We start from the raw sequence: 43,219 nt of genomic DNA, 5'->3' as shown, positions 1-43,219 counted from the left end.
CGCCCGGCGCTGCCGCCTGCGGCCGCCCGCCGGCTCGCCATGCTGCTGGCCGACCACCCGGGCCCGTCCGGCGGCGGGCGGCGGGGTGCCGCGCCGGATCTGACGGAGCTGCTGCCGCAGTGGCTCGCGGTGGCGAACGCCCGTGGTTTCGCACCGCCACCCCAGGTGCTTCCTGCGTTGCTGGACGCGGCGCGGGGGCGCACCGACCTGCGTCCGGCGGCACTGGAGTTCGCGGGGCCGCGAGCCCTGTGGCTGGCCCGGCTGAACCCTGACTGGCGGTTCGCGCTGCGCGCGGCCCCGGGCGGCGGAGCGGCCCTGCCGCACCTCCAGGACGACGACGGGGTCCGGCGGCTGTGGCAGGAGGGACTGTTCGCCGAACGCGTCGCCTTTCTGTCCGCGCTGCGTTCTCGCACCCCGGCCGCCGCACGCGACCTGCTCGCGTCGACGTGGGGGACGGAACGGGCCGAGGACCGGCTGATGTTCCTCGACTCGCTGCGCGAGGGCCTCGGCCCGGACGACGAGCCCTTCCTGGAACAGGCCCTGGCCGATCGCAGCCGCAATGTCCGGGCGACGGCCGCGGAACTGCTGTCGGCCCTGCCCGGTTCGGCGCTCGCCGCGCGGATGGCGGTCAGAGCGGGGGCGTGCGTCGCCATCGACCACATGCGATCCGCCCGGCCCTCAGCGGCCGGGGGCGACCTGCCCGGGGGGACCCCGCAGACCACTCCGGCGATCGCCGTCGAGGCGCCGCACGAGTGCGATCCGGGCATGGAGCGCGACGGCGTCGTGGCGAAGGCGCCCGCGGGGCGCGGCGAACGGTCCTGGTGGCTCGGTCAGCTGGTGGAGGCGGCACCGCTCGGCACGTGGGCGCGGCGGCTCGGTGGGCGCACGCCCTGGGAGATCGTGGCGCTGCCGGTGGCGGACGGCTGGCAGGGCGAACTGCACGCGGCGTGGTGCCGGGCGGCGGTGCGCCAGCGGGACGCCGCGTGGTCACGGGCGCTGCTCGGCGATCCGTCGGCGCCGGAGGCGGGCGGTCCGGGGGCGGTGTCCCTGGCCGAACGCGCCAAACTGCTCGGCACGCTGGGCGCCGCCGAACGGGCCGAGTGGGTGGCCGGCTTCATCGCCGCGCACGGCTTGTCCGAGGCCTTCCAGCTGCTCGGGGTGTGTGCGGTGCCGTGGGCGGCGCCGCTCGGGCGGGCCGTGGTGGACGCGCTCAACATCGCTCGGGACGCGGGGAGCTATCCATGGAGTTTCAGCGGGGTCATGGGCTTGGCGGAGCGCTGCCTCGACCCGTCCGAGGCCTCCCGGCTCGACGCGCTGCTGGCCGTACCCGACGAACCGGAGAACGCGTCGCCGGGAGCCGGGGGCTATTGGGCGGAGGCCTTCCAGCGCCTGGTGACGACCCTGCGTCTGCGCGCGGCGATGGCCGAGGAGCTGGGAGCGGCCTGACTCCCGCCCGCGCCTCCGGGGCCGGGTGCTCTGCGGCGAACGGCTGCCGCCGGATGTACCGACGACCCGGGCGGCCGCCGGAGTCGGTCGCGACCGGCGGCCCGGCGAGTCAGCCTCTCCGACCCGAGGGCGCACCGGCTCCGGCCGGGGCAAGGCCCCCGGGCCGGTCCGCCGGAGGGCTACGCCTCAGCGGGCTGGCGGGCGTTCGTCCGGACCCAGTCCACGATCGAGGCCGTCGTCGCGCCCGGCGTGAAGATCTCCGCGACACCCTTCTCCTTCAGCAGGGGAATGTCCGCCTCGGGGATGATTCCGCCGCCGAAGACGAGGATGTCCTCCGCGTCCCGCTCCCGGAGCAGATCGATCACGGCGGCGAAGAGCGTGTTGTGCGCTCCGGAGAGGATGGACAGCCCGATCGCGTCGGCGTCCTCCTGGAGCGCCGTGTCGACGATCTGCTCGGGGGTCTGGTGGAGCCCGGTGTAGATGACTTCCATACCGGCGTCGCGCAGGGCACGCGCGATCACCTTGGCCCCGCGATCGTGGCCGTCGAGCCCCGGCTTGGCCACCACCACGCGGATCGGACCGGCTGCCACACCCATCACTGCCTCCATGAAGCGACTACATCCATCCGTACCGACAAGTACCGCACACATCGGGCAAGCCGTACACGCCGCACCGCACGGACACCCCTCCCCGAACCGGCCGGGCAAGTGAACGAACGTTATCTCCAGCATCCCGCAACCGGCAGTTTCGCGGTGGATACCGAGGGGGAAATCACACGATGGGACAAGCGCAAGGGGAGCCGCACCGAGGCAGCCGTACGACCGCACCGTCCACCACGGACCGCGGCAGCACGGCTCTTCGGCGAAAGCACGCAGGGCAAGCACCGCACGCACAGCACGCAGGGCAGACACGGCGTACCAGCGGGGAACCTCGTCACCCCACCGATCGGGGACCTCCGTCGCACCACCGGCGTCACACACGCCACACGCCGCGCTCTGCCCCTGCAGCTCACGCGGCTCACGCCGCTCACGCGGTCATCGCCGGCCGTCTTCGCAGCTGCTTTCCACGAGGGCACACGGGGGGCGGAGGCGTCCTCCCGCGTGCCGACAGGAGGTCGGCCATGAAGGTCACCAGGGCGGCTCTGCCCTTTCTTCCGTTCTGCGAGCGTCTGCTGCCGGGCAGACTGGCGGGACTTTCCCTGGCCCTCCTGAAGGCCACCGCCCTGGAGATCGCGATCCTGGCCGGGCACCTCCTCCTCTACCCGTCCGGCATCACCCAGGAGCGCCGCGCCCCCGTCCCGGCACTGCCGGCGGACGGCGCCGCCCAACTCCCCACGGAGGCCAAGCCGCCGGTCCTGCTGCTGCACGGATTCATCGACAACCGCTCGGTCTTCGTCCTGCTGCGCCGCAGCCTCGCCCAGCACGGCAGGCAGCAGATCGAATCGCTCAACTACTCGCCGCTGACCTGTGACATACGGGCCGCCGCCGAACGGCTCGGACGGCACATCGAGGAGCTCTGCGAGCGCACGGGGGCCGAGCGGGTCGACGTCGTCGGGCACAGCCTCGGCGGACTGATAGCGCGTTACTACGTGCAGCGGCTCGGTGGCGACACGCGCGTACGGACCCTCGTCACGCTCGGCACGCCGCATTCGGGAACCCGAGTGGCGCCCTTCGCCGACGCGCACCCCATCGTGCGCCAGATGCGCCCCGGCTCACCGGTGCTCGAGGAGCTCGCTCTGCCCGCCCCTGACTGCCGTACGCACTTCGTCAGCTACTGGAGCGACCTGGACCACGTGATGGACCCACTGGAGACGGCCTGCATCGACCATCCCGATCTGACGGTGCAGAACGTGCGCGTGACCGGCATCGGCCACCTCGCTCTGCCCGTGCACCCCGCCGTCGCCAACGGCATACGACAGATTCTGGACACGGCACACGCGGGTGAACCGTCCGCCGAACACACCGGCGGTCTGACGGTCGCCTGAGAATCGTCATACAGCGATCACTCAGCACCGAAGCACCGATCAACCTCGAACAAACTTCGAACACAGGGCCAAACTCGTGCCCGCCGTCCGCCAAAACACGGCCGAATGCCCGTTTCCTGCGCGCGCGAAACCTGCCGAAGATTGTCGTGCCCGCGTACCGCCGGGTACAGTCGCCGCACTGCTCTGGCAGCCCCTGTTGTCGAGGCGAAAGAGAAGTTGGTGAACGACCGTCACCCGTCGGGGACCATGACCCCGGCTCCGGCTTCCGACGCCGCCTCCGCGCACTACGCGTCGTACGGCACCCAGGAAGCCCAGTACGGCGACTTCACCACGTACGGCGACCACGCCGCCACCGGATTTGATCCCACCGGCACCAACGGCGCGGGTTTCGACGCCACCGGGCACACCACCGCGAGCTTCGCGACCGACCCGCTCTTCGGCGACATGCCGGGCAGCGGCCAGGACACGGGCAGCTACGACACCGGCCACTGGCCCACCGGCACGCACGAGAACGTGCACTACGACGCCTACGCGGCCCAGCACCACGCCGCCTACGACACCGGTGTCTACGACACGACCTCCTGGACGGCCGAGCAGCAGCCGATGTCGGCCATCCCGTCCCAGGCCCCCTCCCCCGACGCCACCGGGCAGTGGGAGTCCGGCGCCTGGCTCCAGCCGGACCAGTCCGGCAACCCCGCCGACCACACCCAGCATTGGGAGTGGGGCACTCAGTCCTTCGACACGGGCGCCTACGACGCCACGCAGTGGAACTCCGACGGCACCGCCGCACCGGAGCCCGACGCGTACGAGCACCCCGCCGAAACCTTCGACCAGCACGAGACCGCGACGTTCGAGCAGGTCGCCTACGACGAATCAGCCGAAGCCGGCTTCCACGACGCCGACGTGGAGGGCGATGAACCGGCCGCCACCGGTGAACTGCCCGTCGTCACCCCGCTCCTGGACGGCCAGGAGGACATCGCCCTCGCCCCGTCGGGGCGTGCGGCCTCGCGCGCGGCGTCCCGTTCCCGCCGCCGCACACCGCCCAAGCGCTCGGCGCTGATGACCATCGCGGTGCCCTCGGCCTGTGTGATGGGTGTCGCCGGGATCGCCGCCGCCTCCGTCGGCGGTCTCACCGACGACAGTGCCGCGGAGGCGCAGACGACCGCGGCGGACGTGCAACCGGTCAAGCCGGCGGCCGCCAACAACAAGCTGGACACCCAGCTGCAGAGCCTCTCCGCCGGTGCCGACGACTTCGCCGACCGGGCCAGCCGTACGCAGGAGCGCATCGACCTCAAGGCCCAGCAGGCGGCCGAGAAGAAGCGTGCGGCGGAGGAAGCGGCCCGCAAGGAGCGGCTGCGCCCCAAGTTCGCCCTGCCGGTCGCGCGGCACGGACTCAGCGCCACCTACGGCCAGTCGGGCATCAACTGGATGTCCCTGCACACCGGCATCGACTTCCCCGTCTCGTACGGCACGACGGTGATGGCCGCGACCGACGGCACCGTGCGCACCCAGTGGAACAGCGCGTACGGCAACATGATGATCGTGACCGCCAAGGACGGCACGGAGACGTGGTACTGCCACCTCTCCACCTACACGGTCCCCTCGGGTACGACCGTGAAGGCGGGCGATCCGATCGCCCGCTCGGGCAACTCCGGCAACTCCACCGGTCCTCACCTGCACTTCGAGGTGCGCCCGGCCGGCGGCTCGGCGATCGACCCGCTCCCGTGGCTGCGCAGCCACGGCATCGACCCGACGTAACGTCCCGCCTGCCCCGCCGGTCCGGCCGGCGGGGCCCGGGCTCACCTCACAGGGCTACAGCTTCTCCACCGGCGCGTACCGCAGCAGCAGCCGCTTCGGCTTGGTGTCCCCGAAGTCGATCGTCGCCTCGGCGTTGCCGCCCGTGCCCTTGACCGCGACGACGGTCCCGAGCCCGAACTGGTCGTGCGTGACGCGGTCCCCGACCGCCAGGGACACCACGGGCTTCTCCGAGGTGCGCCGCGTGGCGAAACCGGAGGCGCCCGACGCCGATGAGCGCGAGCGGGACGACGACAGCGAGGCCGCCACCGCCGAGACCGGCCCGGAGGACGCGGGCGCGGTCGCTCCCGTCCGCTTCCACTCCAGGTGGGCCGGCGGGATCTCCTCCAGGAACCGGGAGGGCGGGTTGTACGAGGGCTGGCCCCAGGCGCTGCGGAGCGTGGAGCGCGTCAGGTACAGCCGCTCCCGCGCACGGGTGATGCCGACGTAGGCCAGGCGCCGCTCCTCCTCCAGCTCCTTGGTCTGCCCGAGGGCGCGCATGTGCGGGAAGACGCCGTCCTCCATGCCGGTCAGGAAGACGACCGGGAACTCCAGGCCCTTGGCGGTGTGCAGGGTCATCAGGGTGATGACGCCGTCGCCGTCCTCCTCGTCGGGGATCTGGTCGGAGTCGGCGACCAGCGCGACCTGCTCCAGGAAGTCCGACAGCGTGGTCTGCTCGTCCTCGCCGCGCTCCTGCTCGAACTCCATGGCGACGGCGGCCAGTTCCTGGAGGTTCTCGATACGGGTCTCGTCCTGCGGGTCGGTGGAGGCCTGGAGCTCGGCGAGGTATCCGGTGCGCTCCAGCACGGCTTCCAGAACCGTGGCCGGTCCGGCGCCGGACTCGACGATGGTGCGGAGGTCCTCCATCAGCGTGTTGAACCGCTTGACGGCGTTGGTCGAGCGCGCGGCCATGCCGTACGCCTCGTCGACGCGCTTGAGCGCCTGCGGGAAGCTGATCTTCTCCCGCTGGGACAGGGCGTCGATCATCGCCTCGGCGCGGTCGCCGATGCCCCGCTTGGGGACGTTGAGGATCCGGCGCAGCGGTACCGAGTCCTCGGGGTTGGCCAGGACGCGCAGGTAGGCCAGGACGTCCCGGACCTCCTTGCGCTCGTAGAAGCGGACACCGCCGACGACCTTGTAGGGCAGGCCGACGCGGATGAAGACCTCTTCGAAGACACGGGACTGGGCGTTGGTGCGGTAGAAGACGGCGACGTCACCGGCCTTGGCCTCGCCGGCGTCCGTGAGGCGGTCTATCTCATCGGCGACGAACTGCGCCTCGTCGTGCTCGGTGTCGGCGACGTAGCCGGTGATCCGGGCGCCGGAGCCCGCGTTGGTCCACAGATTTTTGGGGCGGCGGGACTCGTTGCGCTCGATGACCGCGTTGGCGGCGCTGAGGATCGTCTGCGTGGAGCGGTAGTTCTGCTCCAGCAGGATCGTCGTGGCGTCCGGGTAGTCCTCCTCGAACTGGAGGATGTTGCGGATCGTCGCGCCGCGGAAGGCGTAGATCGACTGGTCGGCGTCACCGACCACGCACAGCTCGGCGGGCGGGACCTCGGCCTCGGGCGGTACGTCGACGGGGTGCTCGGAGGTGCCGACCAGCTCCCGCACGAGCGCGTACTGGGCGTGGTTGGTGTCCTGGTACTCGTCGACCAGGACGTGCCGGAAGCGGCGGCGGTAGTGCTCGGCGACGTCCGGGAAGGCGCGCAGCAGGTTGACCGTCGTCATGATCAGGTCGTCGAAGTCGAGGGCGTTCGCCTCGCGCAACCGCGACTGGTACAGGGCGTAGGCCTGGGCGAGGGTCTTCTCGAAGCCGTCGGTGGCCTGGGCGGCGAAGTCCTCCTCGTCGATCAGCTCGTTCTTCAGGTTGCTGATCTTGGCGCTGAAGGACTTCGGCGGGAAGCGCTTTGGGTCGAGGTCCAGGTCACGGCAGACCAGGGCCATCAGGCGCTTGGAGTCGGCGGCGTCGTAGATCGAGAAGCTCGATGTGAAGCCGAGCTTCTTGCTCTCGCGGCGGAGGATGCGCACGCACGCGCTGTGGAACGTCATGACCCACATGGCGTTCGCGCGCGGGCCGACGAGCTGCTCGACACGTTCCTTCATCTCGCCCGCGGCCTTGTTGGTGAAGGTGATCGCGAGGATCTGGCCCGGGTGCACGCCGCGCTCGGCGAGGAGGTGGGCGATGCGGTGCGTGAGCACGCGGGTCTTGCCGGAGCCGGCACCGGCCACGATGAGCAGCGGGGAGCCGGAGTGGACGACGGCGGCGCGCTGGTTGTCGTTCAGCCCCTCCAGGAGCGCGGCGGTGTCCACGACCGGGCGGGGCGCGCCGTCCCGGTAGTAGGCGTCCCGGTCCGGGGGCGCGTCGAACTTCCCGCCGAACAGATCGTCCGGAATCGGCTCCGGAACGTGATCGTCCTCGGGCGGCGGCGGGGGCTCGTCCGCGGGGCCCCGCTGGGCCTGGAGGTTCGCCAGGAAGCTGTCGTCAAAGAGGCTGCTCATCGCTCTCCGAGTCTAGGGCGCCCCACTGACAGCCCGCCGCCGCCCTGAGAACATCGCCGGGCGCGCGGGCCCCCCGCCGACCGGCCGGCGGCTCATTGTCGCCCTCCATGACCGCATGATCACGGCGTGCTACACCCCCCGCAATTATGGACAAAGGATGACCGAACTCCCCCGATCGTTCACTCTCGGCAACGTTCATGACCGAGGTCACGAAAATGTATCGGGCATATCACCCATCAACCTTCACAGGGGCCACACGAGTTGGCTACCGTGCGACCAGGCCGCATGACCCCCACCGGCGAACGTCGCCGGGCCGCGCGGCCTCCGCCGAGTCCGGTGTGCCGCAGCGGCAGCCGGAGCCGGGGACCCAACCGTGAACCTGGGGTGAATCGGCCCGACTCCCTGTGCGGAGAGAGCCGTAGGGCAAACCTTCCGAACCACCCGCCCGAACCCGACAGCTAACTCGGTAGGCGGAACGTGGAAGGAGTCGCCTCCCTTGGCGTCGCACCGCAAGTCGCGTCCTACGGGTACGCGCGTGGCAGGCATACGGACCCCCGCCCTCGCAACGGCGGCCCTCACCTCCGTGGCCCTGCTGTCCCAGTCGGCCAACGCCGCTCCCGAGGCCGACGACAAGCCCAGCCTGGAAGAAGTCGAGAAGAAGGTCGACGACCTCTACCGCCAGGCGGGGTCGGCGACCGAGAAGTACAACGCGGCCAAGGAGAAGACGGCGAAGCAGCGCAAACGCGCCGACGCCCTCATCGACGACGTCGCGAAGCGCACCCAGAAGCTCAACGAGGCGCGCGAGGAGCTGGGGTCCTTCGCCTCCGCCCAGTACCGCACCGGCGCCGCCGCCCCGGACACGGCGACGTTCCTGCTCGCGGACACCCCGCAGGACTACTTCGACCAGACCCAGCTGATGGACCGGATGACGGGCCGCCAGAAGGTGGCCGTCGACGACTACATCGCGCAGCAGTCCGAGACGATGAAGAAGCGCCAGGAGGCCACCGAGAGCCTGGAGACGCTCACCGAGTCGCAGGGCGATCTGAAGACGGCCAAGGCGACCGTCCAGCGCAAGCTCGCCGAGGCGCGCGAGCTGATGTCGAGGCTGACCGCCGAGGAGAAGGCCCGCCTCGCGGCGATCGAGAAGCAGAAGCAGGAGGAGGCCGCCCGCAAGGCCGACGAGCTGGCCCGGCAGCAGGCCGCGCAGCGACAGGCACAGGAGGAGGCCGCTCGGCAGCAGGACAGCGGGTCCTCGTCCTCGGGACCGGCGGGCTCCGGCTCGTCCACCCCGACACCCCCGGCCGACTCCTCGTACGCCACCAAGGCCGACAAGGCGCTGGCCTTCGCCCGCGCCCAGATCGGCAAGCCGTACGTGTGGGGCGCTGTCGGCCCCGGCTCCTACGACTGCTCCGGCCTCACCCAGGCCGCCTGGAAGGCCGCGGGCGTCGACCTGCCGCGCACGACCTACGACCAGGTGAACGCCGGCACCACGGTCCCGCTCTCCCAGGCCCAGCCCGGTGACCTGGTCTTCTTCTACGACGACGTCACCCACGTCGGGATCTACATCGGCAACGGCATGATGATCCACGCCCCGAAGCCCGGCACGTACGTGCGCGAGGAGTCGGTCTACTACGACGGCGAGTCGGCCATCCACAGCGTGGTGCGGCCGGCCTGAGAGGGCTCTTCACGCCTTTTGAGGGGCACGCGCGCGTGCCCCTCTCGTAACGGGCGCGGCGCTCTCTAGCATCGGCGCTATGTCCGGTCCCTCCCCGTTTGCCACTTGGTGGTCGACGTACGCGCTGGCGACCGGCATCGTGTCGGTCGGTCTCGACTCGGCGGGGTACGAGGTCCTCTCCCGCATCGTCCTCGCCCTGGCCTGCGCGGCCTGGCTGATGGCGGCCGCGGGCCTCGCCCAGCGGGCACGCGGCGGGTGGCGGGCGGAGACACCGGCCGCACTCACCGCCGTGGCGGCGACCGCCGTCCTCGGCACCGGCTTCTCCGCGGCCGGCCGGCAGTCCCCTGCCGAGGCGCTGCTGGCGCTCGCGATGCTGCTCTGGGCGGTGCTGCTCACCGCGGAGGCCGGTGGGCGGCGCGGCACGGTGTTCCTGCGCTGCGTGGCCACCCAGGGGCTGGCCGTACTCGGTGCCACGCTCGCCGCAGCCGATACGTCGGCCTGGCTGGCCCACGCGGCCCTGGTGCTGTTCTGGCTGGGCCTCGCGCTCTACGGCTTCGCCCTGTTCCGCTTCCAGCCCCGGCAGGTGGAGGAGGGGCGCGGGGACCACTGGCTCGCGGCCGGCGCCCTCGCCGTCTCCGCGCTGGCCGGGGCGGAACTCCTCAGCGCCGACAGCGCGCGCCTGTACCTGTGGAACGAGGAGAACACCGACGTCCTGCGTACGACCACCGTCACGCTGCTCGTCCTCGCGCTGATCGCCTGCGCCGCCCTGCTCCTCGCCGAGCTCTTCTGGCCCCGCCACCACTACGACGTGCGGCGCTGGGCGACCGTGTTCGCCGCGGTGGTGACGGCCGCGGCCACCCTGGCCGTCGCCGCCGCCCTGGACGTCCCCTGGCTCGACGCCGCCGGAGAGGTGCTGCTGTGGGTCGCGGTCGCCACGTGGCTCGGGTGCACCGCCTGGGCGCTCGCCGCGGCCCGGGCCGGCGCCCGGCGCTCCCGGGTCAGGTCCAGAGCACGGCGATGAAGATGTTCGCCGTCGTCAGCAGACCGACCAGGCCGAAGAGGCCCTTGTCCACCTTCTCGTCGTCCCGCTTCACATAGACCAGGCCGAGGATCACGATCAGCAGGGCCAGCTTCACGCCGATCTTGAAGTTGTTCACGGACTGGTCGTCGGCCTGGTTGAGACCGACCAGGATCACACCGGTGACCAGCATCGTGAGTGCGCCGTGCAGCATCGCGGGGGTGTAGCGGGCGGTACCCTCGCCCATCGCCTTCATCTGGGTGAGGAAGCCGCCCAGGAGCGAGGCGATGCCGATGATGTGGAGGCCGACGAAGAGGTGGATGAGTACGTCCATGAGGCCGGAGCCTAATGAGGGCCATGAGACCGCCCGACACCGGCCCAGGGTGCATATATGCGCCCCATAGCACCCGATCACGGTCACTCGCTCACGATTCGGCGCTTCGGTCATCACGCTGAGTGAAGTAGGCGGCGTCGGGGCGGGGCCACGGTCGCATACGGTCACCGCCGGTCCTCTCAAGACACTTCCGCACACCTGCCACCGGCCGGTCACGGCGGCGTTTAGCGTCCTCCCCCAGGTGCCCGGCTCCCCACCGCCGCCCGGGCCAGGGGCGGCAGTCGGACACCACCGCCGAAAAGGTCCGGCGGCGGTCCGCTCCCCCTGTGCGGGCCGTCGCCGGACGCGCAGGCCGCCCGTCCGCTCCCCCCGGCGGCCGCACGCACCCGTCGGCGGTCGAGGAAAGGACGTGGCCTCCAGGTGGCAGCGCACCGCAAGCCCCGACAGCGCTCGATGGGTGGCGGCAAAGCCCGTACGGCCGCCACGATCGCCCTGGCGGGCGCGGCGACGGCGACGGGTCTCGACGGAACCGGACACGCCGAACCACAGCTCACCCCCGGCCAGGTCAGGGCCAAGGTGGACAAGCTGTACCAGGAGGCGGAGGCCGCCACCGAGAAGTACAACGGCGCGAAGGAGAAGGCCGAAGCGGCCGGGCAGCGGCTGAGAAGCCTCCAGGACCAGGCGGCGCGCAAGGAGGAGCGTCTCAACTCCGCCCGTGACGCCCTGGGTTCGGTCGCCGCCGCGCAGTACCGCGCCGGCGGTCTCGATCCCGCGGTGCAGCTCGCCCTCTCCGACGATCCCGACCGGTACCTGGAGAACGCCGAGTTCGTCGAGCGGGCCGGCAGCCGGCAGAACGCCGCCGTGGCGGGGGTGCGCAAGCAGCTCCGGGAGATCGAGCAGCTGCGCGGGGCCGCACACATCGAGCTGACGTCCCTGAAGTCCCGCCGGACGGAGCTGAAGCAGCACAAGGAGACGATCACCGGCAAGCTCGGCACGGCACGGCAGCTGCTCTCGCGGCTCGGTCCGCAGGAACGTTCCGTGTCAGGCGGACCGCAGGACCGCGCCTCGCGCTCGGCGGGCCCTCGGGACACCCTCGCGGCCCCGGGCTCCGCCTCGCCCCAGGCGCCCAACTCCCGCGCGGCCGCCGCCGTCTCCTACGCCTACCAGAAGCTCGGCAGCCCCTACGTCTGGGGTGCCACCGGCCCGAACGCCTTCGACTGCTCGGGCCTCGTCCAGGCCGCGTACCGCGCAGCGGGCGTCTCCCTGCCCCGCACGACGTACTCCCAGATCGCCGCGGGCCGCCGCGTCTCCCGCTCCGAACTCCTCCCCGGCGACCTCGTCTTCTTCTACGCCGGCATCAGCCATGTCGGCATCTACGTGGGCAACGGCCGCATGATCCACGCCCCGAACCCCTCGGCGCCGGTACGCGTCGCCCCGCTCGACGAGATGCCGTACGCGGGGGCGACGCGGGTGGTGTGAGCGCCGCCGTCAGACGAGCCGGCGGGCCGTCGCCCAGCGCGTCAGCTCGTGCCGGTTGGAGAGCTGGAGCTTGCGCAGGACCGCCGAGACGTGCGATTCGACGGTCTTCACGGAGATGTACAGCTGCTTCGCGATCTCCTTGTACGCGTAGCCCCGGGCGATGAGCCGCAGCACCTCGCGCTCGCGCTGGGTCAGGCGGTCGAGGTCCTCGTCGACCGGCGGTGCGTCCGTGGAGGCGAAGGCGTCCAGGACGAACCCGGCCAGCCGGGGCGAGAAGACCGCGTCGCCCTCCTGGACACGGAAGATGGAGTTCACGAGGTCCGTGCCGGTGATCGTCTTGGTGACGTACCCGCGGGCGCCGCCGCGGATCACGCCGATCACGTCCTCCGCGGCGTCCGACACGGACAGCGCCAGGAAGCGCACCGGCTGCTCGGTGTCGCCCATCAACGGGGCACAGCGGCGCAGCACTTCGACGCCGCCACCGCCCGGCAGGTGCACGTCGAGGAGGACCACCTCGGGCCGGGTCGCGGTGATCACCGTGACCGCCTGGTCGACGTCCGCGGCCTCGCCGACGACTTCGACACCGGTCTGCTCGGTCTGCCCGATCTCGGCCTGGACCCCCGTACGGAACATGCGGTGGTCGTCCACGAGGACCACGCGCACGTGACGCCCCGGCCCACCGGTCGCCTCCGCCGGTTCCGCCGTACCGTTCGCCTCGGTCGGGTCGCTCATGACGTCTTCTCCGCCCTCTCCATCTCCAGCTCGACCTCCGTGCCGCCGTCCGGCACCGCGCGCAGCCGCGCCGTACCGCCGTTGCGCTCCATGCGGCCGATGATCGATTCTCTGACACCCATCCGGTCGGCGGGTATCGAGTCGAGGTCGAAGCCGGGGCCGCGGTCCCGGACGGACACGAAGACCGTCTTCCCCTCGACCTCGGCGAAGACCTGTACGGCGCCGCCCTCGCCACCGTACTTGGCGGCGTTCACCATTGCTTCCCGCGCGGCCTGCATCTGTGCGGCGATCCTCTCGTCGAGCGGGCAGTCGCCGACGACCACGACCTCGATGGGCACGCCGTGCTTGTCCTCCACCTCGGCCGCGTTGCGCCGCACGGCGTCGGCGAGGGTGGTGGGCTCGTCGGCCTCGTCCTTGCCGGTGCCCTCGGGTTTGTAGAGCCAGGTGCGCAGGTCGCGCTCCTGGGCACGGGCCAGGCGGCGGACCTCGTTCGCGTTCTCCGCGTTGCGCTGGATCAGCGTGAGGGTGTGCAGCACCGAGTCGTGCACGTGGGCGGCGACCTCCGCGCGCTCCTGGGCCCGGATGCGCATCAGGCGCTCCTCGGAGAGGTCCTGCGTCATGCGGACCAGATACGGCCCGGCGAGGAGCGTTATGCCGACGAGGACCGCGAGGGCCGCCTGGAGGACGGAGCCGAGGTGAGCGGCGGAACCCTGGAGGACGAAGATGCCCGAGACGCCGGCCGTCACCAGCAGCACGCCGCCCACCGAGCGCAGCAGCGTGACCGTGCGACGGCGGCGGCCGACCTCGACCCAGCGGGCCCGGCGGGCGTTGTCCGCCTGCCGCCAGACCAGGGCGACGCCCGCGCCGACGAGCACCGTCGGCCAGAGGTACGCCCTCGCTCCCCCGCTGAGATTCACATTGCCCACGAAGACCATGGCCACCACGACCATGAGGAGCAGGGCCACGATCTGGCCCTTGTCGGGCCTGCGCGCGACGCGTCTGCGGCGGCCGTCGGGCGAGGTCTCCGCAGCCGGCGGCGACGGCGGCTTCTGCGCCTCGACCCCGCCGACGCCGAGCGGGACGAAGAACCAGAACGCGGCGTACAGCAGCGCACCGAGGCCGTCGGCCATGAACAGTCCGACGAAGACGAGCCGTACCCAGATCACGGGCAGCCCGAGGTGCCCGGCGAGGCCCCGCGCCGCACCCCCGAGCCAGCGTCCGTCACTGCTGCGGTAGAGCTTGCGCGGCGGCCGCGGTTCGGCGATGGGCGCTGCTGCGGCTTCCGACATGCCATTGATGGTCACACGTGCGGGAGGCCGGAGCATCAGGGTCGGCCCCTGAGGCTCCCCTGATCTCCGCCGGCCGCTCCTCGAACGCTTCCCGAGCCGCCTCTCAGGGCCGATATCAGGGTCCGGCCAGGGTCGTTCCGACTCCCGCCGGGGCGTCGCGCCCGTCACCATGGACCCATGACCGATCACGAGCACGCCGCGACGGGTCCGGGACCCGGCTCCGGCCCGCGCCCCACCCCGGGCGCCGGGCCGCAGGATGCCGCGCCCGCCGCGGGGCCCGCGCCCGGGCGCGCGAACGCGGGAGAGCAGGGAGGAGCGCCCGGCTCGGCCACCCCCGCCGAAGACGGTGTCCCACCGGGGCCGCCCCACGCGTTCCGCCGCGACCGCCGCCACAAGAGCCTGGCCGGTGTCTGCGCGGGGCTCGGACGGCAGTGCGACATGGACCCGGTGATCTTCCGCATCACCCTCGCCGTGCTCTCCGCCACCGGCGGCATCGGCCTGCTCTTCTACGGCTTCGCCTGGCTCTTCGTCCCGTACGACGACGAAGAGAAGAACGAGGTCCGCAAACTGCTCACCGGCCGGGTCGACGGCCAGGCCCTGGCGGCCGTGCTGTTCGCGCTGGTCGGCTGCGGGGTGTTCCTGACGATGCTGAACAACGGCGGGGTGCTGACCTTCGCCGTCGTCCTCTCCCTCCTCCTCGCGGGCGCCGGCTACTGGTCGCGTCACCGCGGCGCCCCCAGCCCCGACCCCCTGGCCGCACAGGCCGTGGCCGACGCCCCGCCGGAGCCCCAGGCGCCGCCGGTGTTCCTCACCACCCCCTCGTGGTGGCGCGACCCGATCGTCAAGGACGGCACCCACATCGGCGGCACGGGCTATCTGTGGGGCCCCCGCGACCCCCATGACCTCGACGTCGCCGCAGCCCTCAACATCAGCCTCGGTACGCGGCCGGGTGTCCGCGAGGACATACCCGCAGCGCGCCCCCGGCCGCCCCAGCCACGCGGGCCGCGCTCGATCGGCGGCTCGGTCTTCCTGCTGGCCCTGCTCGCGGGAGCCCTGGGCACGAGCCTCACGTGGGACGGCCACCCGCTCGGCACCAGCCTGCAGACGGGCCTGGCCTGTGCGCTCGCCGTCCTGGGCCTGGGCATAGCCGTCAGCGCCTTCCTGGGCCGCACCGGCGCCGGCTCGGTCTTCCTGGCGATCATCACGGCCGGCCTGCTCGCCGGCGCGGCGGCCCTGCCCAAGGACATCGGCACCCACTGGACGCGCACCACCTGGCAGCCCGCCGGAGTGGCGGACGTACGGCCGCGGTACGACCTGGGCACCGGCGTCGGCACCCTGGATCTGAGCAAGCTGGACGTGCCGGGGAAGCAGACGGTCACGACCCGGGCGGAGGTCGGCATGGGCCGGATCAAGGTGCTCGTGCCCGAGGACGTGACCGTGCGGCTGACCGTCGAGGTGGGCATGGGCGACCTCCAGTTGCCGGGCGACGACCAGAAGGACGTGGACGTGCAGCCGGACCAGCACAAGGAGATCACCCTCTCCCCCGCCGAAGGCGTCGAGAAGTCCGGCACCATCGACCTGGACCTCCGGGTCGGCATGGGCCAGGCGGAGGTGACCCGTGCTGCGTCATGAACTCCAGCCCGGAAAGATGATCGCCGGCCTCGTCCTCGTAGTGGCGGGCGTCCTCTACGCCGGTGACGCGGGCGGCGCATGGGAGATCCCGTGGTTCATGGCGATCCCCCTCGTCACGGGCGGGCTGTGCCTGGCCGGCGCGGTGGCGTTCCTGACGGGGCGCGTGCGGCGCCGCCGCCAGGGGGGCCGTACGGGCGCGGACCTGGCGTGACGGTGCCCGGCCCGCTACTCGTACCCGCCGCTGCGCTGCCGTCGCCGTGACCGCAGCGCAGCGTCCAGGGACAGCAGGGGCGCGCCCGCGAGGATCAGAGGGGTCCAGGCCATGAGGTAGGCGAGGTCGTTGCCGTAGTAGTACGGGTCGGAGGCCCAGCTCACGGTCAGCCACAGGCTGAGGGAGATCAGCGCGCCCCCGAGTGCGGCCAGGCGGGCGAAGAGGCCGAGCAGCGTTCCGATGCCGACGGCCAGTTCACCGAAGGCGATGGCGTAGCCGAAACCGGCCGGGCTCTTCAGGGAGAGGTCGACGAGGGCGGGGATGGCGGAGGAGTCGCGTACGGCACGCATCATGTCGCCGATCGAGCCGGCGCCGGAGTCCTTCATGAAGGCGCTGTCGGTGAGTTTGTCCAGGCCGGCGTAGATGAAGGTGACGCCGAGGAAGATGCGCAGGGGCAGCAGGGCGTAACGGGCGGCGCTGTCCCGCCGGCCTCCCCCGTTGCCGAAGCGGGGGGAGTGCGTGTCCGTTCGCATACCGTGAGTCATCGCTGCTAGCCGCCTCTCGCCGGTGCCGAGACCCCTCAACAGACCATACGTACGACAAACGAACCGCGCTCAATCCTGCGTCACCGGCTTGTTTCGTCGTGCCGGACGGTGCGGGCGACCGAGGGGCCCGTCGTTCACTCCGTCACGTCGACCGCGTACCGGTTCGTCTCCACCCCGGCCGCCGTGACGACCTGCACCTCCACCCTCCCCGGTTCGACATCCGCCGGCACCGGCACCGTCAGCAGGGTGTCGGTGGGATTGCGGAACCCTCCCGGAACGGGGATCAGCGGCACGTGGACGTGCACCGAGCCCACGCGTACGACCATCCGGGCCAGCCGGTCCGCCCCCTGCGCTCCGGGCGGCACGAATCCGGCACCACGGATCTCGATGTCGTCCCCCGTGCGGATCGGCCCGTCCAGGTCGCCCGCCTCCCGGGCCCGGACCACGGAGAGGATGACCGGCCGGCCGCCCTCCGCGTACTTGCCGGCGAGATAGGTCGCCGCCGACACGAGCACCAGCACCGCCAGCCCCCACGGCAGGTCCGGCAGCTGCTCCGGCCGCCTGGCCAGGCGTACCGCAGCGAAGACCAGGGCGACCCCGCTGATCACGACGTACTGGATGTCGGCGAAAGTGCCCCGGCCGGCGTCGTCGGTCAGCAGGTCGGCGGCCCGGGGCCGGTCGGCACGCACCTTCTGCAGCCGTTGCCCCAGCACCCGCAGCCCGACCACCCGCCGCACGAGCACGGCGATCCCGCACAGCACGGCCAGCACGGTCACGATCCCGGCGCCCCGGGCGAGGTCCAGCCCGGAGAGCAGCGCGTCCCGCTCCCGGTGCCGGGAGGCGGCGGCCAACCGCCCGGCGAGGACGAGCACCGCGTAGGCGACGAAGAGCACCCACGCCGCAGCGACCGTCCGGGAGGTGGACAGCCGGTTGTCCTCACCGATCACGGGCGCCAGCACCCCGCCCTTCGCCCGGTGGAACCACGACGCGGCGGTCAGCGACGAGGCCAGCACCAGGGCCGCGGCCAGCCCGGCCGTACGCGCCGCCGTCCAGCCCGCGCCGACCGCCGTGAGGGCCTGCCCGAGCAGCAACAGCACCACGGCGGCCCACACGACACCCGCCGTGCGCCGCCACAGCCCCGTCAGCCAGGCCTGTCCCTCGGCCCGCCCCCGCTCGGCGACGTGCTCGGCGGACTGCGCCAGTTCCTCGGAGACCCACTGGCGGGAGGCCGAAGCGGAGTGGGCCACCCCGGCCGGCAGCCCCTGCCCGGCAGCGAACTCGTCACGCCGGCGCAGGAACGCGGCGACGGCCCGCCGGTGCCCCTCGCGCGCCCCGTGCGGACAGTCCCCGCAGGGGCACCCGCCCCCGTGAGCGCCTTCGGGTCCACCCGGCCGCCCACCGGGGTAGCCGCCGGCGTATCCCTCGGCGTAGGCATCCGCCCGCACCCGTGCGTACCCGCCCGCGTCCGCACCGCCCTGTCCCGTCTCCCGCACCGCCACGCCCGACGCCCGCCTTCCCGCGACCCATCCACCGCCGGCCTTCCGGACCCCGGAAACACCGCTGTGCAACTCCCGTGCGACGACAGCGAATTGTGCCCTACACCACCCGGCTCACGTTCGCCCGGACTGGCCAACACGGGTGAAGTCCGGCGTGCCGTGTTGACCCGGCTGGGAGAATTCCCCTATGGCCGAGATCATCCAGCGTGAGGGGACCTGGGCCTTCGACGGCGACACGCTCCGGATCACGCCCGGCCTGCACCGCTCCGTGCCGCTGCTCCGGCGCACGTACGGGGAGATCACCGTGCCGCTCGCGGCGGTCTCCGGCGTCGTCCTGGAAGCCGCACGGGGGCACGGGCGGCTGCGGTTGCGGCTGCGCGAGGGCGCAGACCCCCTGCTCCAGGCGACCGGCGGGCGGCTGCCCGACGCGGCCGACCCCTACCGGCTGACGGTGGACGCCGACCGGACGGGGGCGGCCGAGTACCTCGCCGAGGAGATCCGCCGCGCGCTGCTCCTCGACCGGGTCCCGCAGGGGCGGACGGAGGCCTATCTGCTGCCCGGACCGCCGGTTCCGGTGTCGGTGCGCAGCTCGGACGGGACGGTCTCCTTCGACGGCACGCGGATACGGATCGACTGGGCCGAGACCTCCGAACGGGTCAAACGCGCCACCGGCCCGCGGATCATCACGATGGGCGACCTCGTGCGGGTCGAGTGGTTGCCGAACACCCGTCACGAGGACGGTTCGCTGCGCTTCGTGACCCGTGAGACGGTACTCTCGAAGCTTCCGCCGGACAAGGACCCGTACACCCTGGACCTGTGGGGCAGCGCCCGCCGGGACCTGCTCACGGCGCTCGTCGCGGCGGCCGTCACCGCCCGGCTGCCGCACCCGTCCACGCACCCCGCCACCGCCACCGCCACCGCCACCGGTGAACTCCCCGTGTGCGCCGCCCCCGTGCCGCCTCCCGTCTCCGACCACCACGACGTCCTCCTGCGGCGGCTGCGCGAGCTGGGCCGGCTCCACCGCGACGGCGTCCTCACCGACGAGGAGTTCGCGAGGACGAAGGCGGTGGTGCTGCGCGGCTTCTGAGGTCCTGGCCCAGCGGCTGCGGCGTCAGCCCAGCAGATCCGGCTCGCTCCGGCTGACGTCCTCCCACATCGGCTGGTAGTTGATCCACGCCACCAGGTCGCCGCCCAGCTGCTCCCGCGTCGCCACCGCCATCCGGTGATCGATGCGGACCGGTCGCCCGGCCGCCTGCGCGGTCAGCTGGACCTGGCAGGAGCGCTCCATCGACACGAACCACCAGGCAGCCGCGTCCACCGAGTCGCCGACGGTCAGCAGCCCGTGGTTGCGCAGCACGAGCGCCTTGCGGGAGCCGAGCACGGCGGCGATACGCCGCCCCTCCTCGGCGTCGACGGAGACGCCGGTGTACGTGTCGTAGAGGGCGTGGTCCTCGTAGAAGGCGCAGCTCTCCTGGGTGATCGGCTCCAGCAGCTCGCCGAGGGCCGCGAGCGCCCGGCCGTGCACCGAGTGGCAGTGGGCGACGGCGACCACGTCCGGCCGGGCCGCGTGGACCTGGGCGTGCACGGTGAAGGCCGCCTGGTTGACGTGGTAGCCGCCCTCGACGACCTGTCCGTCCTGGTTGGCGAGCACGAGGTCGCTCACGGTGACATGACGGAAGGGCATCCCGAACGGGTTGACCCAGAAGCAGTCGGTGAATTCCGGGTCTCGGGCGGTGATGTGCCCGGAGACGCCGTCCTCGTAGCCGAGCCGGCCGAAGATCCTGAGGGCGCCCGCGAGCCGTTCCTTGCGGTGCCGGCGCTCGTCCTCGACCGACTCGTGCATCGGCGGCATGGCGAACCGCAGCCGGTCGGTGGGCAACGGCAGGGGCGGCGTGGGCCCGTGCATAGGTCCTCCAGCACTGGTTCTGCGTACGGGCGGAAGTTACCGTCCGTGAGGCCGGGAAGAACAGGAGCGATTCGTGAAGATGCCACGAGCGCCCCTGTGAGCACCCTGTGCCCATCCGTGTGCCCCCGGGCTCCCCCACCCCACGAATAGCCGACAGTGGATGTCGGGATACGGCGCGACACTCTTCCCATGACAGCGAACTGGGCAGCTTTCGCCGCCGTGGAACCGGATCTTGCCGACACCGTCGAGAAGCGCTTCGGCGCCTACACCCACCACGTCCTCGCCACCCTCCGCAAGGACGGTTCGCCCCGCACCAGCGGCCTGGAGGTGCGGTTCCTGAACGGCGAGCTGTGGCTCGGCATGATGCCGGACTCGCTCAAGGTCCTCGACCTGCGCCGCGACCCGCGCTTCGCACTTCAGACGAACCCCGGGGAGGGCACGGGCATGGGCGGCGGCGACGTCCGGATCAGCGGCCGGGCGATCGAGGTCGACGACGTGGCGACCAAGGCCGGATACGTCGAAGAGGTGGAGCCGCCGGAGCAGTTCCACCTCTTCCGCACCGAGCTGACGGAGGTCGTACGGACCTACGTCGAGGACGACACGTATCTCGTCGTCCAGGTCTGGACGCCCGGCGCGCCCCTGCGCACGATCAAGCGCACCTAGGCAGGGGGGTCACTCCCACTCGATCGTCCCCGGCGGCTTCGAGGTCACGTCGAGGACGACGCGGTTGACGTCCTTGACCTCGTTGGTGATCCGGGTGGAGATCCGGGCGAGGACCTCGTACGGCAGGCGCGACCAGTCGGCCGTCATGGCGTCCTCGGACGAGACGGGGCGCAGCACGATCGGGTGGCCGTACGTCCGGCCGTCGCCCTGGACGCCGACGCTGCGGACGTCCGCGAGCAGGACCACCGGGCACTGCCAGATGTCCCGGTCGAGACCGGCCGCCGTCAGTTCCTCGCGGGCGATGGCGTCGGCCTCGCGCAGCAGGTCCAGGCGCTCCTTGGTGACCTCGCCGACGATACGGATGCCGAGGCCGGGGCCGGGGAACGGCTGGCGCTGGACGATCTCCTCCGGCAGGCCGAGCTCCTGGCCGACCATGCGGACCTCGTCCTTGAACAGCTTGCGCAGCGGCTCGATCAGCTGGAACTCGAGGTCCTCGGGCAGACCGCCCACGTTGTGGTGGGACTTGATGTTGGCGGTGCCGGTGCCGCCGCCGGACTCGACGACGTCCGGGTAGAGCGTGCCCTGGACGAGGAACTCCACGGCCGGGCCCTCGTCGGCGATGATCTCGGCCTGGGCCTGCTCGAAGACCCGGATGAACTCGCGGCCGATGATCTTCCGCTTCTCCTCGGGGTCGGAGACCCCGGCCAGCGCCTTGAGGAACCGCTCCTCCGCGTCCACGACCTTCAGCTGCACGCCCGTCGCGGCCACGAAGTCCTTCTCGACCTGCTCCGTCTCGCCCTTGCGCATCAGGCCGTGGTCGACGTACACGCAGGTCAGCTGGGAGCCGATGGCCTTCTGCACGAGGGCCGCGGCGACCGCGGAGTCCACGCCGCCGGACAGGCCGCAGATGGCACGCTTGTCGCCGACCTGCTCGCGGATGGCGGCGACCTGCTCCTCGATGACGTTGCCCGTCGTCCAGGACGGGGTCAGGCCCGCGCCCCGGTAGAGGAAGTGCTCCAGCACCTGCTGCCCGTGCGTGGAGTGCATCACCTCGGGGTGGTACTGGACGCCGTAGAGCTTCTTCTCGTCGTTCTCGAAGGCGGCGACCGGGACGACGTCCGTGGAGGCCGTGACGGAGAAGCCCTCGGGGGCGGCGGAGCAGGCGTCGCCGTGCGACATCCAGACGGGCTGCTCGGCGGGGGTGCCCTCGAAGAGGGTGGAGGACACCTTGGAGACGTGCAGGTCGGTGCGGCCGTACTCGCGGGCGCCGGTGTTGTCGACGGTGCCGCCGAGGGTGCTCGCCATCAGCTGGAAGCCGTAGCACATACCGAAGACGGGAACGCCGGCCTCGAAGATCTCGCGGTCCAGGCTGGGCGCGCCCTCGGCGTAGACCGACGAGGGGCCGCCGGAGAGGATGATCGCCGCGGGGTTCTTGGCGAGCATCTCCCGGACCGGCATGGTGCTCGGCACGATCTCGCTGTAGACCCGCGCCTCGCGGACACGACGGGCGATGAGCTGGGCGTACTGCGCGCCGAAGTCGACGACCAGGACGGTGTCGGCGGCGTTGGCAGCAGAAGTCGCTGATGACACGGGGTGCCTTCCGGCGGTGGGGCGGGGGTCTTGTGCCACCGATTCTACCGGGGGGCCGCCGGGCTCCTTCCGTGTGCCGGGAGGAGCCCCGTCTCAGGATGCGAACCGGCTTGGACGGCTCCGGGGTGCGGTGCATACTTGCCCCCATGTTCAAGCACCAGACGTTCGTCTTTACCTATGGCATCCGGCCCGCCGGACGCCATGGTCGTGCTGCTTGAGCAACTGACAAGCGACTTCCCAGGCGCCCCGGGCCGACAAGGCCCGGGGCGCCTGTCGTCGTCCGGGCCGTGCCGCCCCGGGGCAGCCCCTGACCACCAGGAGCCCCGTATGACCGCCATCGACGTGACCGGCGCCCGCACTGCCGAGGCCGCCGACGTGATCACCGGCGCGCGCGAGCGGATCGACGCGCTCGACGACCGGATCATCGGCCTGATCCAGGAACGGGTGGCCGTCTCGGCCGTCATCCAGGAGGCGCGGATCGCCTCCGGCGGCCGGCGCGTGAACCTGTCCCGCGAGATGGACGTGCTCGGTCACTACCGGCAGGCGCTGGGCAAGCCGGGCACCGCGCTCGCGATGACCCTGCTGGAGCTGTGCCGCGGCAAGATCTGAAACCGCATTCGCCGGACAGACGTGCGGCCCCTCCTCACCCGTACGGCGCGTGACCGTCCCGCAGCCGCCTCGTTGGTCCCGGTGTCCGTGCCAGCCAGGCGCGGGCCCGAAAGAACCACGCGTGGCTCACTGGGGCGATGAGACGCACGGATCGTGCCGTGCGTCGTGGGACCTCGCTCCAGGGAAGTGACCGGACGGCAGGGGACAGCAGCCCGGTCACCCAAGAGAACGGCCGGCCCCGGGGACGCCCGGGGCCGGCCGCGGACCTTGCATAAATGCACAAGTCTGGGTCAAACGGTTGCGGGCGCCGCGTTCATCCAGCACGATGCCTACACGGTCCAAGTCCCCCCGCGGACCCCCGCATTGCCCCATTGCCATAGGTGCAGACCAGCGGCGCAACCCCCCGGCGCCGCTTCCAGGCACCGGCGCTGCCCTGACGTCGGTGCTGACGAGAAGAAGGGCCCCGCGGCTCCACCCCGCGGGGCCCTTCGCTCTGCTCAGGTACGGGTCACCGTGCCACAGTCGCCGCCGTCGCCGCGTTCGAGTTCCCTGCTCCGGTCGTACGGGTCTGTCGCCGGGCCGCTCGGGTCCGGGCCCGCGGACCTGCTCGACGAGAACTCCGGGTGCAGGTAGCCGTCGTACACGAAGCAGGCGGAGTTGCCTATCTCCTGGTCGTAGTTCATCAGGAGCAGGCGGCCGGGAGTGACCTGGTAGCGGGCGGGGTCGGCGAGTTCGACGTCGAGGACCCGGCGCACGATGGTGCGGGCGACCTCGGTGGGGCCGTCCGCCCGGACGACGGGGTAGACGAAGGTGTAGTCGGCGCGCACCGCCACACCGCCCTGCGTGCCCTTCTTGAACGTCATGCGCCCCCGGGTCTTGATCACGTCACCGGCCGGCCGCACCTCGTCGGGGTCGAAGCGGCTGAACAGCGTCACCGGGTCGTGCTTCTCACTCGGGGAGCGCAGCCCGGTGTCGAGATCGTCGAGGAGCTCGGGCTGCTTGGGGTCGAGCACGGAGAGCGCGGCCGTGGGGCGGGCGCCGCGTACGGTCCTCGGGTCGAGGTTGGCGCCCACCAGCAGCTTCTTCGTCAGTTTCAGCGCCTCTTCCACCCGGCCCTCGGAGACGGCGCCGACGGCCTTCGCCTCGGGCAGGACGATGCCGGCCTCGCCGTCCGCCCAGCGCTCGGCCGGGGAGCCGGCGAACGGCCGGTCCAGGGTGGGGGTCTCGGGGTCCGACGCACCGGGAGCAGCGGTGGGTGCGGTTGTCTCGTCGGGCAGCGGTGAGGCCTCCGCGGCCCCGGACTCCCCGGTGCCGAAGGGGTCGCCGGGCAGCAGCGACGGCTTGAGGGCCACGAGCGCCACGGCCGCGGCGAGGGGGACGCCGATGAAGGCCCACAGCTTGCGGCGTCGGGCGGCACGCCCGTTCATCTCCTGCCAGGCCGGGCCGGTGCGCCACCCGGGCGGCAACTCCCCCCGGGCGTCCTGCTCGCGCAGCCGCTCGGTCACCATGCGCGCTCGCGCGGACGGTTCCTTCGGGGCGGAGGAACCGATGTCCCGCTCGGTGTCACGGGTGAACTGCTCCCAGACGTCGTCGGGGATCTCCGAGGCCGACGGCTGATCGTCGGACGGCTTTTCAGACACGAAGCCAAGATCTAAGCGCGCGGAAGGCGCCTTCACAAGCCTTCACCAGAAGGTCTCCGATGTGACTCAGCCCACATAAGAATTCTGTGAAAGCCAGCACAACCATTCACAGGTTTCACGGATCAAACCTGCCGAACCAAGGGCCACTCCCGCGCCCCACACGCGGAGGCCTCCCCCAACGTTCGTGCCGCATCCCGCGGTACGCCGGACTTTCCGAGGTCTTCATGAAGCTTCGCCGCGCCATGGCAGCAGCGGCCGCTACGGCGGTCATAGCCCCGGTGGCACTGCTCGCGGCACCGGCCGCGTACGCGACCGACGAGACGACCCCGACTCCGAGCGCGTCGGTGAGCGAGTCCGCTCCCGAGACGTCGCCCTCGCCGTCGGCGACCGAGTCCACCCCTGCCGAGACGACGCCGACTCCGAGCGCCTCCGTGAGCGAATCCGCTCCCGAGACGTCCAGCTCGCCGAGCGCGTCCGCGAGCGAGTCCTCCCCGGCTCCGAGCGCGTCCGAGCCCGAGGAGTCGGAGTCCCCGGACCCCGAGCCCTCGATCTGTGAGGACACCAAGGTCGACGTCAGCATCTCCGGCCTGCCCGGCAAGATCGCGGCGGGCAGCGGCTGGCACAAGTTCTCGCTGAACGTGCTGAACAACTCCGACTCGACGCTGAACGACCTCGACTTCTTCGCCGGGGCCTCCCCCGACAAGAACGGCGAGGAGCTGTTCTCCAGCAAGCAGGTCCAGCTCCAGGCCTGGGACCCCCAGGACAAGATCTGGGTCGACCTCAACGAGGGCGGCTACGCGGTCGGTTACGTCGGTTACACCGACGAGCTGAAGCCCGAGTACGAGGTCAACATCCCGCTGCGCCTCAACGTCAGCAAGTCCGCCCCGGTCGGCGCCGGCTTCTCGCTCGGCGCGACGATCTACGGCGACAACGACGCCGAGTGCACCGGCTTCGGTGACGTGTCGTACAAGTTCCAGATCGTCTCGGCCGGTACGGACACCGGCGGCACCAAGCCGCAGGAAGGCGGCAAGGCGCCCGTCACCGACGAGAAGCCGAGCGGCACCACGCCGGAGGTCACCGGCAGCCTCGCCGAGACCGGCTCCAGCTCCGCCCTGCCGATGATCAGCCTCGTCGGCGGTGCCGCGGTCGTCGCCGGTGCCGGCGCGATCTTCGTCGTCCGCCGCCGCAAGGCCGGCGCGCAGGCGTAAGCCGCAGCGGCCCGCACAGGCCGCAGCACCAAGCAGAAGAGGGACCTGCGCTCGGAGGGGGGCGCAGGTCCCTCTTCTGTTGTGCCGGGTCGCTCAGTTCTTCGGCGGTACGGCCGGCATGCCGAGGAACGGCAGCCGCAGCGCGCCGAACGCCTCCGCCGGGACCGCCGGGGACTTGGGCTCGATGGGCTGGAGACGCTCGTAGGTGCCCTGCTGCGGGCGCGGGTCCTCCTCGCCCTTGTTGGGCCAGTACGACATCGCCCGCTCAGCCTGGGCGGTGATGGTGAGTGAGGGGTTGACGCCCAGGTTGGCGGAGACCGCGGCGCCGTCGACGACGGAGATGCCGGGGTGGCCGTAGAGGCGGTGGTACGGGTCGATCACGCCGGACTCGCGGGAATCGCCGATGGGGCAGCCGCCGAGGAAGTGGGCCGTGAGCGGGGTGCCCATCAGTTCGCCGACGTTGGAGCCCGCGAAGCCGTTGATCTCGGCGGCGAGTGCCGAAGCGCCCTCCGTCGCGGCCTTGATCTGCTTGGGGTTGGGGGCGCCGTGACCCTGGCGGGCGGTGAGCAGTCCGCGGCCGACGCCCGACGGTTTCACGTACGTCGTCAGGGAGTTGTCCAGTGACTGCATCACCAGGCCGATGATGGTCCGCTCCGACCAGCGGCGGTTCGACAGGGAGCGCAGCACCAGCAACGGGTGCTTCGCTGCGTTGGCGAGGAAGCCCAGGACCCGTGAGGCACCCGAGTTCGTCCCGGCGTAGGGGACCTGGAGGATGGACAGGCCGCCCATCGAGTTGGATCCCTTGCCGTAGCGGACCGGCTCGATGTGGGTGTTCGCGTCCGGGTGGATGGAGGACGTGATGGCCACGCCCCGCGTGAAGTCGGCCTTCGGCGCGCCGTGCGCCTTGCGGTAGCGCCGGTCGTCGGTCTGGGCGCCGACCAGGGCCTCGGAGTTGGTGCGGGTCAGCTCGCCCAGCCTGTCGGAGAGGTGCGGCAGTTGACCGCCCGCCTTCATGCGGTGCAGCAGGGTCTGGGTGCCGTAGGTGCCGGCGGCGAGGACGACCCGGCGGGCCGTGAAGGTGCGGCCCTTCTTCTTGCCGCGGTCGTCGGTGGGCAGGGTGGCGACGGCGAAGCCACCGCGCGAGTCGTCGGTGAGCGACACGACCGTCGTCATGGGGTGGACCACCGCACCGGCCTTCTCGGCGAGGTGCAGGTAGTTCTCGTTGAGGGTGTTCTTCGCTCCGTGGCGGCAGCCGGTCATGCACTCGCCGCACTCCGCGCAGGCCTTGCGGGAGGGGCCCGCGCCGCCGAAGTACGGATCGGGCACCTCCTGGCCGGGCTTGGCCTTCACCGAGCCGTCGGCGTCCTCGCCGTCACCGAAGAAGACGCCGACCGGAGCCATGTGGAAGGAGTCGCCGCAGCCCATCCGCTCCGCGGCGGCCTTCAGATGGACGTCCGAGGGCGTCATGGTCGGGTTGAGCCGTACACCCAGCATGCGGCGGGCCTGGTCGTAGTACGGCTTCAGCTCCTCCTGCCAGTCCGTGATGTCACGCCACTGGGGGTCCTCGAAGAACGGCTTCGGCGGGACGTAGAGGGTGTTGGCGTAGTTGAGGGAACCGCCGCCGACACCCGCGCCCGCCAGGACCATGACGTTGCCCAGGAGGTGGATCCGCTGGATGCCGTACATGCCGAGCTTCGGGGCCCAGAGGTAGTTCTTGAGGTCCCAGGAGTTCTTGGGGAGCGTCTCGCGGGTGAAGCGCCGGCCGGCCTCCAGGACGCCTACGCGGTAGCCCTTCTCGGTGAGGCGCAGGGCGGTCACCGAGCCGCCGAATCCGGAACCCACGACGATGACGTCGTAGTCGTAAGCGTCCTGAGGCACGTGCCGTCTCCCCTTCGAGTGTGCAGTGCGGGTGATGCGGGTGGCTTACCGGAACCTGAACGCCTTCATCAGGCGGAGGCTGCGGCTCATGAACTGGGCGTACTTCTCGTCGTCCATGCCCAGCGAGGGGGCCATGGGGAGCACGCGCTGGTGGGCGACCGTCTGGGCCTCGGTGTACTTGAGGATGCCCTCGGAGCCGTGGCGGCGGCCGAGGCCCGAGTCCTTCATGCCGCCCATCGGGGACTGGACGCTGCCGTAGGCGGGGGCGTAGCCCTCGTTGATGTTGACCGTGCCGGTGCGCAGCCGGGCGGCGACCTCCTGGCCACGGCGGCCGTTCCTCGTCCACACCGAGGAGTTGAGGCCGTACGCCGTGGCGTTGGCGCGCTCGATGACCTCGTCCTCGTCGGTGAAGCGGTAGACCGAGACGACCGGGCCGAAGGTCTCCTCCCCGCAGACGGACATGTCCGTGGCGACGCCGTCGAGGATCGTGGGTTCGAAGAAGTACGGGCCGATGTCCGGGCGCGCCACACCGCCGGCAACGACCTTGGCGCCCTTGGCGACGGCCTCCTCGACGTGCCGCGTGACCGTTTCGAGCTGGCGTTCCCCGACCAGGGACCCCATGTCGGCGCCGTACGCCAGGGAGGTGCCGAGGCGCATGGCCTTCGTCCGGGCGGCGAAGCGCTCCAGGAAGGCGTCCGCGATCGACTCATGGACGAAGAGCCGTTCGATGGAGATGCAGAGCTGCCCGGCGGAGGAGAAGCAGGCGCGGACCGCTCCGGCCGCGGCCTTCTCGATGTCGGCGTCCTCCAGCACCAGCATGGCGTTCTTGCCGCCGAGTTCGAGGGAGACGCCGACCAGCCGCGCGGCGGCGCCCTGCGCGACCTCGCGGCCGGTGCGGGTGGAGCCGGTGAAGGAGACGTAGTCGGCGTGCCGGACGACCTCCGGGCCGACGACCGGGCCGTCGCCGAGCACGACCTGGAAGACGTCGGCGGGCAGCCCGGCCTCTATGAGCAGGTCTCGGGCCCACAGGGCGGTCAGGCAGGTCTCCGTGTCCGGCTTCATGACGACGGCGTTGCCCGCGACGAAGGCCGGGAGCGCGTCGCCGACCGACAGCTCCAGGGGGTAGTTCCAGGGGGCGATCTGGCCCACGACACCGCGCGGGTGGCGCAGTTCGGTGACCTTCGTGAGGGTCGGCATGGCGCCGGCGTGCCGCTTGGGGCGCAGGTAGGAGGGGGCCTTGCGGCCGTAGTGCCGGGCGGCGACCGCGACGGCCTGGACCTCCTCGTGGGCGTGCAGCCGGGCCTTTCCGGTCTCCAGCTGGATGAGGTCGAGCACCTCGGCCTGGCGCTCCAGCACCAGGTCGTGGAAGCGGAGCAGGACGGCGGCGCGCTGCCGTACGGGGGTCTGCGCCCACACGGCCTGGGCGGCGCGGGCCAGTTCGAAGGCCTCCGCCACGTCCTCGGGCGTCGACTCGGGGAGGTCCGCCAGCTTCTCGCCGGTGAACGGCGTGTGGTTGGCGGTCCGGCCGGAGCCGGCCACACCCTTGGTGAGCTGGGCGACCAGCTCCGGCGTCACCACGTCCGCGGCGGTGCGGGCGCCCTCCGGGGCGGGGGCGAGGGGGTTCGTGCCGGTCTGTGCCGTGCCGGTCTGTGCCGTCTTCTCGGCGGCCTGCGCGTCCGTCATGAGGCGCAGGGTATGCCGGGACGAAGCCTTTGGGTACCCGTCGGTAATACGGCTTCACCGCGTGCACACACGCCGCCAGTGACTGCTGGCAACAAACGCGCTGATCAGGACCTTGTGGTGACCGGCGGGTGTGCTTCAGCCTTTTACGATCCCGAGTCGCTCCCTGGCCCCCTCGAACACCGAGGTGCCCTCTTCCTCCTCCGGCGTGCCCCTGGGCATGTCGACGCGCAGTTCGTACATGCGGTCGTCATCGGTGCGGACGACCAGCCGCATGAGCCGCCGGGGGGTCTCGCCCCGGCGGTACGCGGTGTCGGCGAGGGCGGCTTCATGGCCCTGGACGCCGGTGCGGGCGTACCGGGTTTCTCCCCCGGGCTCCTGTGCCGTCCGGGCCTGGTCCGCCGGGGAGGCAGGGGCCCTGTCCCAGAAAAGGAGACGGACCTGGATCGCACCGGTCCGCCCGTCGCCGTAGAGGACCGTGCGGGGCCGGCCGGCCGCGCCGCCGGTCCGGTCGAGCGGGCGGTACTGGCGCGGCAGATGGAGAACGGCCGCCATGTCCGGCTCGGGGTGCGGGCTCCAGACGTCGGTCGTGTCGGCGGCCGGCCCGGCGCTCTCCGCACTGCTGGGCTCGGCGAGTTGCGTGACGGCCCCTATGCCGCCGGCGAGCAGCGCCGAGAGGAGGGCGAGGGGGCCGGGGCGGAGGAGGCTCTGGCGTTTGGGGGGCAGGGGGTCGTGCTGCGTGGCGTGGAGGGGTGGGGCGGCGGAGGCGGGCACGGGTCCGGGCTGGACGACAGGTACGGCCGGCAGGGTCCGGGACACTGCGGCGGGCACCGGGTCGGGCGGGGCTGCGGTCTCGTCATCCGCCTTCCGTATGTGCTCGGCCGTCCGCGCCACCGCCTCGGCCGGTGCCGGCCCGGCCACCGCCTCCAGTTCCTTCGCGACCTCCTCGGCATCCGGCCGCTGTTCGGGGTCCGGCACCAGCAGCCGTGCGATCAGGGGCCCGAGGGGCCCGGCCCGAGTCGGTTCGGGCGGCTCGGCGGCGAGGATCGCGGCGACCGTGGCCTCCGGCGTGGCCCGCAGGAACGGGGACGCGCCCTCGACGGCCGCGAACAACAGGGCACCCAGGGACCACAGGTCGGAGGCGGGCCCGGCGGTGCGGCCGGACATCCGCTCGGGGGCGACGTACTCCGGCGGGCCGGCGGTGGCCTCCCCGCTCCCGGCGTGCAGGTCGTCGCCCTGCACATGGGCGATGCCGAAGTCGGTGACGACGACACGCCGGTGCGGGCCGAGCAGCACATGGGCGGGCTTCACGTCCCGGTGCACGATGCCGACCGCGTGCGCGGCACGCAGGGCACCGAGCACGGCGAGTCCGATCCGGGCGGCTTCGGGCACGTCCATCGGTCCGCGCCGGAGACGGTCGTGGAGGGACTCGCCGGGCACCAGCTCCATGACGATCCACGGCAGTCCGTCGAGCGCCTCGGCCGCGTCGAGTTGGTCGGGGCCCACGGGTCCCAGCTGTTCGTCGTGCTGCTCCGCCTCGACGACCACGTCGTGGATGGTGACGGCGGCGGGATGGTCGACGCGGGCGGCGGCCCGGGCCTCGCGGTGCAGCCGGTGGGCCGCCCGCCGGTGGCTCCCGTCCTGCGGATCGCCCGGCAACCGCGGCTGCCTCACGGCGACTTCACGCTGGGCACGTTCGTCGAGGGCCCGCCAGAGGGTGCCCGTGCCCCCGGAGCCGATGCGCTCGACCAGCCGGTAGCGCCCGCCCACCAGCCGGCCCCGGGCGTCGTCCGTGCCGCCCCCGTCGTTGCTCATGTCCCATCAGTACCCCGCGGGGCGCGTCCTTGTCGACGCGGGTCGTTTCCATCCGGGTCGGAGGGGCGGAATCAGGTCTTGCCGATGTCCAGATTCGCGATCGCCGTGCTCGCCACCTCGCGCCCACGGGCGGTGAAGTCGCTCTTGTCCGGGTAGCTGACGGTGAGTTTGTACATGTCGCCGCCGGGGGTCCGGTAGTAGAAGATCTGGCATTCCCGGGGACGTGGGTTCTCGCTGTCGTCGGTCGTGAAGGGGACGGTGTTCCGGGCGGCCTTCTTATCCCGGTACGTGGTCGTCCTGGGGTCCGTCTTCTTCGGCCCCTCGTCCATGTCCAGCTCGTAGCTGCCGCTCTCCTTGAACCGGGTGTCGTCGTCGTACATCTCGGCGGCCGCGGAGCCCGCGATGTTGCCGCCGGTGTCCTCGGCCTTCTTCTCCAGGCGCAGGTTGATCCAGACGCTGCCGCTCCGGTCGCTGTAGGTGACCCAGTGGTCCTGGTCGGACTTCCGGTCGGGCACGGTCCGCTCGTACCCGGCGGGGACGGCGAGCGACGCGGCGAGGTCCTTCTCCTGCCTGATCTCCCAGCCGTCGGGCAGCGGCCCGGCGAACGGGTCAGCGATCACCAGGTACGCCGTCACCGCCGCCGCGACGATTGCGGCACCCAGTCCGGTCCAGGCCTTGCGGCCGAGCCGTACGCCACCGCCCCGGCCGGCCACCCGCACCGCCTGGGTGGGACGGGCGGCGGGCGGGTTCGCGGCCGCCTCCAGCAGGGCCCGTACCTGCGCGGCGTTCGGGCGGCGGGCCGGGTCCTTGTCCAGCAGGCCGTTGATGGCCTGGGCGAGCGGGCCCGGGGCGGAGGCCGGGGGTGCGGGCGTGGCGTTGAGGACGGACTGGAGCGTGGCCGGGGTGTTGCTGCGGCGGAACGGGGAGACGCCCTCCGTCGCCGCGTACAGCACCACGCCGAGGGACCACAGGTCGCTGGCCGGACCCGGGCGCTGCCCCAGTACGCGCTCGGGGGCGATGTACTCGGGCGAGCCGACGAACCCGCCCGTGTCGGTCAGATTGGTCTCGCCCTCGATCTGGGCGATCCCGAAGTCCGTGAGGACGACCCGGTCGTAGCGGCCGAGCAGCACGTTGTCCGGTTTCACATCACGGTGCAGGATCCCCGCCGCGTGCGCGGCCTCCAGCGCGCCGAGCACCTCCAGGCCGATCCGGGCGGCCTCGCGCGCGGACAGGGTGCCCTCCTGGAGCGCGTCGCCCAGCGAGCGGCCCCGCACCAGCTCCATCACGATCCAGGGCTGGTCCTCCACGACCGCGACATCGTGCACGTCGACGACGGCCGGGTGGTCGAGCCGGGCCGCCGCCCGGGCTTCGCGGCGCATTCGCTCGAAGGCGTTGGCGCGTTCGCGTTCGGGAAGATGCTCCGGGACACGGGGTTCCTTGACGGCGACCTCCCGGTCCACCGTCTCGTCCTTGGCCCGCCACACCGTGCCCATGCCACCGTGCCCGAGCTTGGCCAGCAGCCGGTAACGCCCGGCGATGAGCCGCCCGGCGCCGGGGTCTTCCGGCGCCGGGGCCGGCTGGGAGGGCACGACCTGAGTGGGAGACGCGGCCGGCGTGGCGTAGGGATTGCCCGGTACCGGCGCCTGCTGGTTCGGCGGTTGCAGGACAAAACTCGTCGGCTCGTCGGCTCCGGATCGGGCTCCCCCGTTGCTGCTCATGGGTTCATCCATATCGCGCCAACCGCCCGCGGATCCACAAAGGACGCGAGCCGGTCACAGACCCGTGACTTCACAAGGGGACTGTTCTCCCCCTTTATGGCGCTTCGGGTGATCGGGGACCGGGTGGTGGTGGTCAGGGGGCCGGCGCGGGCGTGCCCGGGGAGGCCGACCGGGGCGGCGGCGTCTTCGGCATCGCCGTCCCGGGCTTCGCCGTCTTCGGCGTCTTCGGCTTCGTCGTCGCGGAACTCGTCGGCGTGGGGCCGCCGTCCCCGGTGCCCTCCTCCCGCAGCAGCGCCGCCGCGGACACCCCCGCCCCCGCCACCGCGGCGACCAGCAGTGCCGCGATGAGCACGCGCCGCGCGGGCTGGCGCAGGAAGGGCTCCTCCGGCCGATCCGGACCGGGCAGGGCTGCGGGCGGCCCGGGCGGTTGTCCTCCGACGGGATCCTGCGGCGGCCTGCGCGGTACGTCCCCCGCCGCCGCGTACCCGGGCGACGAACCGGACCCGGCCGGCGGCGCCGGCGGTGTAACGCCCGTGTCGCGGAAGGCCTGGAGCATCCGCTCGGCCCGGTCCGCGTCCAGCCGCCGGTCCGGATCCCGTTCCAGCAGGCCGCGCACGACGGGCATGAGCGGCCCGGCCTGCGCGGGCGGCTGGATGTCGCCCACGACGACGGCGTGCAGGATGCCGCCCAGGGAGTCGCGGTGGAACGGTGACTCCCCGCTGAGGGCGGCGCACAACAGCGCGCCCAGCGACCACAGGTCGGACTCGGGCCCGGTCCGCACCCCGGACATCCGCTCGGGCGCGGTGTACTCGGGCGAGCCGACGAAGGCCCCGTTCTCGGTGAGCGTGGGGGCGCCCGCGACCTGGGCGATGCCGAAGTCGCTGAGGACGACCCGGTCGGTGCCGGTCTCCAGCAGCACGTTGTCCGGCTTGAGGTCACGGTGCAGCACCCCGGCCGCGTGCGCGGCGCCCAGAGCTCCGAGCAGCGCGATGCCGATGCGGGCCGCTTCGGCGGCATCGACCGGGCCCCGCTGGGCGAGCCGGTCGGCGAGCGAACCGCCCGCAATCAACTCCATGACGATGTACGGGCGTTCGCCGTCCTCCACGACATCGTGGACGACGATGATGTGCGGGTGGCTCAGCTGGGCGACGGCCCGGGCCTCACGCAGCGTGCGGTCCCGCTGCCGGCGCGCCTGCGCCGCGGAGAGCGTCTCGTCGTAGGGGAGCTCCTTGACGGCCACGCTCCGGCCGAGCAGTTGGTCGGTCGCCCGCCAGACCACGCCCATGCCGCCGTGCCCGAGTTTCTCCTCAAGCCGGTAACGGCCCGCGATGACACGCCTGTTGTGCCCCTCGGTCCCCATGCGGCCATGATGCCCCAACGGACGGAACCACTCCGGGGCGGCGCGGCGCGGGTGGCCGAAACAGACAGCCCCGCGTCAGTGGGCGGCTCGTGAGGTGCCGGCGTCGGCCTCAGCGAGGATCCCGAGTTTGACCAGGCGCAGGACTCCCTCGGGGGGGACAGGTCCCACCCAGCAGTGGTCCGGGAAGAGCAGCCCCAACGGGCAGTGGACCTTCACCGCGGTCCGAGCGGCCGGGCGCCGTCAGGAAACGGGAAACCAGGCCGAGAGACGTTGACAACTGGAGCCCCTTCCTTCCATCATCACCATTCCACTAATCGAGTAGTGGAATGGTGATGGAGGGGAGTGGTGGCCGTGGAGTACCGCATCGACAGGCGGAGCGGTGTCCCTGCCTTCCAGCAGATCGTGCAGCAGACCAAGCAGGCTCTGCGGCTGGGCGTACTGGTGCCGGGCGACCGGCTGCCCACCGCCAAGGAGGTCTCCGAGACGAGCGCGGTCAACCCGAACACCACCCTCAAGGCGTACCGCGAGCTGGAGCGCGAGGGCCTGGTCGAACCGCGACCGGGCCAGGGCACCTTCGTACGCCGCACGCTGGGCAGCCCGGAGACGGGCACCGACTCGCCGCTGTACGGGGAGCTGGTGGCGTGGATGGCGAAGGCGGCAGGGGCCGGTCTGGAGCAGGAGGACGTGGCCGCGCTGGTCGCGTCGGCGCTGGAGAAGCAGTACGCCGCCGGGACCACGGCGGTCACGGGGGCCAGGACAACGAGGAGCACAGGTGAGTGACGTCATGTACGCGGGGGGGGGCCGGCGCTTGAGGCACACGGACTGGGGATGCGCTACCGGCGGGGCTGGGCGCTGCGGGACTGCACCTTCCGGCTCCCGGCCGGCAGGATCTGCGGGCTGGTCGGCCCCAACGGGGCGGGCAAGACCACCCTGCTGAACATCGCGGCCCATGTCCTGAAGCCGACGCAGGGCTCGCTCAGTCTGTTCGGCGAGGCGCCGGGCTCGGTGGAGTCCGGTCGGCGTACGGCCTTCCTCGCGCAGGAGAAGCCGCTGTTCCGTCGCTTCACCGTGGCGGAGACCCTGCGGCTGGGGCGGGAACTGAACCCCGGCTGGGACCAGCGCGCCGCCGAGGACATCGTCCGCGCGGGCAACGTGCCCTTCGACGCGAAGATCGGCACTCTCTCCGGCGGCCAGCGCACTCGCGTCGCTGTCGCCCTCGCCTTCGGCAAGCGCCCCGACCTGCTGCTGCTCGACGAGCCGATGGCGGACCTCGACCCGGTCGTGCGCCACGAACTCATGGGCACCCTCCTCGCCGAAGCCGGCGAGCGCGGCACCACCGTGGTGATGTCGACCCACGTCCTTGCCGAGCTGGAGAACGTGTGCGACTTCCTCGTCGTCGTCTCCGGCGGCGGAGTGCGCGTCGCCGGTGACGTGGACGAGCTGATGACCATGCACACCGTGGTCACCGGGGCCAGGGAGGGTGAGAACCTGCCCGCCTTCCTCGGGTACCACACCCTCGTCGAAGCCCGGACCAGCGGACGGCAGTTCACCGCGCTCATCCGCCCGGAGGGCCCGGTCACCGGCCCCTGGGAGGTGGCCGCCCCGAGCATGGAGGGACTCCTGCTCGCCTATCTCCGCTCACCCGACGCACCCACGCTGATCACTCCCACCGCCCAGGTCCAGGGCCAGGCGTTCGACACCGGGACGGTGGCGGCATGAGCACCTCCACCAACCCCTCGATCCACGGCAGGAACGGCACGGCGAACCGGACGATGAACGCGATGACGAACGCAACCAGGAACGGACCCGGGCACGGGGCCGGGAAGGCGAGCACCCCGGAGGCCACCCGGCGCCCCCGCCTCAGCGGTATGACCTGGCTGGTCTGGCGCCAGCACCGGGCCGCGTTCTGGACCCTCCTCGCCGCCACCGTGCTCTGCGTGGCCTGGATGGTCTACCAGCGCGCCCAGATGATGGACTTCCTCCACGCCTACGGCTTTCCCGCCAAGAACCTCGACGACGCGGGAAAGCAGTTCGACCCCTACATCGGCGCGTTCACTTCCGTCACCACCGGCCTCACGGCGATACCCGTCATGCTCGGTGTCCTCCTCGGCGCCCCGCTGCTCGCAGGCGACCTGGAGAACGGCACGGCCAAGCTGATCGCCGCCCAGTCCGTGAGCCGCAACCGCTGGCTCGCCACGAAGCTGGCGCTGACCGGGCTGGTGGTGACCGTGACCACGGTCACGCTGTCGGCTGTGTTCGCCTGGTGGTGGAACCCCGTCAAGCTCCATTACCTGGACATCGACTGGACCTCCCGGGAGTTCTTCAACACCACGGGCCCGGCGCCCGTCGCCCTCGCCCTCCTCTCCGTGTTCGGCGGGGTGCTGATCGGCGTGATCCTGCGCCGCACGCTGGCGGCCATGGTCGTGACCCTCGGATTCACCGTCGCCCTCCAGGCCGTCTGGGGCTACTTCAAGCTGTCGCTCGGCGACATCCTCACAGCCACCAGCAAGCCGGTCAGTCCCGGCACCACGATCACCTTCCCGTCGGTGCCCCGCACCGCGCACGTGGTCGACACCTCGTATGTCAGCGGCAGCGGGAAGCCCTTCGACTTGACCACGTGTACGGACACGCTGTCGGAGCAGGCGACCACGTCGTGCATGAAGAAGGCGGACATCGTCGGCGCGTCGATCGACTACATCCCCATCTCGCAGATGAGCAGTATGCAGTGGTTCGGCGCGTCGGTCCTGTTCGCCCTGACCGCCGGCATCGTGGTCTTCCTCTTCGTCTGGGGTCGCAAGCGGCTCGTCTGAGGAGCCGGACATGCCCCGACGGGGGCACTCGCTCTCCACCATCCCACCGAAGGAGGCGAGCGGTTGAGGCTTCGACGCCCCCGCTCACCTCCGCGGCCCTCACTGCGGCCCCGACACCCGGTGACGACCCCGCCGAACAGGCCGCCAACGTGCAATCCACACGGCGACACCGGGCTCCCACCTGCCGCACCATGCCGCTGGTGCCGAACAGTCCCATGGAGGAAATATGCGCACCCGTACCCGCACCCGTACAGCCATCACAGCCATCCTGCTCGCCCTCGCCGCTACGACAGCCGCCTGCGGCAGCAGCGGCGACAAGCCCGACCTCGCCGCCTGCAAGGCCGCCATGGAGAAGCAGTACAACGACGGCAGGAAGAGCGAACAAGGCAAGCGCCCGGACGTATGCGAGGGCGTCGACACCAAGACCATGGACCAGTACACCCAGGAAATCTTCGACGACCAGACGACCAGGTAAGTCGAGGACCTGGAGACATCGGCGCCGGCTTGAGACGGATCCGCCGGAGTCTTCAGCGCCTGCGACGGGGCTGAGGCCCGCAGCCGACCGGCAGATTCCGACTCGCCACCACACCATCAGGCGACAGCAGATCCACTCTGGAACTCACGAACCGCCCCCTCAGAAGTGCCCCTGCTTCAGGCGGTCTTCTCCTGCCAGCCCTGGAGCAGCGAGGTGAACTGCTTGCGCGCGGTCGCCCAGTCCGCGGCCGGAGCCGATATGTAGAGCGCGTACTCGGTGCCGTCGCGGGCGATGTACGTCTCCTCGACGGCCCGGCGCGGACCGGGGAACTTGATGTCCTTGGGCTGGGCGGTCCAGGTGTACTCCCACCGGGCGCCCTCCCGGTCACGGTAGACGTTGCGCTCCAGCGTGACCCGCTTGTAGTCGACCAGCCCCTGAAGCTGCTGCTCCAGGTCGAGCTGGTGCGCGTAGGGGTCGGCGAAGTCCGGTGACGTGTCGATGGCGATGCGGACGAAGTGCCGGCCGCCGTCCGGCGAGTAGTCGATCTGCCTGAGCTCGCCCTGCGGTCCGAAGGGCTTGCGCTTCCAGCCCTTGGGCAGGTAAAGGCTGAACCCCGCGGGGTCGTTGTAGCGGGTCCAGCTGACCGGAACCGAACTGCCGGGCCGTTTTGTGGGGTTCTGGTCCTCGGTGCCGACGCTCTGTGACGGGCGGCTCCCGTTCCACTGCTGGAGCACCACGGCCGTGCCTCCACCGATGATGGCCGCGAGCGCGACGACCAGGGCGACGGTGCGCAGCCGGTGGCGCCTGCCCGAACCGGCCGGCTGCGGGCCGGCCGTCGGGCCCCCGACGGCCGGGTCGGCGTGGCCCCCGGAACCGGTCGGGCCGGTGTGACCGGTCGGGCCGTTGTGACCGGTCGGGCCGTAGGGCGTGGTGCCGGCCGTGGACGTCCCGGCGGCCGGGGTGCCGGCCAGGGGCGGGAGCGGTGTCCCGGTGTGCGAGCCCGAACCGGTGCTGAAGCCGGTGCCCCCGGTGGCCATGTGTCCGGTGCCGGCGTGTCCGGTGCCGGGGGCACCCGTGGTCGCCGTGGTGGCCGCCCTCGCGTCCGGGCCGCTGTGGGCGTCCCGGTACGGCGTCGTCCCTCCGTACGGCGACGGCCCCCCGTACTGCGTGGGCACATACGCCTGCGCCCCGTCCGGCCGCCGCCCCTCCGCCGCCTCGGCGAGCATGTGCTCGGCCTCGGACGCGTCGGGCCGGGTGCCCGGGTCCTTGCGCAGCAGGGCGGTGACGACCGGCGCGAGCGGACCGGCGTGCCGGAGTTCGGCGGCCTCCTCCTCGACCACGGCCTGCATGGTGGAAAGGGGTGTGGTGCGGCGGAACGGTGACCGGCCCTCCACCGCCGTGTAGAGCGTCGCGCCGAGCGCCCACAGGTCGGAGGACGGGCCCGGGTCGTGGCCGCGCACCCGCTCGGGCGCCAGGTAGTCGACGGAGCCGACGACCTCTCCGGTGCGCGTGATGGTCGTGTCGCCCTCGATCTGCGCGATGCCGAAGTCCGTGAGCAGCACGCGTCCGTCCCGGGCGAGGAGGACGTTGCCCGGCTTGATGTCGCGGTGCAGGACCCCGGCGGTGTGCGCGGCGCGCAGGGCCCGCAGCACCCAGAGGCCGATGCGGGCGGCCTCGCGCGGCTCGACGCGCCCCTCCTCCTTGACCGCGTCGGCCAGGGAGCGGCCCTCGACCAGCTCCATCACGATCCACGGGCGGCCGTCGTGCTCCAGTACGTCGTGCACCGTGACGACCGCGGAGTGGTTGATCCGGGCGGCGGCCCTGGCCTCCGCCCGGGTCCGGGCCAGCAGGATCGCCTGCTCGCTCTCGGAGACGTAGAGGGCGGCCGTCAGTTCCTTGATGGCGACCGACCGGTGCAGCACCTCGTCATGTGCGCGCCAGACCCGGCCCATGCCGCCACTGCCGATGGATTCGGCCAGCCGGTAGCGGCCTGCGACGAGCAGGCCCTGCATCTGATTCACGTTGCCCCGCAATGGTCTTGACAGGGTCAGCGTAAGGACCCGTCCTCACGCTGGGAACAAGCGGGGTACCACGGTGACCGCACTGTAACGGTTGTCGACTCCCGGGACGGGAGGCAACCAGAGGGTGAACCGCGGCGTACACGCGGCGCGCCGGTCGCTCACCCCGTGACCTTGTACGTGGCAGCCGCCTGCTCGTACAGCCGTGTCACCTCGTCCCGTTCGGACTCCGGGCCGCGGACCTGGACCACGTGGTAGCGCCCGTCGACCAGCATCGCGAGGTTGCGGACGTACAGTTCACCCCCGTCGCCCCCGGTCCAGGTGAACTGGCCCTCGGCCATGGTCCGTCCGCCCACCTCGATCGTCTTCAGCCCGGTGGAGGTGGCCCAGCTGGAGTCGCGGTACGGCTGCAGCTCACGCTCCCGCTCCCGCTGGTAGGCCATGGGGTCGTCACCGTACTGCGACGCGCTGTCCCGGCCCGCCACGACGATGAGCTCGAAGTCGCCCTTGGAGTAGACGACCTGGCCGCTGCCGCTCCGCGGGGTGCGGTCGAAGCCCTTGGCGACGGCGACCTGGAAGCCCGCCGAGTCCTTGCGCAGGGTGAAGCCGTCGGCGACGTCCGGGCCGGTGGTCTGCGTCTCGGTGGTGCCGGCCGACGACTTGGGGCTCTTCTCCGGCCCGGGAGAGGTCTGGTCGGGCCGGGGCTCGCTGCTGGCGTCCGGCTCGGGCGCCCGGCTGACCTCACCGGCGGCACCGGTGCGGTCGGTGCCGTCCGAGCCGTCGGTCCCCGACTTGGGCATGAAGAGCATGGCGTAGGCGATCGCCGCAGCCATCGCGAGCAGGACCAGCACCAGCAGGGTGCGGCCGAGGCGGTGCGGCGAACCGGACTCCTTCCGGGCCCGTTTGTGCCGCCCGTGATGGGCGGGCAGCCCGGCCTTCCGCCTGCGCACGAGCTCGCCCCGGCGCCGTACGACGGGCAGTCGGCGGGCGTCCACGGGCGGTGCCGGGACGACGTGCACCCCGGCCTCCGGCTCGGGCGCCGAGCGCACCAGCGAACGCAGCCAGCCGCGTACTTCCTCGAAGTCCAGGCGCTCGGTGGGGTCCTGCCGCAGCAGCGACTCCACGACCGGCCGCAGCGGCCCGCACTCCTCGGCGTACGCGGGCGGTTCCGCGCACACCATCTGCACCAGCTCGGCCGTGGACTCCTCCGGGTAGGGCGCGTGCCCCTGCACGGCCCTGAAGAGCAGGGCGCCGAGTGCCCAGAGGTCGGTCGCGGGACCGATCGGCGCGGCCAGCTGCCAGTTCTCGTGCACAGGGCCGGCCTGCTCCGGTGCCCAGCGTTCCGTGACGGGCCCGACCACGGCCATCCGCGCCTGCCGCGCCCGCTCGGCGGCCAGCGCCGTGGCCGGACCGCGCCGGGGAGCGGGGGTGTCGGCGACCAGGTCGTCCCAGCGGGTGGGCTCGCCGTGGGCCGCGGTGTCGGGGGCCGGGGGGAGCACCGCCTGCTCCCGGCCCTGCGGCACGGGCGCCCCGCCGGTGGTGCCGCGCGGGGTGGCGCCGTGCCATGCCGTGGTCCGTGGATTTCCGCCCACGCCGTAGGGGTCCGCGATCCGCCCGGGCGGTACGGCGCCGGGGGCGGTGCCCTGCCCGGGGATGTACGGGGACTGCGCCGACCCGTTGCCGTAGGGCGCGGCCCCGCCGTCCGGTGCGGGGCGGGCTCCGGGCAGGGCCGCCCGCCCGCCCTGCTGCGCCTCCTGCACCCGTGCGGCGGCCCGGGCACCGGCCCGGTAGGCCGCGATCGCCCCGGCACGCGCCGCCCGGGGGTCCCCGCTCTCCTCCACCGCTCCGCGCGCCGGTACGACCGGGCCGCCCCCCGTGGTCTCGCCTCCTGCCGAGGGCAGTCCCCTGGCCTCCCGGGCCTCGATGGCGGCGCGCCGCGCGGCCTCGGGGTCGCCGGCACCACCGGCCGGCCCGGGTCCCCCCGGACCGCCCGCGCCGTTGAGCGGCCCTGCGCCGCCCTCGTGCCCCGGCCGGCGCCCGGAGTCCTCGAAGGGCGGTTCCGGAACCGGGTCGTACCCGCACAGGGCCTCTTCGGCCGCGCCCACCGCCAGCCCGGTCAGCATCACCCGGCCGTCGTCGCAGACGAGCACCGTCCGCGCGGTGATGTTCCGGTGCACCCAGCCGTGCGCGTGCAGCACGCGAAGGGCCATCAGGACGTCGGAGGCCACCTCGGCCGCACGGTAGGGCGTCAGCGGCTTCTCGGCCAGCAGCGCCGCCAGCGGGCGTGCGGCCACCAACTCGCTGACGATCCACAGCGAACCGCCCTCGGCGAACACGTCGAAGACCTGGTCGAGCCGGGGGTGGTCGGGGATCGCCGCCGCGGCCTGCGCGGCCTCGACCGCGCGCCGCACCACCGGATCCGCGGGCCGCCGGGCGCCCGCGCGGGCGCCGGAACGCCGCGCACCACCGTCACGTGCCGTGAAACCGTCGGGCAGCCCCTCCGCGTCGAGGACCTCGGCCTCGACCACCTCGGGCAACGGCACCTGACGGACCAGGACTTCCTGCCCGCTGTAGGTGTCGAAGGCCCGGGTCTCGGTGAGTTCGTACTCGTCGGACGGCGGCAGCGGCAGGCGGTAGCGGTCGGCGAGCACCCGGCCCGCGTAGTCGTCCACGTTGCCTCCCCCGGCAGCCCGTTCGGTCACATCCGTTCGCCCCGCGGTCCGCTTCGGCTGCGCACGGTCCGCAAACATTTACGATACGTGCCGCAGGCAACCCGCAATGCGGGGATGCCAGATCTCACTCCCCAAACCCGGGGCGCCTCATGCTCAGGACTTGGGTTCGAAGGTCGTCGTCAGCGTCCGCCAGGTCTCCTTGCGCGACGCGTCGTCCCAGCCGGCCGCCTTCGCCGTGTACATCAGCGCGTACCCCTGCCGGTCGTCGACCACGAAACCCCGGTCGATCGTCCGGTACTTGGTGCCGCCGTCCGTGTAGGTGAACTCCCAGTCGGCCGTGTTCCAGCCGCGGTAGTCCACCTTCTCTATGCGGATCTTCTGATACTGCGCGCGCACCATGAAGCGTTCCTGGTTCTTCCAGTCCGCCACCGGGTCGCCCTTGGGCGTGGACGTCCAGGCGATGAGCAGCTTCTGTCCGTCGGGGCCGGTGAAGCGGTCGCCCGCCGCGCCCGTGGACCGGTACTTCCACCCCTTCGGCAGACCGATCGAGTACCCCTGGTCGCCCTGGTGAGTCGACTCCGCCGCGGTGCCCTTCCCGCCGCCGGTGCCGCCCTCGTCCGCGGAACCGTTCGCCCCGCCGCCCGGCTTGCTGTCCGAGGCGGACCCGGACGGGGCGGGCTGGGTCTCCCCGCTGTCCGTGCGCGTGCCATCGGCTTTGTCGCCCTTGGTGTCGCCGCTGCTCGACGCCGTCGCGACGGTCTTCCCGCCGCCCTCGCCGGACGCACCCTTCCCGTCCTCGCCGTCACCGCTGAGCGCGATCGCGAGCACGGTGCCGATCACGGCGAGCACCACGACCACCGCGATGATCATCAGGGTCCGCCGCGGCACCACGTCGGTGAGCGGCGCCCGGGGCACGGGCCGCGGCGGCAGGTCGGGCGGCGGCATGACGGGCCAGCCCGAACTCCGTCCCCCGGACGCCGTCTTCGCCTCCGGCCCACTCCGCTCACCGGCACCGGCGCCTGTGCCGGCGGCCGCCGAGCCCGACC

General features: G+C 72.1%; 34 protein-coding genes and 1 riboswitch. Of the genes, 16 read left to right on the top strand and 18 right to left on the bottom strand.

Going from position 1 to position 43,219, the window contains the following annotated elements; genetic code table 11:
- The coding region (locus GTY56_RS33820; protein WP_161369104.1) for a DUF5691 domain-containing protein at nucleotides 1-1,446 on the top strand (1,446 nt) is incomplete at its 5' end.
- Between the two features lie 179 nt (nucleotides 1,447-1,625).
- On the opposite strand, the gene icmB is transcribed toward GTY56_RS33820, so the two are convergent.
- Nucleotides 1,626-2,042, bottom strand: a complete 417-nt coding sequence (gene icmB, locus GTY56_RS33815) for a coenzyme B12-dependent isobutyryl CoA mutase small subunit (protein ID WP_161369103.1) — start codon at nucleotides 2,040-2,042, stop codon at nucleotides 1,626-1,628.
- Nucleotides 2,043-2,566: 524 nt separating this feature from the next.
- Between icmB and GTY56_RS33810 the strand changes: the two genes are divergently transcribed.
- Together GTY56_RS33810 and GTY56_RS33805 are read left to right on the top strand one after the other, a co-directional pair.
- Complete coding sequence (locus tag GTY56_RS33810; protein ID WP_161369102.1) at nucleotides 2,567-3,430, top strand: esterase/lipase family protein; 864 nt, start codon at nucleotides 2,567-2,569, stop codon at nucleotides 3,428-3,430.
- A gap of 105 nt (nucleotides 3,431-3,535) precedes the next feature.
- Complete coding sequence (locus GTY56_RS33805; protein WP_161369101.1) at nucleotides 3,536-5,188, top strand: M23 family metallopeptidase; 1,653 nt, start codon at nucleotides 3,536-3,538, stop codon at nucleotides 5,186-5,188.
- A 54-nt stretch (nucleotides 5,189-5,242) separates the two neighbouring features.
- On the opposite strand, the gene pcrA is transcribed toward GTY56_RS33805, so the two are convergent.
- A complete protein-coding gene (pcrA, locus tag GTY56_RS33800; protein WP_161369100.1) occupies nucleotides 5,243-7,720 on the bottom strand; it encodes a DNA helicase PcrA in 2,478 nt (825 codons plus the stop codon).
- Nucleotides 7,721-8,035: 315 nt separating this feature from the next.
- Nucleotides 8,036-8,208, top strand: a riboswitch (cyclic di-AMP (ydaO/yuaA leader).
- 8 nt (nucleotides 8,209-8,216) lie between these two features.
- On the opposite strand from pcrA, the gene GTY56_RS33795 reads away from it, so the two are divergent.
- Both GTY56_RS33795 and GTY56_RS33790 read left to right on the top strand, forming a co-directional pair.
- The gene (locus GTY56_RS33795; RefSeq protein WP_161369099.1) at nucleotides 8,217-9,395 is read left to right on the top strand and encodes a C40 family peptidase; all 1,179 of its coding nucleotides are present in this window, start codon (nucleotides 8,217-8,219) and stop codon (nucleotides 9,393-9,395) included.
- 79 nt (nucleotides 9,396-9,474) lie between these two features.
- The gene (locus tag GTY56_RS33790; protein ID WP_161369098.1) at nucleotides 9,475-10,416 is read left to right on the top strand and encodes an SLAC1 family transporter; all 942 of its coding nucleotides are present in this window, start codon (nucleotides 9,475-9,477) and stop codon (nucleotides 10,414-10,416) included.
- Here GTY56_RS33790 and GTY56_RS33785 read toward each other — a convergent pair.
- A complete protein-coding gene (locus GTY56_RS33785; RefSeq protein ID WP_161369097.1) occupies nucleotides 10,394-10,747 on the bottom strand; it encodes a hypothetical protein in 354 nt (117 codons plus the stop codon). The genes GTY56_RS33790 and GTY56_RS33785 overlap by 23 nt on opposite strands.
- A 420-nt stretch (nucleotides 10,748-11,167) precedes the next feature.
- Between GTY56_RS33785 and GTY56_RS33780 the strand changes: the two genes are divergently transcribed.
- Nucleotides 11,168-12,226, top strand: a complete 1,059-nt coding sequence (locus GTY56_RS33780; protein ID WP_161369096.1) for an NlpC/P60 family protein — start codon at nucleotides 11,168-11,170, stop codon at nucleotides 12,224-12,226.
- 9 nt (nucleotides 12,227-12,235) lie between these two features.
- Here GTY56_RS33780 and GTY56_RS33775 read toward each other — a convergent pair whose 3' ends face one another.
- Both GTY56_RS33775 and GTY56_RS33770 read right to left on the bottom strand, forming a co-directional pair.
- Nucleotides 12,236-12,958 (bottom strand): LuxR C-terminal-related transcriptional regulator, encoded by a 723-nt coding sequence (locus GTY56_RS33775; protein ID WP_161369095.1) that lies wholly within the window; start codon nucleotides 12,956-12,958, stop codon nucleotides 12,236-12,238.
- The gene (locus GTY56_RS33770) at nucleotides 12,955-14,247 is read right to left on the bottom strand and encodes an ATP-binding protein (protein WP_161369094.1); all 1,293 of its coding nucleotides are present in this window, start codon (nucleotides 14,245-14,247) and stop codon (nucleotides 12,955-12,957) included. Before GTY56_RS33770 ends, GTY56_RS33775 begins: the two co-directional genes overlap by 4 nt.
- A 177-nt stretch (nucleotides 14,248-14,424) precedes the next feature.
- On the opposite strand from GTY56_RS33770, the gene GTY56_RS33765 reads away from it, so the two are divergent.
- Together GTY56_RS33765 and GTY56_RS33760 are read left to right on the top strand one after the other, a co-directional pair.
- Nucleotides 14,425-15,879, top strand: coding sequence for a PspC domain-containing protein (locus tag GTY56_RS33765; protein ID WP_161369093.1), 1,455 nt, complete (start codon nucleotides 14,425-14,427; stop codon nucleotides 15,877-15,879).
- Entirely contained in the window at nucleotides 15,866-16,090 is a 225-nt protein-coding gene (locus tag GTY56_RS33760; RefSeq protein ID WP_161369092.1) for a hypothetical protein, read from the top strand. The genes GTY56_RS33765 and GTY56_RS33760 overlap by 14 nt, the downstream gene beginning before the upstream one ends.
- 14 nt (nucleotides 16,091-16,104) lie before the next feature.
- On the opposite strand, the gene GTY56_RS33755 is transcribed toward GTY56_RS33760, so the two are convergent.
- Nucleotides 16,105-16,635: a DoxX family protein gene (locus tag GTY56_RS33755; protein WP_161369091.1), complete on the bottom strand. Its 531-nt coding sequence runs from the start codon at nucleotides 16,633-16,635 to the stop codon at nucleotides 16,105-16,107.
- Between the two features lie 134 nt (nucleotides 16,636-16,769).
- A complete protein-coding gene (locus tag GTY56_RS33750; protein ID WP_161369090.1) occupies nucleotides 16,770-18,134 on the bottom strand; it encodes a hypothetical protein in 1,365 nt (454 codons plus the stop codon).
- Between the two features lie 184 nt (nucleotides 18,135-18,318).
- Between GTY56_RS33750 and GTY56_RS33745 the strand changes: the two genes are divergently transcribed.
- Nucleotides 18,319-19,218 carry a DUF4429 domain-containing protein gene (locus GTY56_RS33745; protein ID WP_161369089.1) on the top strand — a complete coding sequence of 300 codons (900 nt, stop codon included), beginning with the start codon at nucleotides 18,319-18,321 and terminating at the stop codon, nucleotides 19,216-19,218.
- Nucleotides 19,219-19,242: 24 nt separating this feature from the next.
- On the opposite strand, the gene GTY56_RS33740 is transcribed toward GTY56_RS33745, so the two are convergent.
- A complete protein-coding gene (locus GTY56_RS33740) occupies nucleotides 19,243-20,037 on the bottom strand; it encodes a class II aldolase/adducin family protein (protein WP_161369088.1) in 795 nt (264 codons plus the stop codon).
- 189 nt (nucleotides 20,038-20,226) lie between these two features.
- Here GTY56_RS33740 and GTY56_RS33735 point away from each other — a divergent pair, with 189 nt between their 5' ends.
- Nucleotides 20,227-20,700 carry a pyridoxamine 5'-phosphate oxidase family protein gene (locus tag GTY56_RS33735; protein ID WP_161369087.1) on the top strand — a complete coding sequence of 158 codons (474 nt, stop codon included), beginning with the start codon at nucleotides 20,227-20,229 and terminating at the stop codon, nucleotides 20,698-20,700.
- A gap of 9 nt (nucleotides 20,701-20,709) precedes the next feature.
- Here GTY56_RS33735 and guaA read toward each other — a convergent pair whose 3' ends face one another.
- Nucleotides 20,710-22,290 (bottom strand): glutamine-hydrolyzing GMP synthase, encoded by a 1,581-nt coding sequence (gene guaA / locus GTY56_RS33730; protein WP_161369086.1) that lies wholly within the window; start codon nucleotides 22,288-22,290, stop codon nucleotides 20,710-20,712.
- A 177-nt stretch (nucleotides 22,291-22,467) separates the two neighbouring features.
- Between guaA and GTY56_RS33725 the strand changes: the two genes are divergently transcribed.
- Entirely contained in the window at nucleotides 22,468-22,899 is a 432-nt protein-coding gene (locus tag GTY56_RS33725) for a chorismate mutase (protein WP_346345642.1), read from the top strand.
- Between the two features lie 497 nt (nucleotides 22,900-23,396).
- Here GTY56_RS33725 and GTY56_RS33720 read toward each other — a convergent pair whose 3' ends face one another.
- Nucleotides 23,397-24,539: a hypothetical protein gene (locus GTY56_RS33720; RefSeq protein WP_161369085.1), complete on the bottom strand. Its 1,143-nt coding sequence runs from the start codon at nucleotides 24,537-24,539 to the stop codon at nucleotides 23,397-23,399.
- 224 nt (nucleotides 24,540-24,763) lie between these two features.
- On the opposite strand from GTY56_RS33720, the gene GTY56_RS33715 reads away from it, so the two are divergent.
- The gene (locus GTY56_RS33715; RefSeq protein ID WP_161369084.1) at nucleotides 24,764-25,747 is read left to right on the top strand and encodes an LAETG motif-containing sortase-dependent surface protein; all 984 of its coding nucleotides are present in this window, start codon (nucleotides 24,764-24,766) and stop codon (nucleotides 25,745-25,747) included.
- 93 nt (nucleotides 25,748-25,840) lie between these two features.
- Here the strand turns inward: GTY56_RS33715 and GTY56_RS33710 are convergent, their stop codons facing one another.
- The 5 genes from GTY56_RS33710 to GTY56_RS33690 all read right to left on the bottom strand — a co-directional run bounded on the left by GTY56_RS33710 (nucleotide 25,841) and on the right by GTY56_RS33690 (nucleotide 34,198).
- Nucleotides 25,841-27,625: a GMC family oxidoreductase N-terminal domain-containing protein gene (locus GTY56_RS33710; RefSeq protein ID WP_161369083.1), complete on the bottom strand. Its 1,785-nt coding sequence runs from the start codon at nucleotides 27,623-27,625 to the stop codon at nucleotides 25,841-25,843.
- Nucleotides 27,626-27,670: 45 nt separating this feature from the next.
- Complete coding sequence (locus GTY56_RS33705) at nucleotides 27,671-29,308, bottom strand: succinic semialdehyde dehydrogenase (protein WP_161369082.1); 1,638 nt, start codon at nucleotides 29,306-29,308, stop codon at nucleotides 27,671-27,673.
- Between the two features lie 135 nt (nucleotides 29,309-29,443).
- On the bottom strand, nucleotides 29,444-31,120 hold the full coding sequence (locus GTY56_RS33700; protein ID WP_161369081.1) for a serine/threonine-protein kinase: 1,677 nt from the start codon (nucleotides 31,118-31,120) through the stop codon (nucleotides 29,444-29,446).
- Nucleotides 31,121-31,191: 71 nt separating this feature from the next.
- The gene (locus GTY56_RS33695; protein ID WP_161369080.1) at nucleotides 31,192-32,838 is read right to left on the bottom strand and encodes a serine/threonine-protein kinase; all 1,647 of its coding nucleotides are present in this window, start codon (nucleotides 32,836-32,838) and stop codon (nucleotides 31,192-31,194) included.
- 133 nt (nucleotides 32,839-32,971) lie between these two features.
- The gene (locus tag GTY56_RS33690; RefSeq protein ID WP_161369079.1) at nucleotides 32,972-34,198 is read right to left on the bottom strand and encodes a serine/threonine-protein kinase; all 1,227 of its coding nucleotides are present in this window, start codon (nucleotides 34,196-34,198) and stop codon (nucleotides 32,972-32,974) included.
- A gap of 342 nt (nucleotides 34,199-34,540) precedes the next feature.
- Here GTY56_RS33690 and GTY56_RS33685 point away from each other — a divergent pair, with 342 nt between their 5' ends.
- From GTY56_RS33685 to GTY56_RS33670, 4 genes are all read left to right on the top strand, one after another.
- The gene (locus GTY56_RS33685; RefSeq protein ID WP_161369078.1) at nucleotides 34,541-34,978 is read left to right on the top strand and encodes a GntR family transcriptional regulator; all 438 of its coding nucleotides are present in this window, start codon (nucleotides 34,541-34,543) and stop codon (nucleotides 34,976-34,978) included.
- A 48-nt stretch (nucleotides 34,979-35,026) separates the two neighbouring features.
- The gene (locus tag GTY56_RS33680; RefSeq protein ID WP_237525154.1) at nucleotides 35,027-35,917 is read left to right on the top strand and encodes an ABC transporter ATP-binding protein; all 891 of its coding nucleotides are present in this window, start codon (nucleotides 35,027-35,029) and stop codon (nucleotides 35,915-35,917) included.
- Nucleotides 35,914-37,008 carry an ABC-2 membrane transporter-related protein gene (locus GTY56_RS33675; RefSeq protein WP_237525153.1) on the top strand — a complete coding sequence of 365 codons (1,095 nt, stop codon included), beginning with the start codon at nucleotides 35,914-35,916 and terminating at the stop codon, nucleotides 37,006-37,008. The genes GTY56_RS33680 and GTY56_RS33675 overlap by 4 nt, the downstream gene beginning before the upstream one ends.
- Nucleotides 37,009-37,234: 226 nt before the next feature.
- Nucleotides 37,235-37,483 carry a hypothetical protein gene (locus tag GTY56_RS33670; protein WP_161369076.1) on the top strand — a complete coding sequence of 83 codons (249 nt, stop codon included), beginning with the start codon at nucleotides 37,235-37,237 and terminating at the stop codon, nucleotides 37,481-37,483.
- 176 nt (nucleotides 37,484-37,659) lie between these two features.
- Here the strand turns inward: GTY56_RS33670 and GTY56_RS33665 are convergent, their stop codons facing one another.
- The 3 genes from GTY56_RS33665 to GTY56_RS33655 all read right to left on the bottom strand — a co-directional run.
- Nucleotides 37,660-39,495: a serine/threonine-protein kinase gene (locus GTY56_RS33665; protein WP_161369105.1), complete on the bottom strand. Its 1,836-nt coding sequence runs from the start codon at nucleotides 39,493-39,495 to the stop codon at nucleotides 37,660-37,662.
- Between the two features lie 167 nt (nucleotides 39,496-39,662).
- The gene (locus tag GTY56_RS33660) at nucleotides 39,663-42,173 is read right to left on the bottom strand and encodes a serine/threonine kinase C-terminal domain-containing protein (protein WP_161369074.1); all 2,511 of its coding nucleotides are present in this window, start codon (nucleotides 42,171-42,173) and stop codon (nucleotides 39,663-39,665) included.
- A gap of 153 nt (nucleotides 42,174-42,326) precedes the next feature.
- Nucleotides 42,327-43,219, bottom strand: an 893-nt coding sequence (locus GTY56_RS33655) for a serine/threonine kinase C-terminal domain-containing protein (protein ID WP_524540172.1), incomplete at its 5' end; no start/stop codon positions are given.

Origin of the sequence: Streptomyces sp. SID5643 (assembly GCF_009872555.1) — a bacterium.
Classification (GTDB): Bacteria; Actinomycetota; Actinomycetes; order Streptomycetales; family Streptomycetaceae; genus Streptomyces; species Streptomyces iakyrus.
The sequence above is the reverse complement of the archived record's forward strand: the minus strand, read 5'-3'. Positions and strand labels throughout refer to the sequence as shown.

Excerpts from the sequence above, each read along its gene's own strand:
- icmB (WP_161369103.1), bottom strand. The coding sequence starts at position 2,042 with ATGGGTGTGGCAGCCGGTCCGATCCGCGTGGTGGTGGCCAAGCCGGGG.
- GTY56_RS33810 (WP_161369102.1), top strand. The coding sequence starts at position 2,567 with ATGAAGGTCACCAGGGCGGCTCTGCCCTTTCTTCCGTTCTGCGAGCGT.
- GTY56_RS33805 (WP_161369101.1), top strand. The coding sequence starts at position 3,536 with ATGCCCGTTTCCTGCGCGCGCGAAACCTGCCGAAGATTGTCGTGCCCG.
- pcrA (WP_161369100.1), bottom strand. The coding sequence starts at position 7,720 with ATGAGCAGCCTCTTTGACGACAGCTTCCTGGCGAACCTCCAGGCCCAG.
- GTY56_RS33790 (WP_161369098.1), top strand. The coding sequence starts at position 9,475 with ATGTCCGGTCCCTCCCCGTTTGCCACTTGGTGGTCGACGTACGCGCTG.
- GTY56_RS33785 (WP_161369097.1), bottom strand. The coding sequence starts at position 10,747 with ATGGACGTACTCATCCACCTCTTCGTCGGCCTCCACATCATCGGCATC.
- GTY56_RS33775 (WP_161369095.1), bottom strand. The coding sequence starts at position 12,958 with ATGAGCGACCCGACCGAGGCGAACGGTACGGCGGAACCGGCGGAGGCG.
- GTY56_RS33770 (WP_161369094.1), bottom strand. The coding sequence starts at position 14,247 with ATGTCGGAAGCCGCAGCAGCGCCCATCGCCGAACCGCGGCCGCCGCGC.
- GTY56_RS33765 (WP_161369093.1), top strand. The coding sequence starts at position 14,425 with ATGACCGATCACGAGCACGCCGCGACGGGTCCGGGACCCGGCTCCGGC.
- GTY56_RS33755 (WP_161369091.1), bottom strand. The coding sequence starts at position 16,635 with ATGACTCACGGTATGCGAACGGACACGCACTCCCCCCGCTTCGGCAAC.
- GTY56_RS33745 (WP_161369089.1), top strand. The coding sequence starts at position 18,319 with ATGGCCGAGATCATCCAGCGTGAGGGGACCTGGGCCTTCGACGGCGAC.
- GTY56_RS33740 (WP_161369088.1), bottom strand. The coding sequence starts at position 20,037 with ATGCACGGGCCCACGCCGCCCCTGCCGTTGCCCACCGACCGGCTGCGG.
- GTY56_RS33735 (WP_161369087.1), top strand. The coding sequence starts at position 20,227 with ATGACAGCGAACTGGGCAGCTTTCGCCGCCGTGGAACCGGATCTTGCC.
- GTY56_RS33725 (WP_346345642.1), top strand. The coding sequence starts at position 22,468 with ATGGCATCCGGCCCGCCGGACGCCATGGTCGTGCTGCTTGAGCAACTG.
- GTY56_RS33715 (WP_161369084.1), top strand. The coding sequence starts at position 24,764 with ATGAAGCTTCGCCGCGCCATGGCAGCAGCGGCCGCTACGGCGGTCATA.
- GTY56_RS33705 (WP_161369082.1), bottom strand. The coding sequence starts at position 29,308 with ATGACGGACGCGCAGGCCGCCGAGAAGACGGCACAGACCGGCACGGCA.
- GTY56_RS33700 (WP_161369081.1), bottom strand. The coding sequence starts at position 31,120 with ATGAGCAACGACGGGGGCGGCACGGACGACGCCCGGGGCCGGCTGGTG.
- GTY56_RS33695 (WP_161369080.1), bottom strand. The coding sequence starts at position 32,838 with ATGAGCAGCAACGGGGGAGCCCGATCCGGAGCCGACGAGCCGACGAGT.
- GTY56_RS33690 (WP_161369079.1), bottom strand. The coding sequence starts at position 34,198 with ATGGGGACCGAGGGGCACAACAGGCGTGTCATCGCGGGCCGTTACCGG.
- GTY56_RS33680 (WP_237525154.1), top strand. The coding sequence starts at position 35,027 with ATGCGCTACCGGCGGGGCTGGGCGCTGCGGGACTGCACCTTCCGGCTC.
- GTY56_RS33675 (WP_237525153.1), top strand. The coding sequence starts at position 35,914 with ATGAGCACCTCCACCAACCCCTCGATCCACGGCAGGAACGGCACGGCG.
- GTY56_RS33670 (WP_161369076.1), top strand. The coding sequence starts at position 37,235 with ATGCGCACCCGTACCCGCACCCGTACAGCCATCACAGCCATCCTGCTC.
- GTY56_RS33665 (WP_161369105.1), bottom strand. The coding sequence starts at position 39,495 with ATGCAGGGCCTGCTCGTCGCAGGCCGCTACCGGCTGGCCGAATCCATC.